This window comes from Nonomuraea sp. NPDC050680, from assembly GCF_040654555.1.
Taxonomy (GTDB): Bacteria; Actinomycetota; Actinomycetes; order Streptosporangiales; family Streptosporangiaceae; genus Nonomuraea.
In genome coordinates, this window is sequence record NZ_JBFAIF010000038.1 from 1 (window position 1) to 57671 (window position 57671).

General features: G+C 69.7%; 45 protein-coding genes and 1 pseudogene (1 of these 46 running past the window's edge). 24 read left to right on the forward strand and 22 right to left on the reverse strand.

All coding sequences use genetic code 11. From position 1 onward, the window contains the following. From AB0H88_RS50890 to AB0H88_RS50920, 7 genes are all read left to right on the forward strand, one after another. Positions 1-669 (forward strand): RICIN domain-containing protein (locus tag AB0H88_RS50890; protein ID WP_357657252.1); only part of this gene is annotated, 669 nt, incomplete at its 5' end. A 52-nt stretch (positions 670-721) separates the two neighbouring features. Continuing rightward, positions 722-3571, forward strand: coding sequence for a glycoside hydrolase N-terminal domain-containing protein (locus tag AB0H88_RS50895; RefSeq protein ID WP_357657253.1), 2850 nt, complete (start codon positions 722-724; stop codon positions 3569-3571). Positions 3572-3772: 201 nt separating this feature from the next. Then, entirely contained in the window at positions 3773-5128 is a 1356-nt protein-coding gene (locus AB0H88_RS50900; protein ID WP_357657255.1) for a glycoside hydrolase family 43 protein, read from the forward strand. A 473-nt stretch (positions 5129-5601) separates the two neighbouring features. Further along, a complete protein-coding gene (locus AB0H88_RS50905) occupies positions 5602-6909 on the forward strand; it encodes an enolase C-terminal domain-like protein (protein WP_357657257.1) in 1308 nt (435 codons plus the stop codon). Between the two features lie 58 nt (positions 6910-6967). Continuing rightward, entirely contained in the window at positions 6968-8035 is a 1068-nt protein-coding gene (locus tag AB0H88_RS50910) for a sugar ABC transporter substrate-binding protein (protein ID WP_357657259.1), read from the forward strand. Continuing rightward, positions 8025-9530: a sugar ABC transporter ATP-binding protein gene (locus AB0H88_RS50915; RefSeq protein ID WP_357657261.1), complete on the forward strand. Its 1506-nt coding sequence runs from the start codon at positions 8025-8027 to the stop codon at positions 9528-9530. Before AB0H88_RS50910 ends, AB0H88_RS50915 begins: the two co-directional genes overlap by 11 nt. Further along, positions 9523-10545, forward strand: coding sequence for an ABC transporter permease (locus AB0H88_RS50920; protein WP_357657263.1), 1023 nt, complete (start codon positions 9523-9525; stop codon positions 10543-10545). The genes AB0H88_RS50915 and AB0H88_RS50920 overlap by 8 nt, the downstream gene beginning before the upstream one ends. A 5-nt stretch (positions 10546-10550) precedes the next feature. Here AB0H88_RS50920 and AB0H88_RS50925 read toward each other — a convergent pair whose 3' ends face one another. Continuing rightward, complete coding sequence (locus AB0H88_RS50925; protein ID WP_357657265.1) at positions 10551-11192, reverse strand: TetR/AcrR family transcriptional regulator; 642 nt, start codon at positions 11190-11192, stop codon at positions 10551-10553. Between the two features lie 190 nt (positions 11193-11382). Here AB0H88_RS50925 and AB0H88_RS50930 point away from each other — a divergent pair, with 190 nt between their 5' ends. The 3 genes from AB0H88_RS50930 to AB0H88_RS50940 are packed head-to-tail and all read left to right on the forward strand — an operon-like array spanning position 11383 to position 14934. Then, positions 11383-11988, forward strand: coding sequence for a CatB-related O-acetyltransferase (locus AB0H88_RS50930; RefSeq protein ID WP_357657266.1), 606 nt, complete (start codon positions 11383-11385; stop codon positions 11986-11988). 56 nt (positions 11989-12044) lie between these two features. Next, positions 12045-13319 (forward strand): erythromycin esterase family protein, encoded by a 1275-nt coding sequence (locus AB0H88_RS50935; protein ID WP_357657268.1) that lies wholly within the window; start codon positions 12045-12047, stop codon positions 13317-13319. Positions 13320-13377: 58 nt separating this feature from the next. Beyond that, positions 13378-14934 carry an FAD-dependent monooxygenase gene (locus AB0H88_RS50940; protein ID WP_357657270.1) on the forward strand — a complete coding sequence of 519 codons (1557 nt, stop codon included), beginning with the start codon at positions 13378-13380 and terminating at the stop codon, positions 14932-14934. 48 nt (positions 14935-14982) lie between these two features. On the opposite strand, the gene AB0H88_RS50945 is transcribed toward AB0H88_RS50940, so the two are convergent. Beyond that, a complete protein-coding gene (locus AB0H88_RS50945; protein WP_357657272.1) occupies positions 14983-17163 on the reverse strand; it encodes a hypothetical protein in 2181 nt (726 codons plus the stop codon). A gap of 286 nt (positions 17164-17449) precedes the next feature. Here AB0H88_RS50945 and AB0H88_RS50950 point away from each other — a divergent pair, with 286 nt between their 5' ends. The 4 genes from AB0H88_RS50950 (at position 17450) to AB0H88_RS50965 (ending at position 21942) form a co-directional block, all read left to right on the forward strand. Then, positions 17450-18565, forward strand: coding sequence for a sensor histidine kinase (locus tag AB0H88_RS50950; protein ID WP_357657274.1), 1116 nt, complete (start codon positions 17450-17452; stop codon positions 18563-18565). Between the two features lie 4 nt (positions 18566-18569). Further along, a complete protein-coding gene (locus AB0H88_RS50955; protein WP_357657276.1) occupies positions 18570-19232 on the forward strand; it encodes a response regulator transcription factor in 663 nt (220 codons plus the stop codon). Between the two features lie 151 nt (positions 19233-19383). Then, on the forward strand, positions 19384-20859 hold the full coding sequence (locus AB0H88_RS50960) for a nitrilase-related carbon-nitrogen hydrolase (RefSeq protein WP_357657278.1): 1476 nt from the start codon (positions 19384-19386) through the stop codon (positions 20857-20859). A gap of 138 nt (positions 20860-20997) precedes the next feature. Then, a complete protein-coding gene (locus AB0H88_RS50965; protein WP_357657279.1) occupies positions 20998-21942 on the forward strand; it encodes an acyltransferase domain-containing protein in 945 nt (314 codons plus the stop codon). A 204-nt stretch (positions 21943-22146) separates the two neighbouring features. Here AB0H88_RS50965 and AB0H88_RS50970 read toward each other — a convergent pair whose 3' ends face one another. The 4 genes from AB0H88_RS50970 to AB0H88_RS50985 all read right to left on the reverse strand — a co-directional run bounded on the left by AB0H88_RS50970 (position 22147) and on the right by AB0H88_RS50985 (position 25623). Further along, positions 22147-23292, reverse strand: coding sequence for a DUF6596 domain-containing protein (locus AB0H88_RS50970; RefSeq protein WP_357657281.1), 1146 nt, complete (start codon positions 23290-23292; stop codon positions 22147-22149). Continuing rightward, positions 23289-23696 carry a YciI family protein gene (locus tag AB0H88_RS50975; protein ID WP_357657282.1) on the reverse strand — a complete coding sequence of 136 codons (408 nt, stop codon included), beginning with the start codon at positions 23694-23696 and terminating at the stop codon, positions 23289-23291. Before AB0H88_RS50975 ends, AB0H88_RS50970 begins: the two co-directional genes overlap by 4 nt. A 171-nt stretch (positions 23697-23867) precedes the next feature. Continuing rightward, positions 23868-24374 (reverse strand): pyridoxamine 5'-phosphate oxidase family protein, encoded by a 507-nt coding sequence (locus AB0H88_RS50980; RefSeq protein ID WP_357657284.1) that lies wholly within the window; start codon positions 24372-24374, stop codon positions 23868-23870. 274 nt (positions 24375-24648) lie between these two features. Continuing rightward, positions 24649-25623, reverse strand: a complete 975-nt coding sequence (locus AB0H88_RS50985; protein WP_357657285.1) for a WYL domain-containing protein — start codon at positions 25621-25623, stop codon at positions 24649-24651. Between the two features lie 137 nt (positions 25624-25760). On the opposite strand from AB0H88_RS50985, the gene AB0H88_RS50990 reads away from it, so the two are divergent. Further along, positions 25761-26156: a RidA family protein gene (locus tag AB0H88_RS50990; RefSeq protein ID WP_357657333.1), complete on the forward strand. Its 396-nt coding sequence runs from the start codon at positions 25761-25763 to the stop codon at positions 26154-26156. 259 nt (positions 26157-26415) lie between these two features. Here AB0H88_RS50990 and AB0H88_RS50995 read toward each other — a convergent pair whose 3' ends face one another. The 4 genes from AB0H88_RS50995 to AB0H88_RS51010 form a co-directional block, all read right to left on the reverse strand. Then, positions 26416-27183 carry an enoyl-CoA hydratase-related protein gene (locus AB0H88_RS50995; protein WP_357657286.1) on the reverse strand — a complete coding sequence of 256 codons (768 nt, stop codon included), beginning with the start codon at positions 27181-27183 and terminating at the stop codon, positions 26416-26418. 10 nt (positions 27184-27193) lie between these two features. Further along, the gene (locus tag AB0H88_RS51000) at positions 27194-28540 is read right to left on the reverse strand and encodes a hypothetical protein (RefSeq protein WP_357657288.1); all 1347 of its coding nucleotides are present in this window, start codon (positions 28538-28540) and stop codon (positions 27194-27196) included. After that, complete coding sequence (locus tag AB0H88_RS51005) at positions 28537-30009, reverse strand: amino acid adenylation domain-containing protein (protein WP_357657290.1); 1473 nt, start codon at positions 30007-30009, stop codon at positions 28537-28539. Before AB0H88_RS51005 ends, AB0H88_RS51000 begins: the two co-directional genes overlap by 4 nt. A gap of 447 nt (positions 30010-30456) precedes the next feature. Continuing rightward, positions 30457-34542 carry a glycosyl hydrolase 115 family protein gene (locus tag AB0H88_RS51010; protein WP_357657292.1) on the reverse strand — a complete coding sequence of 1362 codons (4086 nt, stop codon included), beginning with the start codon at positions 34540-34542 and terminating at the stop codon, positions 30457-30459. Positions 34543-34659: 117 nt separating this feature from the next. On the opposite strand from AB0H88_RS51010, the gene AB0H88_RS51015 reads away from it, so the two are divergent. Further along, positions 34660-35688, forward strand: coding sequence for a LacI family DNA-binding transcriptional regulator (locus AB0H88_RS51015; RefSeq protein WP_357657294.1), 1029 nt, complete (start codon positions 34660-34662; stop codon positions 35686-35688). After that, positions 35685-38972: a glycoside hydrolase family 97 catalytic domain-containing protein gene (locus AB0H88_RS51020; protein WP_357657295.1), complete on the forward strand. Its 3288-nt coding sequence runs from the start codon at positions 35685-35687 to the stop codon at positions 38970-38972. The genes AB0H88_RS51015 and AB0H88_RS51020 overlap by 4 nt, the downstream gene beginning before the upstream one ends. A gap of 405 nt (positions 38973-39377) precedes the next feature. Here AB0H88_RS51020 and AB0H88_RS51025 read toward each other — a convergent pair whose 3' ends face one another. The 5 genes from AB0H88_RS51025 to AB0H88_RS51045 all read right to left on the reverse strand — a co-directional run bounded on the left by AB0H88_RS51025 (position 39378) and on the right by AB0H88_RS51045 (position 44256). Next, positions 39378-40622, reverse strand: coding sequence for an FAD-dependent oxidoreductase (locus AB0H88_RS51025; protein ID WP_357657297.1), 1245 nt, complete (start codon positions 40620-40622; stop codon positions 39378-39380). A 182-nt stretch (positions 40623-40804) separates the two neighbouring features. Continuing rightward, positions 40805-42403: a helix-turn-helix domain-containing protein gene (locus AB0H88_RS51030; protein ID WP_357657298.1), complete on the reverse strand. Its 1599-nt coding sequence runs from the start codon at positions 42401-42403 to the stop codon at positions 40805-40807. Between the two features lie 57 nt (positions 42404-42460). Next, positions 42461-42802, reverse strand: coding sequence for a TraR/DksA C4-type zinc finger protein (locus AB0H88_RS51035; protein WP_357657300.1), 342 nt, complete (start codon positions 42800-42802; stop codon positions 42461-42463). Between the two features lie 32 nt (positions 42803-42834). Beyond that, complete coding sequence (locus tag AB0H88_RS51040; protein WP_357657301.1) at positions 42835-43608, reverse strand: rod shape-determining protein; 774 nt, start codon at positions 43606-43608, stop codon at positions 42835-42837. Positions 43609-43878: 270 nt separating this feature from the next. Then, the gene (locus tag AB0H88_RS51045) at positions 43879-44256 is read right to left on the reverse strand and encodes a hypothetical protein (protein WP_357657303.1); all 378 of its coding nucleotides are present in this window, start codon (positions 44254-44256) and stop codon (positions 43879-43881) included. A 122-nt stretch (positions 44257-44378) separates the two neighbouring features. Between AB0H88_RS51045 and AB0H88_RS51050 the strand changes: the two genes are divergently transcribed. Together AB0H88_RS51050 and secD are read left to right on the forward strand one after the other, a co-directional pair. After that, positions 44379-44708, forward strand: coding sequence for a hypothetical protein (locus tag AB0H88_RS51050; protein WP_357657305.1), 330 nt, complete (start codon positions 44379-44381; stop codon positions 44706-44708). Positions 44709-44745: 37 nt separating this feature from the next. Next, positions 44746-47082 (forward strand): protein translocase subunit SecD, encoded by a 2337-nt coding sequence (gene secD / locus AB0H88_RS51055; RefSeq protein WP_357657307.1) that lies wholly within the window; start codon positions 44746-44748, stop codon positions 47080-47082. A gap of 196 nt (positions 47083-47278) precedes the next feature. Here the strand turns inward: secD and AB0H88_RS51060 are convergent, their stop codons facing one another. Beyond that, positions 47279-47593, reverse strand: a complete 315-nt coding sequence (locus AB0H88_RS51060; RefSeq protein WP_357657308.1) for a hypothetical protein — start codon at positions 47591-47593, stop codon at positions 47279-47281. 249 nt (positions 47594-47842) lie between these two features. Then, on the reverse strand, positions 47843-48715 hold the full coding sequence (locus AB0H88_RS51065) for an aldo/keto reductase family oxidoreductase (protein WP_357657310.1): 873 nt from the start codon (positions 48713-48715) through the stop codon (positions 47843-47845). Between the two features lie 132 nt (positions 48716-48847). Here AB0H88_RS51065 and AB0H88_RS51070 point away from each other — a divergent pair, with 132 nt between their 5' ends. Then, on the forward strand, positions 48848-49291 hold the full coding sequence (locus tag AB0H88_RS51070; RefSeq protein WP_357657311.1) for a helix-turn-helix domain-containing protein: 444 nt from the start codon (positions 48848-48850) through the stop codon (positions 49289-49291). A gap of 164 nt (positions 49292-49455) precedes the next feature. Here the strand turns inward: AB0H88_RS51070 and AB0H88_RS51075 are convergent, their stop codons facing one another. Then, positions 49456-50160 carry a universal stress protein gene (locus AB0H88_RS51075; RefSeq protein WP_357657313.1) on the reverse strand — a complete coding sequence of 235 codons (705 nt, stop codon included), beginning with the start codon at positions 50158-50160 and terminating at the stop codon, positions 49456-49458. A gap of 107 nt (positions 50161-50267) precedes the next feature. Between AB0H88_RS51075 and AB0H88_RS51080 the strand changes: the two genes are divergently transcribed. The 3 genes from AB0H88_RS51080 to AB0H88_RS51090 all read left to right on the forward strand — a co-directional run bounded on the left by AB0H88_RS51080 (position 50268) and on the right by AB0H88_RS51090 (position 54290). Continuing rightward, complete coding sequence (locus tag AB0H88_RS51080) at positions 50268-52859, forward strand: GNAT family N-acetyltransferase (protein ID WP_357657315.1); 2592 nt, start codon at positions 50268-50270, stop codon at positions 52857-52859. 303 nt (positions 52860-53162) lie between these two features. Then, positions 53163-53342, forward strand: coding sequence for a hypothetical protein (locus AB0H88_RS51085; RefSeq protein WP_357657317.1), 180 nt, complete (start codon positions 53163-53165; stop codon positions 53340-53342). A 291-nt stretch (positions 53343-53633) separates the two neighbouring features. Beyond that, positions 53634-54290 (forward strand): pyridoxamine 5'-phosphate oxidase family protein, encoded by a 657-nt coding sequence (locus AB0H88_RS51090; protein ID WP_357657319.1) that lies wholly within the window; start codon positions 53634-53636, stop codon positions 54288-54290. 95 nt (positions 54291-54385) lie between these two features. Here the strand turns inward: AB0H88_RS51090 and AB0H88_RS51095 are convergent, their stop codons facing one another. The 4 genes and pseudogenes from AB0H88_RS51095 to AB0H88_RS51110 form a co-directional block, all read right to left on the reverse strand. Continuing rightward, positions 54386-54853 (reverse strand): CBS domain-containing protein, encoded by a 468-nt coding sequence (locus AB0H88_RS51095; RefSeq protein ID WP_357657321.1) that lies wholly within the window; start codon positions 54851-54853, stop codon positions 54386-54388. Further along, complete coding sequence (locus tag AB0H88_RS51100) at positions 54850-55683, reverse strand: universal stress protein (protein ID WP_357657322.1); 834 nt, start codon at positions 55681-55683, stop codon at positions 54850-54852. The genes AB0H88_RS51095 and AB0H88_RS51100 overlap by 4 nt, the downstream gene beginning before the upstream one ends. 205 nt (positions 55684-55888) lie before the next feature. Beyond that, a pseudogene (locus AB0H88_RS51105) lies at positions 55889-56089 on the reverse strand (hypothetical protein); the annotation flags it as partial. Between the two features lie 215 nt (positions 56090-56304). Beyond that, a complete protein-coding gene (locus AB0H88_RS51110) occupies positions 56305-56904 on the reverse strand; it encodes a TetR family transcriptional regulator C-terminal domain-containing protein (protein WP_357657324.1) in 600 nt (199 codons plus the stop codon). A gap of 33 nt (positions 56905-56937) precedes the next feature. On the opposite strand from AB0H88_RS51110, the gene AB0H88_RS51115 reads away from it, so the two are divergent. Further along, on the forward strand, positions 56938-57671 hold the 5' portion of the coding sequence (locus tag AB0H88_RS51115; RefSeq protein ID WP_357657326.1) for a GNAT family protein. Its footprint extends 253 nt past the window's final position; the window shows 734 of its 987 coding nt (coding positions 1-734); its start codon is at positions 56938-56940; the stop codon falls past the right edge of the window.

Here is a 57671-nt window from a genome sequence, read left to right on the forward strand (position 1 = left end):
GGCCTCAGAGACCCGGTGCTCAACATCTCCACGGGCCGCTCGCTGCGTGACAGGTTCGTCAGGAACAACGGCTGCACTCCCCAGAACCCGCCGGAACCGGCGCAGGGCAGCCTGACGCACATCGTCACCTACTACTCAGGGTGCCGGGACGGGTACCCGGTCGCATGGGCGGCATTCGACGCGGGCCACACCCCCGGTCCCGTGGACGGGAAGCCCGGCGACCTCGAGCCCGGAGAGAACTCCTGGACCAGGCCAGTGGTGTGGGACTTCTTCACGCGGCTCGGGGGCGGTCCCTCGCAGCCGCCGGGGAACGCGCTGAAGGGTGTGGGGTCGGGGCGGTGCCTGGACGCCGGTGCCTCGCAGGTGCAGATCTGGGACTGCAACGGTCAGCCCAACCAGCAGTGGACCGCCACCAGCGCCGGTGAGCTGCGGACGTCCGGCGGCAAGTGCCTGGACGTCAACGGCGCCGGTACCGCCGAGGGCGCCGCCGTGATCATCTGGGACTGCAACGGCCAGAACAACCAGAAGTGGACCCTCACCAGCGCCGGCGAGCTGCGCGTCTACGGCACCAAGTGCCTGGACGTCTCCGGCGCCGGCACCGCCAACGGCGCCAAGGTCCAGATCTGGACCTGCCACGGCGGCACCAACCAGCAATGGGCTCGTAGTTGACCGAATCGATTCGAGAAACGCACCTCTCTCGTGGCTTGGAGGACTGAGACATATGTCCGAGTTATCGCGAAGGCAAGTGCTGAAGCTCAGCGCGGCCGGAGCCGGAGCCGCACTGTTGCCGACGCAATGGACGGCTGCCGCGAGGCCCGCGTCGGTGGCGCCTGCGGAGGTGCGTGCCGCGAACGATCTGGCACTGTGGTACGACGGAAGCGCGGGCACGGACTGGCTGCGCGCGCTTCCGCTCGGCAACGGCCGCCTGGGCGCCATGGTGTTCGGCAACGTCGACACCGAGCGGCTGCAGCTCAACGAGGACACCATCTGGGCCGGCGGACCCTACGACCAGAGCAATCCGAAGGGCGCGGCGGCCCTGGGGCAGATCCGGCAGCTGGTCTTCCAGAACCAGTGGAGCCAGGCCCAGAGCATGATCGACCAGAACATGCTGGGCAATCCCGCCGGGCAGCTCGCCTACCAGCCCGTCGGCAATCTCCGGCTCACCTTCGGCAGCGCCACCGGGGTCTCGGAGTACAACCGTCTTCTCGACCTGACCACGGCCACCACCACGGTGTCGTACCTGCAGAACGGCGTGCGGTACCGGCGAGAAGGCCTCGCGAGCGGACCCGACCAACTCATCGCCATGCGCCTGACCGCCGACAAACCCGGCTCGATCACCTTCTCCGCGACGTTCGACAGCCCCCAACGGACGACCCGCTCCAGCCCGGACGGTGCGACGGTGGCGCTCGACGGGATCTCCGGCGACCAGCGGGGCCTGGCGGGCAAGGTGCGGTTCCTGGCGCTGGCCCGGGCCGTCGCCGAAGGCGGCAGCGTCACCAGTTCCGGCGGCACGCTACAGGTGAGAGCCGCCGACAGCGTGACGGTGCTCATCTCCATCGGTTCCAGCTATGTGACCTACAAGGATGTCAGCGGGGACTACCAGGGCATCGCGCGGCGCTACCTCGACGCCGCCAAGGGCAGGACGTACGACGACCTGCGCGCCCGGCACGTCGCCGACTACCAGCGGCTGTTCGCTCGCACAACGCTCGACCTCGGTCGCACCGGGGCGGCCGACCAGCCGACCGACGTCCGGATCGCGCAGCACGCCGGCACCAATGACCCGCAGTTCTCCGCGCTGCTGTTCCAGTACGGCCGCTACCTGCTGATCTCATCCTCACGTCCGGGCACCCAGCCGGCCAACCTGCAGGGCATCTGGAACGACTCACTGACCCCGTCGTGGGACTCGAAGTACACGCTCAACGCCAACCTGCCGATGAACTACTGGCCGGCCGACACGACGAACCTGTCGGAATGCTACGAGCCGGTATTCCGGATGATCAACGACCTCACGGTCACCGGCGCCCGCACGGCCCGGGTGGAGTACAACGCCTCCGGCTGGGTGACCCACCACAACACCGACGGATGGCGGGCCTCCGCGGTCGTCGACTTCGCCGCGGCGGGCATGTGGCAGACCGGCGGCGCGTGGCTGTCCACCATGATCTGGGATCACTACCTGTTCACCGGCGACCTCGATTTCCTGCGGCAGTACTACCCGGCGATGAAGGGGGCGGCGCAGTTCTTCCTGGACACCCTGGTGCAGGAGCCGAGCCTCGGGTACCTGGTCACGAACCCATCGAACTCCCCCGAGCTCAACCACCACGCGGGCGTCAGCGTGTGCGCGGGCCCGACGATGGACAACCAGATCCTGCGCGACCTGTTCAACGGCTGCGCCAAGGCCGCCCAGGTGCTCAACGTGGACGCCGACTTCCGTACGCGGGTCCTGGCCGCCCGGGACCGGCTCGCGCCCATGAAGGTCGGCTCGCGCGGCAACATCCAGGAATGGCTGTACGACTGGGTCGAGACCGAGCAGAACCACCGGCACATCTCGCATCTGTACGGCCTGCACCCCAGCAACCAGATCACCAAACGGGGCACCCCCGCCCTCTACTCGGCCGCGCAGCGGACACTCGAACTGCGCGGTGACGACGGGACGGGCTGGTCGCTCGCCTGGAAGATCAACTATTGGGCGCGGATGGAGGCGGGCGATCGGGCGCACACCCTGTTGCGCCTCCTGGTGACGACGGCCCGGCTCGCGCCGAACATGTTCGACCTGCATCCGCCGTTCCAGATCGACGGCAACTTCGGCGCCACCTCCGGTATCGCCGAGATCCTGTTGCAGAGCCACAACGGCGAGCTGCACGTGCTGCCCGCGCTGCCGTCGGCCTGGCCGAGCGGGAAGGTTCAGGGGCTTCGGGGCCGCGGCGGCTACACCGTGGACGCCGCGTGGACCGCCAGCGGGTCCACCGAGATCCAGGTCACGTTCGACCGCGACGGCACGGTCAACGTGCGCAACCGGATCTTCACCGGCACCTACCAGGTGATCGACGTCGCGACCGGGGCCGCCGTCAGCGTCACCAAGCCCGAGGCCGACGTCATCGGGCTGACCGGCCAGGCCGGCCGTACGTACCGCATGACAGGGTCCGGCGGTCCCGCGCCGTCGACGTATGTACGGATCACCAACGTCGCGACGGGCCTCGTCCTGGACAGCGGCGGCAACGTCGCCTCCGGCTCGAACCTCAAGCAGTGGAACTGGGACGGCAACACCAACGTGCAGTGGCAACTCGTGGACCTGGGCGGCGGGTGGAACCGCATCGTCAACCGTACCAACGGCATGGTGGCCGACAGCTGGGGCAACACCGCCAACGGCGCGAACGCCAGGCAGGCAGCCTGGAGCGGCAGCGCCAACCAGCAGTGGCGGCTCAACAGCGTCGGCAACGGCCGCTACCAGATCATCAACCGCGGCACCGGCACGGCACTGGACGGCGCCGGCAACGCCACGGCGGGCTCGGCCACGATCCTGTGGACGCCGAACTCCAGCACGAACAACCAGTACACGATCAGCGCGGTCTGACGCGAAAGGCCCCCCATGAGCCGGCGCAGGAAGAGAGCCATGAGTGTCGTGGTCGCGCTCCTCGCAGTCGCGATGTCCCTGGTCGCCGGGCCGACGGCGCGGGCGGCGACCCCTACGGGGTGGGACGCGAGGCGAAGTACCTGATGGACATGCAGGGCTCGTTCGAGATCGCCGGCTGCCAGAAGTGGAGTCGCACCTGATATGAAACGACTTATCTGGATCATAAGCCTGGTTCTGGTCGGGATGCTGCTCCCGGCCGCCGCGGCCAGGGCGGACAACCCGATCGTCCAGACCATCTACACCGCCGACCCGGCGCCGCTGGTCTACAACGGCCGGGTCTACCTCTACACCGGCCACGACGAGGACGGCTCGACGTACTTCACGATGAAGGAGTGGCGGGTCTGGTCGTCGGCGGACATGGTGAACTGGACCGACCACGGCTCCCCGCTGAGCCTGACCACCTTCAGCTGGGCGAAGTCGGACGCGTGGGCGGGCCAGGCCGTCTACCGCAACGGCAGGTTCTACTGGTACGTCCCCACCACCAACCGAGCGACCGGCAGGATGGCCATCGGCGTGGCCGTCTCCGACAGCCCCACCGGGCCGTTCAAGGACGCGCTCGGACACCCCCTGGTCGAGAACGGCGAGATCGACCCGACCGTCTTCATCGACGACGACGGGCAGGCCTACCTGTACTGGGGCAACCCCCACCTGTGGTACCTCAGGCTGAACGCCGACATGATCTCCTACTCGGGAAGCCCGGCCCAGATCCCCCTCACCACCGCCGGATTCGGCACCCGCACCGGGGACCCCAACCGGCCGACCCTGTTTGAGGAGGGCCCCTGGGTCTACAAGCGCAACGGCCTGTACTACAACGTCTTCGCCGCCAAATGCTGCTCCGAGTTCATCGGCTACTCGACGTCGCCCAGCCCCACCGGGCCGTGGACCTACCGGGGCACGGTCATGCCCACGCAGGGCGGCAGCTTCACCAACCACCCGGGCGTCATCGACTTCCAGGGAGGTTCGTACTTCTTCTACCACAACGGCGCGCTGCCGGGCGGCGGCGGTTTCACCCGCTCGGTCGCGGTGGAGAAGTTCACCTACAACCCCGACGGCACCATCCCGACCATGAACATGACCACGGCCGGAGCGCCCCAGATCGGCTCCCTGGACCCCTATGTCCGCCAGGAGGCCGAGACGATCGCCTGGGAGTCCGGTGTCGAGACGGAGCCCGCCGGCGAAGGCGGCATGAACGTCGGCTACATCCAGAACGGCGACTCGATCAAGGTCAAGGGCGTCGCCTTCGGCGCCGGCGCGAGCTCCTTCAGCGCACGGGTGGCCTCGGGGACCAGCGGCGGCACCATCGAGCTGCGTCGCGACACCGTCAACGGCACATTGATGGGCACGTGCGCCGTCCCGGGCACCGGCGGCTGGCAGACCTGGACGACCGTCTCCTGTACGGTCACCGGCGCGATGGGGACTCATGACCTCTACTTCAAATACACCGGCGGGAGCGGCTACCTGTTCAACGTGAACTGGTGGCAGTTCCAACACGCCTGACAGCCCGTGTGCCAGGCGGACCTTTCATGATGGGTACTCCTCCTGGTCACGGAGCCCTCGACGTCTCCCAGCACGACCGAGCGGAGCCAGGTCTCGGTCGTGCTGATGTGCATCAGCTTCTCCACGTCGTCACTGGCGGCGCGCATGGCGTTCAGGTGCCCTCGCCCCGCTGTATGTCGAGCACCCGGGCTACGGTGAGCGCCCGGATGCGGGAGATCGCCTCGTCGGTCAGGGACATGGGTACGGCCTCCCGGGGTGGAGCGGATCGATCGACACGCGGGCCACGCTGGAAACCTAACAGACATCCCATGTCTAAGCGAGGACCAAGTCGGTCGCTGAACAGACATGGGTTGTCTATCGACTTTCAGGAACTCTATCGGCTACCTCTAGACAGAAGGGTAGGTCCGGGATTACAAAGACATCCCATGTTCAAATAGCGACGGCGTAGAAACATCCCATGGAGGTACCTCTTCGTGACCGAGCTGATCACCGCGGTCGAGGCCCACGACATCCGGTTCCCGACCTCACGGCACCTCGATGGGTCCGACGCCATGAACCCCGAGCCCGACTACTCGGCCGCCTACGTGATCGTTCGGACCGGCGGCGGGCAGGAGGGGCATGGGCTCGCCTTCACCGTCGGGCGCGGAAACGAGATCGCTGTCGCCGCGGTGGAGTCGCTGGCACCGCTGGTCACCGGACGGCCGGTGGCCGAGGTGCTCGGCGACCTCGGCGGGGTGTCGCGTCTGCTCACCGGCGACAGCCAGCTGCGCTGGCTCGGCCCGGAGAAGGGCGTCACCCACATGGCGGCGGGAGCCGTGCTCAACGCGCTGTGGGACCTTCGCGCGCGCAGGGCGGGCAAGCCGTTGTGGCGGCTGCTGGCGGAGCTGTCGCCGGAGGAGATCGTCGACGTCGTCGACTTCCGTTACCTGGAGGACGCCCTCACCCGGGAGGAGGCGCTGGCCATCCTGCGCCGCGCCGAGCCGGGCCGGGCCGAGCGCCAGGCCCGCCTGCTCGCCGAGGGCTACCCCGCCTACACCACCACCCCCGGCTGGCTCGGCTACACCGACGACAAGCTGGTCAGGCTGGCCAAAGAGGCTGTCGCCGACGGGTTTCGCCAGATCAAGCTGAAGGTCGGTGCCGACCAAGCCGAGGACGTCCGGCGCGTACGGCTGGCCCGGGAGGCGGTCGGACCCGATGTGCGCATCGCCGTTGACGCCAACCAGGCGTGGAACGTCGGCCAGGCGATCGAGTGGCTGGTCCCGCTGGCCCGGTACGACCTGTACTGGATCGAGGAGCCCACCTCGCCCGACGACGTGCTCGGCCACGCCGCCATCCGCGAGCGGGTGGCGCCCATCAAGGTCGCCACCGGCGAGCACACGCACAACCGGGTGATGTTCAAGCAGTTCCTGCAGGCGGGCGCGATCGACATCCTGCAGCTCGACGCGGCCAGGGTCGCCGGGGTCAACGAGAACATCGCCATCCTGCTGCTGGCCGCCAAGTTCGGGGTCCCGGTGTGCCCGCACGCGGGCGGCGTCGGACTGTGCGAGATGGTCCAGCACCTGTCGATGTTCGACTACGTGGCCGTCAGCGGCACCGCCGAGGATCGCGTCATCGAGTACATCGACCATCTGCACGAGCACTTCACCGACCCGGTCGTGATCCGGGAAGGCCGATACGTCGCCCCTGGACGGCCGGGCGGGGGCGCCGAGATGCGTCCGGAGTCCCGTGCCGAGTACGCCTACCCGCACGGTCCCCAGTGGACCGCCGACCTCCGGCTGTGACCCAGAACAGCGACCCGGAACAGCGCAGGACCCGGAACGGCGCAGGAAAGGAACAGCCATGAACCGAGGACTCGCCCTGGGGGCGGCCGTCGCCCTGTCGGCCGGACTGGCCGCGGCCTGCGGGGGTGGCGCAGGCAGCGGCACGAGCGCCTCAGGAGGCGGCAAGCCGGTCGTCGGGGTGGACTACCCCCGCTCCGACACCGACTTCTGGAACTCCTTCATCAAGTACGTCCCCAAGTTCGGCGCCGAGAACGGCCTGGAGCTGAAGACCTCCAACTCGCAGAACGACATCTCCAAGCTCACCGCCAACGTGCAGAGTCTCATCAGCCAGGGCGTCAAGGGCATCGTGCTGGCGCCGCAGGACACCGCCGCCGTGGCCCCCACACTCCAGCAGCTCAACGCCAAGAAGATCCCCGTCGTCATGGTCGACACCCGTCCCGAGCAGGGTGAGGCCTTCATGGTGGTGCGTGCCGACAACCGGGCGTACGGCGAGAAGGCGTGCAAGTTCCTCGGCGAGAAGCTGGGCGGCAAGGGCAAGGTCGTCATGCTCCAGGGCGACCTGGCCTCCATCAACGGCCGTGACCGCACCGAGGCGTTCAACGACTGCATGAAGGCGAGTTACCCCGGCATCACGGTGTTCGGAGAGGCCACCAACTGGGACGGCGCGATCGCCTCGCAGAAGCTCCAGACGCGGCTCACCGCCAATCCGGACATCAAGGGCGTCTACATGCAATCGAGCTTCGCCCTGTCCGGCACCCTCCAAGTGCTCCAGCAGCGCGGCCTGCTGGTCCCCCCGGCCAACCCCAAGCACGTCTTCGTCGTCTCCAACGACGGCATCCCCCAGGAGCTGAAGGAGATCGCCGCCGGCAACATCGACGCCACCGTCTCCCAGCCGGCCGACCAGTACGCCAAGTACGCGCTGCAGTACACCAAGGCCGCCATCGACGGCAAAACGTTCAAGCCCGGCGCGACCGATCACGACAGCACCATCGTCCAGGTGCGCCCGGGCCTGCTGGAGGACCAGCTCTCCGCGCCGCTGGTCACAGCCGACGGCGGCACCTACGGGGGCGTCACGAGCGTCAAGCCGGGCGAATCCTCGCTCTGGGGCAACAATCTTGGCGGCTGACCAGGCGCCCACGCCTCTGGCCGAGGCGGTGGACGTCACCAAGAGATACGGCGAGACCCTCGCGCTGGACCGCGCCGGAATCCGGATCATGCCCGGCCAGACCCACGCTCTGGTCGGCCGCAACGGGGCAGGCAAGTCCACCCTGGTCTCGATACTCACCGGGCTCCAGGCGCCCGACGAGGGCGAGGTGCGCTTCGACGGCGAACCCGCCCCGCGCCTGGCCGACCGTGACGCCTGGCGGCAGCGGGTGGCCTGCGTCTACCAGAAGTCCACGATCATCCCCCAGCTCACCGTGGCCGAGAACCTCTACCTCAACCGCCACGCCGCCTTCGTCAACTGGCCGGACCTGCGCCGCAAGGCCGCCGCCCTGCTGGAGACGTGGTCGGTCGACGTGGACGTACGGCTGCCCGCCGGCGAACTGGACGTCGAACAGCGGCAGTTCGTGGAGATCGCCCGTGCGCTGTCCTTCGGTGCCCGGTTCATCGTCCTCGACGAGCCGACCGCCCAGCTCGACGCCGCCGCCATCGCCCGCCTGTTCGCCCGTATCCGCACCCTGCAGGAACAGGGAGTGACCTTCCTGTTCATCAGCCACCACCTGCAGGAGATCTACGAGATCTGCGACACGGTCACGGTCTTCCGCGACGCCCGGCACATCCTGACCACCACGGTGGCCGGCCTGCCGCACGCCGAGCTGGTGGCGGCCCTGGCGGGAGAGGCCGCCGGCCTGGCCGGCACATCCTCCCGGACGGCCGTGCCCGCCGGCGCCGGCGTGGTGCTCGGGGTGCGCGGCCTGTCCTACGGCGAGGCGTACAGCGAGGTCGACTTCCAGATCCAGGACGGCGAGATCGTCGGCCTGGCGGGCGCGGCCGGCAGCGGCCGGACCGAGCTGGCCGAGACCATCGCCGGGTTGCACGCGGCCGATTCAGGCACGATCGAGGTCGCCGGGCGTGTCCCCCGTCCCGGCAGCGTGCCTGACGCGCTCGCCGCGGGCGTCGGCTTCGTCCCCCGCGACCGGCACCATCAGGGATTCGTCCCGATGATGTCGATCGCCAACAACGCCACCATGACGGTCCCCGAACGGCTCGGCGAGGCCGGCCTGATCAGCGGCAGGCGGCGCGACCGGCTGGCCGGCACCCTGATCGCCAACCTGGCGATCAAGACGCCCGGTCCCGGTCTGCCGGTGATGGGCCTGTCCGGCGGCAACCAGCAGAAGGTCGTCATGGCCAGGGCGCTGGCCTCCGATCCCCGGTTGCTCGTACTGATCACCCCCACCGCCGGGGTGGACGTGAAGTCCAAGGAGTTCCTGCTGGGCAAGGTCGAGGAGACGGCCGCCAAGGGGACCGGCGTGCTGATCGCCTCCGACGAACTCGACGACCTGCGGCTCTGCGACCGGCTGCTGGTGATGTTCCAGGGTCGCATCGTCGCGGAGATGGCCGCCGGATGGCACGACCACGACGTCGTGGCGGCCATGGAAGGAGTCCGGCTCGATGCCTGAGAAAACCCTCACGCCCGCCACCGGGAGCGCCGCCCGGGAGCGGGCACGGCCACAGGTGCGGCTCGCCCGGCTGCGTGACTTCGCGCTGATCCCGGCGATCATCGTGATCGCCATCGTCGGCCAGATCGTCAACCCGATCTTCCTGCAGGGCGACAATCTGATCAACATCCTGCAGACCATGACGGAGATCTCGCTCCTGGTGCTGGCCCAGACCATCGTGCTGGTCGCCGGCAAGATGGACCTCTCACTGGAGTCGACGTTCGGCCTGGCCCCGGGCGTGGCCGCCTGGCTGACCGTCGCCGCCGGCTCGGGCGCCGGGCTCGGCCTGGTGCCCGGCGCCTGGTCGATTCCGATCACCTTGGCCGTCGGGGCGCTGATCGGTATGCTCAACGCCCTGTTGATCGTTCGGTTCGGGCTCAACGGCTTCATCGTCACCCTCGGCATGCTGATCGTGCTGCGCGGCCTGCTCACGGGCATCTCCGGCGGCCAGACCTTCTTCAACCTGCCGTCGTCGATGCTCTACCTCGGTTCGGCCATGTGGCTGGGCGTGCCCGCCTCGATCTGGCTGTGCCTGCTGCTGTTCGCCGCCGGCATCGTGCTGCTCGGCTTCACCAGGTACGGCCGTGCCCTGTACGCCATCGGCGGCAACGTGGACGCGGCCAAGGCGGCCGGCATCCGTACCGACCGGGTGCTGTGGACCGCCTTGGTGGGCGCCAGCCTGCTCGCCGCGCTCGGCGGCCTGCTGATGTCGGGTCACCTCGCCTCTGTGGCCGCCGCTCAGGGAGATGGCGCCATCTTCACCGTGTTCGCCGCGGCCGTGATCGGCGGCGTCGGCCTCAACGGGGGCAAAGGCACGATGTTCGGGGCGTTCACCGGCATCCTCCTCCTCTACATGATCCAGAACGTCCTCACCCTGGCCGGCGTGCCCGCCCAGTGGATCCAGGCCCTCAACGGCGCCATCATCATCGTCGCCCTGGTCCTGTCCCGGCTCACCGGAGGCAAGGTCCAGGAGTAGGCGCTTCATGACCGGGACGATCGTGCCGCCCGGCGGTCAGCGGCTGTGGCGCGGGATGCCCGCGTGCGCGGGCCGGGCCCCATTCCGGCGAAGAGAGCGGCGAGGACCCGGTCGACGTACTCGTGGGTCAGTGGCTCCTGAGTGATCAGGAGCTGGAAGTACAGCGGGCCGGACAGGATCGCCATCGACAGGTCCAGGTCGAAGTCGGGTGACAGCTGGCCCTGGTCGCGGGCCGCCTTCAGCCGGGCGACGGTCTTGTCCGCCTGCGGGGCGATGAAGCGTTCGTTGAGCGCGACGGCGACCTGGCGATCGTGCTGCGCCTCGCCGACCAGGGCCCGAAACAAGGCGCCGTACGACGGCCCGGCCAGCAGGTCCACGGCCGCGTAGATCTGCGCGCGCACGTCGGCGACGACGTCGCCGGTGTCGGGGTAGTCCAGATGAGCCTCGTTCAGCGACAGCAGCGAGTCGAGCAGCAAGGCTCCCTTGGACGACCATCGGCGGTAAATGGTGTGCTTCCCGGCGCCGGCGCGGGCCGCGACCGCTTCCATGCTCAGGTTGGCGTAGCCGATCTCCTGGCCCAGCTCCAATGTGGTGCGCATGATGGCTTTGGTCCGGTCGGCGCCACGACGACGGGGTGTGTCGGTCATGCCGCCACCCTATCGGTACGGCACGTGCCGTACTTGACATGACGAGGCTCCTTGGGCACCATCACATCGGCACGGCTCGTGCCGTGCCGCAAGACAACGATGCCTGATGTTCTTCCATTTCCGCCTTCACCTCCTTGGAAGGAAACGATGAGTGATGCCCGTTCCGGCCGACCCAACGGTGGTGCATCCGATGCCCGAACAGCCACGCGTGGTGCTGCTGAAACCGCTGATCGCCTCACCGCTGATTGAGGCCGGAGAGTTCTCCTACTACGACGATCCGGATGATCCGACCGCCTTCGAGACCCGCAACGTGCTCTACCACTACGGACCCGAGAAACTGGTCATCGGCAAGTTCTGCGCGTTGGGCGAGGGCGTGCGGTTCATCATGAACGGCGGCAATCACCGCATGGACGGCCCCTCGACGTTCCCCTTCCCGATCATGGGCGGGTCCTGGGCCGAGCACTTCGACCTCATCACCGGCCTGCCGGGACGAGGCGACACCGTGATAGGCAACGACGTCTGGCTCGGCTACCGGGCCATGGTGATGCCCGGCGTCCGCATCGGCCACGGTGCGATCATCGCCTCCGGCTCCGTCGTCGTCGACGACGTCCCCGACTACGGCATCGTCGGCGGCAACCCGGCCAGGCTCATCCGCCGCCGCCACAACGACGCGGACATCGACCGGCTCCTCGCCGTGGCCTGGTGGGACTGGCCGCTCCAGCTCATCACCGAACACATACGCACGATCATGTCCGGCAGCATCGACGACCTGGAGAGGTGCGCCCGCGTGCGGTGACCGCGCCTCCCCCTCGTCGTTCCCTCACCTTCCAGCACCAGATTCGAGCTATCAGCATGCCTGCTCCGTCCCCACACACCTCGTTCGCCGGCTGGCTCGGCGCCCATGCCCTCCCGCTCACCCACCTCGATCCTGACGCCTCCCTCGATGACCTGGAGCCGCTGCGCGACATCATCGGCGGAGCCCGCGTCGTCGCGATCGGTGAGAACTCCCACTTCATCACCGGATTCGCGCTCCTGCGCCGGCGTATCCTGCGGTTCCTGGTCGAACGCTGCGGCTTCACCGTCCTGGCCTTCGAGTACGGCTTGAGCGAAGGCTTCGCCCTCGACGCCTGGGCCCAAGGAGAGGGCGCGGACGAGGACCTGTCGGCCCATCTCGCCACGGCGATCCCGGTGGGAGTCGATGAGCCGCTGCGCTGGATACGCCGGCACAACGCCACCGCCACAGCGCCGGTACGTTTCGCCGGGATCGACATCCCGGCGGCCGGTGGGTCCCTGCTGCCCGCCCTGGCCCCAGTCGCCGACTACCTGCGGCAGATCGACCCCGAAACCCTGCCGGCGATCCAGACGGCGATGCGGATCGCCGAGTCGTTCGCCGGCGCCTCAGCGGCTTCGGCCGCCCCGGCCTGGACCCGCCTGGCCGCCACCGACCAGGACACCCTCACCGCGATCCTGCTGCGCCTGCTCATCCGCTTCCGCGCCGTCGAGATCCTCTACGTCTCCCGCGGCGACCGGCCCAGCTACGACATCGCCCTGCGCCGCCTCGAAGCCGCCTGCCACGCCGACTACGGCTTCCGCGCCATGGCCGACCTGTTCGCCGGAAGCGGCCTGACCGCCGACACCTCGGCCCGCGACGTCTTCATGGCCGAATCGGTCCAGTGGCACCTGCGGCGCTCCGGCCCCGGGACCCGCATCGTGCTGGCCGCCCACAACGCCCACATCCAGAAAACGCCGGTCTCCTTCGACGGTCACCTCACGGGGCTCCCCATGGGACAGCACCTGCACAACGTTCTCGGCGATGACTACTTCGCCCTCGGCCTGACCAGCATCACCGGACACACCGCCGACATGCGCCCCGACGAGAACGCCCGCTTCGGTTTCACCATCGACAACACCACGCTGCAGCCACCCGAGCCGGAAAGCATCGAAGCCGCCTTCGCCGACGCCGGCCTCGGGCTCAGCATCGCCGACCTCCGCCAGGCGCCCCACGAGATCCCCGGCCCCGACCGCATCCGGATCCAGAGCGCCTACCTGCACACCCCCATCCTCGACGCGTTCGACGCCATCCTCAGCGCCCCGACCTCCACCGTCGCCGATGACGTCGAACGTTGAAAAGCCGGTTTCCCAAGCCTCCGGGCGTCCCGAACAACACGATTGGCAGACCATCGACATGAAGCATCACGATCCCGCCCAGACCGTACAGAACACCGATGTGATCGTTGTAGGCGCCGGCCCGACCGGCCTGATGCTGGCCGCCGAACTGCGTCTGGCCGGCGTGCGACCACTGGTGCTGGAGCGTAAGCCGCAGCGCCGGGACACCCCCAAGGCCGGCGGTCTCGGCGGGCAGATCCTGGAACTGCTGCGCTACCGGGGCCTGCTGGAACCTTTCGCGGCAGCCTGCACCGACCCGATCCCGGCTCCCCGGTTCCCGTTCGGCGGCGTGCACCTGGACTTCACCAAACTGGCGGATCCCCCGCTGCACGCCCTGCCGCTTCCGCAACCGCGGCTGGAACGGCTGCTCGACGAACGCGCCGGCGAACTCGGCGTCGAGATCCGCCGCGGCCACGAAGTGATCGAGATCAGCCAGGACGACGCCACGGTCACGGTGGACGTGCGCGGCCCGGACGGGCCGTACCGGATGATCGCCCGGTACGTCGTGGGCTGCGACGGCGCGCGCAGCCGGGTCCGGGACTGGGCGGGCATCGGCTTCCCCGGCACCGTCTATCCGGAGGTCAACCGGCTGGCCCAGGTCACTCTGCCCGAGGCGGTGACCGTGCTCGGCAACGGCGACCTCGACGTCCCCGGTTTCGGCACGGTCCGCGCGGGCTTCACCCGGACCGACCGAGGCCTGCTCGGAGTCGGCTCCTCGCCCGGCGCCCAGGTCGTCTCTCTCTACACCATCGAGGACGAGAGCACCGAGTACGACGACGACGTCCCGATGACCCTGTCCGAGCTCCAGCACAGCATCCACCGCGTGCTCGGTGCGGACCTGCCCGTGGCGGAGGCGATCCGGCTGTCGCGCTTCACCTTCAAAGCCCGCCAGGCCGAGCGCTACCGCCACGGGCGGATCCTGCTGGCCGGCGACGCGGCGCACCTGTTCCCCGCCACCGGTGTGGCACTCAACGCCGGCATGCTGGACGCGGTCAACCTGGCCTGGAAACTGGCCGCCGATCTCCACGGCACGGCCCCGGCCGGGCTGCTGGACACCTACCACGACGAACGCCACCTCGCCGGCGCCCGCACCATGCTGCACACCCGCGCCCAGGTGGCCCTGCGACGCGGGCACGACGCGGCCGCCGAAGCATTGCGAGAGGTCTTCTCCGAACTCCTCACCGACGAGCAGCCGCTGCGCCGCATGGGCGCGCTGGTCGCCGGCAGCGACATCCGCTACCCGATGCCCGGCACCGACCCCCACCCGCTGGCCGGCGCCTTCGCCCCGAACCTCACCCTGCACACCGAACAGGGGGTGACCAGCGTCGCGGAACTCCTGCACACCGCACGGCCCGTCCTCCTCGACCTCACTGACCGCCCGGAGTTTCGCGAGATCGCCCGGGAGTGGCGGGATCGCGTCGACGTCCACATCGCCAAGACCGATGAGCGACCGGCCGATGCCTTGTTGATCCGCCCGGACGGCCACATCGCCTGGGCCACGGCCATCGATGAACCCACCGACGCCGCCGCGGCCGCGCTGCGAGAAGCGCTTTCCCACTGGTTCGGCGCACCCTGAAAACGACCTTGATCGGCGTTGCCCGGCGCGCCCGGGGACGTGCCGTCTTCAGACGTCACGGGCGACGACGGCGTACGTGACTTTGTGGAAGACGTCCAGGAAGTCCTGAATCGTCAGCCTGAACCGTCCAGTGTCCTGCTCGAAGCTGAGCGCTTTGTCCAGGTCGGGCGAGTTTCGATGGTGGGGATTGCGCAGGGTGATGGTGGACGCCTGAGTGTCGAGGGTCTTCAGCACCGCGGACAGCGACGCCATGTTCCTCGGCGGGGCGCCGTATTTCGCGTCGTAGTCAGGCTCGGGCCGATCTGCGGTGAACCGCAGATCGGCGCCGCAGATCGCGTACGCGTGGCTGGCGAAGACGTGGTGCCGTTGCTCGGGCGAGGACACCGGCGGAGCCAGCGCCGCGATCAGTTTGACGACCTTGTCAGCCCAGGGAAGCTCGTTCCTCAGTGGCCAGAGGACGTCAATCACCTCTTTGCAGGGGGTCCTGAATTCGTCGGCGAACTCCAGGGCCGCGCGCCGCTCCATTCGCTTGTCTTTCTGCTCGTCCGTCTCGCTTCCCGGCGGGTCCGGCGGCAGCACGGGCTCGAGCAGTGTGCTTATCCTCCCGCCCTGGTCGGGGAGACCGGCCTTCACCAGATCGGCCTGGTGCTCCTTGAGCTTCGGCAGCAACTCCTGGCCGGAGTCCACCCAGGACACACCGGCGGTGGGCACGACGATGTACGGCGACCGGGCCGCAGCCTGCTTCTCCAGCATGATCAGTACATTCAGCAGTAGGGCGGCGTGCGTGGAGAGCGCCTCGCCGGCTTGGGCCGCCCGGCGCAGTTGCTGCACGCTCACCGAGTACGCGTGGCGCAGTTGGTGACCGTACAGGCAGTCGAACAGCGACACCGAGGTGAACAGGCCCTGGCCGATCTGCTTGTAGCCGTCGTCGGGCATCTCACCCGGGGAGGGGGAGGCCGTCCCGTCCTGGCCGTAGGATGCCGCGAAGGCGGCGAACGCCCGTTCCATCAGCGGAACCCAGACGACCGCCGTCACCGGCATCGCCGTCTCCGCGTAGAACTTGCCGTCGGCGGTCATGCGGCGTCTGACCGCCCCCTGACCGCAGATGGCCCTTGGCCGGGCGGTTACCAGGGTGAGCGTGCCGTCCGGGTGCGCGAGGTGCGGGAAACGCGGCTCGACCACGATCCGCTGCGGCATGCGGCAGGGCCGCTCCTGGACGGTGGCCGTCCGGAAGAAGGTGACATCGAAGGAGCTCCCGTCGGTGCTCGGCCTGACCATCCGCCTGATCTGGCCGGGGTCGTGGTCGGCGATCGAGGCGAGCGTGGACAGCAGGACGCAGGTGCCCAGCTCGCCCTGGGCGACGTCGTCGCCGCTCGGGCCGTCCGGGGAGAACACGCTCTGGTGCTCCAATATCAGTCGTTTCACCGGGGTGTCGGCGGGTTGGGGCGCCCCGTCGAGGTAATGGTCGCCGGCGGGATCGACGATCGTGCCGGGGACGAACGGCGTCGACAGGGAGACCATCGACTGGTCGTGGGTGGAGAAGAGGTTCTGAGCGTGCGGATAGATCGGCGCGTATGTCACCACGTACTCCTGAGAAGACCTTTCGTTCGCCGCGAGAATGCCGTCACATGCCCGCAGGGATTGCAGGACGATCGACGACAGACGGGCGCCGTCGTACGGTTCGTTCCCTCCTCCGAGCATCTGGTCGAACGCGGTGGTGACCAGCTTCGGCAGGAAGTTGTACGGCCCCTTGCGGGTGTTGGCCGACCTAAAGGCGTAGAGGCGCAGAATCGCCGGCCATGGCCCTGGCTCCTGCTCGACGGCCCAATACATGACGGCTTTCTCGGCCACCGACCGCAGGGCCTGAGGCCGCCACAGGTTAACCCGGAAATCGGCGAGGTGCGTCTCCAGTTGCTTCTTCACCATCAGGTGGTTATCGATGGTCTCGGGCAGACCGTCGATGGCGGCCTGCACGCGCTCGCAGTGTGCGACGAAACCGGATACGCTGGCGACCTGCTGGATTTCCTGCCGCTTTCCGGCGATGAGCAACCCCGTGTCGCCGTTCTCGGCGATCACCGCCGCGGTGTCCGCCCAGCCCGGCTCCCCATCGATCTCGATCCGGACCCTTTCGCCGACGATCAGCGGCGGGTCGTCGGCGAAGGCGAAGTCGGTGCCTCCCGGAAGCTCTCTGGGATTGCCCCCTTCTGGGTAGAAATGGGATTTGATCATGAATTTCCCACGCATATGCCCTCTCCCCCTCCTGTGCCACCCCCGAGCCAGCGAATTGTTACACCTTCCGAAAAGCGGGTCAATAACGGCGAACACACCAGAGCACAAAAGAGCGAGGCTTTATCAGATCGCCGACCGGAGCACAATTGCTGCATAAGTTAGAAAAAAACAATTTCAGCTACCCAACGCGCTCTGCCGGGTCGAGGGCGAGCACTCCTGAGAGTGAGAGGCGCTATCCGTCGTGGGAGGGATGCGCCGGGCGGCTTGGATCCCGATACTGGGCGAGATGCCCGGACTTATTGAGCGGCTGCGCACCCGGTGGACGGACGTGCCGCCACGAGTGGTCGACGTCGCGATCACGGTCGCCGTGTCGGCGGCCACCGTCGGTCCCGCGCTCGCCCCCTCCGCACAGCCGTGGTGGGTGGTGGCGCTGGCCGTGCTGGCCTCGGTGCCTGTGTTGTGGCGGCGTAGCGCACCGCTCGTGGTGACCTGCGTGGTCGGGCTGGCGATGACGGCGCTGGTGATGTGGGAGAAGCCGATGCTGCCGTACGGGCCGCTGGTGGGCACCTACACCATCGCCGCTCTGAGCCCGCCGCTGCTGCGGCTGGCCGCCGTTCCGGTCATCGGCGCAGGGGTGTACGTCTCCCTCGCCCTGCCGCAGGAAGGACTGGACTCCTATCGCGTGGTGGGTACGGCGTTCGTCGCCGCGTACGCGCTGGGCACCAGCACCCGCGCCCGCCGCGCCCGGGCCGCCGAGCTGGCCGAACGGGCTCTGCGGCTGGAGCGGGAGCGAGCCATCGCCGCGGCTCACGAGCGGGCGCGGATCGCCCGGGACATGCATGACATCCTCACTCACTCGGTCGGCCTCATCGTCGTCCAGGCCGAGGCCGGGCCGCTGATGCTCCGCTCTGATCCCGTACGCGCGCAGGCCGCCTTCGACACGATCGCCGACACCGGCCGGGGCGCGATCGCCCAACTGCGGACCCTGCTCGGCACGATGCGGTCGGGCCAGACCGGTCACCGGGAGCCGCAACCCGGGCTCGCGGCCCTGCCGGAGCTTGTCGAGCGGACCGGCCGTTCCGGGCTGCGGGTGAGCATGACCAGCGACGGCCTGCCGCGGCCGATCCCCGTCGAGGTCGACGTCGCGGCGTACCGGATCGTGCAGGAGGCGCTGACGAACGTGCTGCGCCACGCGGACGCGCGCACCGCGCGGGTGCGACTGAGCTGGACACCGGGCGTTCTGACGGTCGAAGTGGCCGACGACGGCAAGGGCGCCGACGGCACCGCCGAGGGACATGGCCTGATCGGGATGCGGGAACGGGCCGCCGCCTGCGGGGGGACGCTGCGCGCCGGCCGGGGAGAGAAAGGCTTCGTCGTGGCGGCCTCGCTCCCGGTTGGATAGACGTATGATCCGCGTGCTCGTGGCCGACGACCAGGACCTGTTCCGCGCCGGCTTCACCATGATCCTTGACGCCCAGGCCGACATCACCGTCGTCGGCGAGGCGGGCGACGGCGCCGAGGCCGTTCGGGCAGCCACCGCGCTGCGCCCGGACGTCGTGCTGATGGACGTACGGATGCCCGGCATGGGCGGGATCGAGGCGACCGAGCGGATCTGCGCGACGACGTCCGCCAAGGTGCTGGTGCTGACCATGTTCGATCTGGACGAGTACGTCTACGACGCGCTACGCGCGGGGGCCGGCGGTTTCCTGCTGAAGGACATCCGTCGCGACGAACTGGCCGCGGCGGTGCGCGTGGTGGCGGCGGGCGAGTCACTGCTGGCGCCGACGGTGACCAGACGCCTGATCGAGGATCTGGTCCTCCGGCCTGGCCATGGAGTGGCGCCCCGGCTGGCCGCCCGCCTCGCCGAGCTGACCAGCCGTGAGGCCGAGACGCTGCGGCTGGTGGCCCGGGGGCTGTCCAACGCGGAGATCGCCGGCGAGATGGTCGTCAGCGAGTACACCGTCAAGAGCCATGTCAGCAGGATCCTGACGAAGCTGGGGCTGCGCGATCGGGTGCAGGCGGTCGTGTTCGCCTACGAGTCGGGGCTCATCGTCGCCGGCGGCGCCTGAGCGGTCCAGGCAGGGGGCCATGAGGCGCCCGGGTGGCCTGCGCGGTCCGTGAGAGGGAAAGCGGAGTTCACTCTCGCCGCCGATGTGGGCGCAGGGCGCCGGTGTGGAGTATCGAGGCAGTTTCCCTTTCCCTGGCGGAGGAGTCTGCTCGATGAGATCACAACGATGGTGGTTGATCGCCGCGGCGGTGCTGTCGGCCACACTGTTCTTGCTCGGTACCGGCTTGCGGCCGGTGCCGTGGTGTACGTGGATCGCGCCGATCCCGGTCCTTGTCCTGGCCCCGCGCTGCTCAGCGCGTGCGGCGTTGGCCACCGCGTCCGTCGCCTGGCTCGGCGGCCAGACCCCCATGTGGGGATATTTCCTGAACACAGTGCAGATCCCGCCGACGATGGTCGTACTCCTGCTCGCCGGCTCGGCGCTGCTGTTCGGCCTGGTGGTGATCGCCTACCGGGGCCTGACGGTGCGCGGACACCCGCTGATGGCCGTCGGCGTCGTCCCGGCCGCGTGGGTCGTCATCGAGTACGCGCTGTCGCTGATCACGCCGAACGGCGCCTGGTGGAGCCTGGCCTATACCCAGGCCGATGTCCTTCCCGTCATCCAGATAGCCTCGGCCACCGGACCCTGGGGCGTGACGTTCGTGCTGATGGGCGTCGCGGCCACGGCCGCCGCCCTGTTGAGGCCCGGTGCGGCCGGCCGGGTGAGGGTCGCCGTGGCTGCCGCGACGGTCGCGGCCCTGGTGGCGGGCTACGGGTGGTGGCAGCTACAACCGGCCGAGGCCGGGGCGGCGGTCAAGGTGGCGCTGCTGGCCACCGACCGGTCGGTCGACCCGGTGGCGGTGACCGATCCCGAGGGGCGTGACCTGCTGGCCGGTTACGTGAGCCGCATCCCGGCCCTGGCCGAGCGCGGGGCCGAGGTCGTCGTTCTTCCCGAGAAGACGTTCCGGGTGGATGAGGCGGACCTGCCGTTGCTCGCCGGACCGCTGTCCCGGCTCGCCTCCGGCCACCACATCGACATCGTCGCGGGGCTGGTCCTCGCGAGGAACGGGCGCGAGTACAACGCGGCCATCGACTTCCCCGCCGATGGCGGACGGCCCGTCGAGTACGTCAAACGCCACCTCGTCCCCGGGCTGGAGAGCGATTTCGAGGCCGGTCAGGCGCAGGCGTTCGTACCCGGATCCGGCCGGCGCTGGGCGATCGCGATCTGCTTCGATCTCGACTTCCCCGACCTGGTCCGCGACTATCGGCGCGACGGGGCGAGCGCGCTGTTCGTACCCGCCTGGGACTTCGGTGCCGACGCGTGGCTGCACAGCCGGATGGCGATCACGCGCGGCATCGAGAACGGCCTCGCGGTGGCACGGGCGGCCCGGCAGGGCGCCTTGACCGTAAGCGACCCGCACGGTCGCCTCCTGGCCGAGGCACGTACCACAGGCACCTCCTTCGTGTCGGTGACCGCGGACCTGCCGGATCGTGCGGTGCCGACTCTGTACACCAGGCTCGGCGACTGGTTCGCCGGGATCTGCGCCCTCCTGCTGGTCGCGATATTCGCCTTCGGGGCATTCCTGCGCCCCTCCCCCGCTCCACCACGGCGGCCGTCCGCCGACCCCAAAGTCTCGAGCCTCGCCAGGTGAGGAACAGAAATTGTCCCAGACGATGCGCCAGAAGGTGCGCCAGAAGGTGACGTGAGGCGGAGGATGTCACCTGAGCCACCTCGACCAGATCCCTGGAGTCTTCTCCGTGGCGTTGCCGGTGATCGTAGGATCGTCCGCGTGGATCTGGACGATATCGCCGCCCGGCTCGGGGTAGCCGTCGAGGACGTCGAGCGCGTGCACCGGCTCGCCGGCGACCGGCCGTCGGCTCCGCTGCCCGCCAAGGCCGACGCGCCCGCGATCCTCGACCGGCTCGCGGTGCGGCCGGACGACGCCGCCGAGATCATGGCGGGCTGGCCCGACCCCGGCTCTCCGCTGTGGACTCCGGAGCTGCGCTGGCTGCTCGACCGCTCGATCGCCCTGGTCCGCGCCGATCTCGGGGGGCACGGCTGGCTGTCGCCCGGTCCGGAGCTGCCGCGTGAACGGGGTCCCGCCTGGCGGCATCTCTACGTGTACGCGTATCTGGCCCTGGTCGACGTCGTCACGGGCTACCACCGCGACCACGGCATCGCCGAGGCCGTGTCGTGGGCGACCCTCGCGGATCTGGGCCGCAACCTCGCGATCGACCGGCGGATGCACCGCGAGGGCTGGCCGGTCATGCAGAGCTGGCTGACACTGCACGCGCGCGGCGGCATCTACGAGCTGGGCCGGCTGCAGCACCATCGCGGCGGCACCACCATCCACCTGCACATCCCCGAGTCGGGGCCGATGACCCCGGAGGCGATCGCGGCCTCGCTCGAGGAGGCCCGCGCGTTCTTCCCACGCCACTTTCCCGACGAGCGCTACACGGCCTTCTCCTGCGGCTCGTGGCTGCTCGACCCGCAGCTACTGGAGTACCTGCCCGAGGACTCCAACATCGTCCGGTTCCAGCGGCGGTTCGAGCTGGAACCCTACGAGGAGCCGGAAGGGCTGGACGCCGACGTCGAGGTGCTGCGGTTCGTGTTCCGCACCCTGACCACGCCGCTCGACCAGCTACCGCGGCGCACCGTGCTCCAGCGCGCGATCGTCGACCACCTGAAGGCCGGCCGCCACTGGCGCATCCGCCGCGGCCACTTCCCGATCTAGCCGGGCCAAGACACCCACAGATCTGCTTCATGATCAATGAGACGTGACTTCCTCGATTCGTCCCATCGATATCGCCGGCCGACCCTTCCTGCCGCCTTCCTCGTCAACGCCTGCTCCCGCCGCTGGAGGGAGGGGATCGAGAGGCGGCGCCCGCAGGGTTTCCTTGCCTGACCGCGCCTGAACCAGGTCGTGAGCGCCCGCCGCTCAACCGCGCGGTTGCGCATTGAGCCGCACGGCCTGTCGCGTGAGGTGGTCACGTTCGGGGAGGCTGAGCGCCGATCGGGCGGCTTCGGCATAGAGGCGTGCCGCGGTCACCAGGTCGCCGTCACGCTCGTGCAGGTAGGCCGCGACGGCGGTGTGGCGGGGCAGGGCGGGGTCGAGGCCGGCCAGGGCGGCCAGACCGGCCCGCGGGCCGTCCGCCTCGCCGACCGCGACGGCCCGGTTGAGGCGGGCCACCGGATTGTCGGTGAGGCGGACGAGTTCGTCGTACCACTCGACGATCTGCACCCAATCGGTCTCCTCGGCCGTGCGGGCGTCGGCGTGCAGCGCGGCGATGGCGGCCTGGGCCTGGAACTCGCCCAGCCGATCGCGGGCGAGGGCGGCCTGGAGCACGTCGACGCCCTCGGCGATCAGACGGGTGTTCCACAGGCCGCGGTCCTGCTCGGCCAGCGGCACGAGCCTGCCATCGGGAGCGGTCCGTGCCGGACGACGTGCGTGGTGCAGCAGCATGAGCGCGAGCAGGCCCGCGACCTCCTCGTGCTTGGTCATCGCCGCCAACTGGCGGGCGAGCCGGATCGCCTCGCCGGCCAGGTCGACGTCACCGGAGTAGCCCTCGTTGAAGACCAGGTAGAGCACGCGCAGCACCGTGGCGAGGTCCCCGGGCTGGTTGAACCGTACGCCCGAGACGGTGCGCTTGGCCCGGCTGATGCGCTGGGCCATGGTCGCCTCCGGCACGAGGTAGGCCTGCGCGATCTGGCGCGTGGTCAGGCCGCCGACCGCCCGCAGCGTGAGCGCGACGGCCGATGCCGGTGTCAGGGACGGGTGCGCGCACAGGAAGTACAGCGGGAGCGTGTCGTCCACCGCCTCACCCGGGCCGGGCACGGGCTCGCTCTCGACGCGCTCCTCGCGGTGCCGTCGCGAGGACTCGGCACGGGCGGCGTCCAGGAACTTACGCCAGGCCACGGTGATCAGCCAGCCCTTGGGATCTCGCAGGGAGTCCTCCGGCCACACGCGTACGGCCTCGACCAGGGCGTCCTGCACGGCGTCCTCGGCCGCCGCGAAGTCGGCTCCGCGACGGACGAGAACACCGATCACCGCGGGCACCAGCTCCCGCAGCAGCGACTCGTTCACTCGATCACCGTGGGGTGCTCGGCCATGAACGGGCGCACCTCGAGCCACTCGTGGATCGGCTCGCCGCCGGCGCCCGGAGCCGCGGACAGTTCGCCGGCCAGCTCGAGTGCCCGCTCGTAGGTCTCGACGTCGATCACCATCCAGCCGGCGATCAGGTCCTTGGTCTCGGCGAATGGGCCGTCGGTGACCGGCGGCCGCCCCTCGCCGTCGTAGCGGACGAACGTACCCTCCGGCAGGAGCGCCTGGCTGTCGACGAACTCGCCCGTGCCCTCCAGCCGGGCGGCGAAGTCACGCATGTACTGCAGGTGGGCTGACAGCTCCTCCGGGCTCCACTGGTCCATCGGCACGTCGTTAACCGCCGCCGGCGCGCCCCGGTAGTGCTTGAGCAGCAGGTACTTGGCCATCGTGTTTCTCCTTGGTGTTGTACAGGCCCATTGTGGCCGGGTTCGCTCCGGGGACGGAGCCGCGCGCGGGTTCTCGACATCCCTTCTGGGCATTTCCCGGCAGGACTTCACAGACTCCGCCTACCGCGTTTGAGGCGGGGGATCCGCTCGTGGCGGGTGACCGGGCGGCGTTCAGGCGCGCTGACGCTCCTCGCGCCGCTGGAGCAGTTCCTCGACCGCGCTCGGCAGGGTCGTCTCGAAGTCGATCAGCTTCGCCCAGGTCGGGGTCACGACGATCCGGACCATGCCGTCGTGGTAGAGCGAACGCACCTCCGCCTCCCACTCGACCCGTTGCTCGGGCGTCATCTCGTAGCTGCTGGTCGTCTGGAGGTACTCCTCCGGGATGCCATCGACGAAGTCCAGCTCGGCCCGGCCCCGGATGAGCAAGATCTTGGGCGGGTGCACCTCGGTGTCGATCGTCAGGGCGACCATCGGGTTCGCGCTCAGGGCCTGAAGCTTCGGCGCGTTCTTCGGCGTGCACATGACGATCTCCGAGCCGTTCCAGGCAAAGATGATCGGGACATTGCGGGGTGTGCCGTCCTTGGCGACGTAGGCCAAGCGGGTCACGTCACGAGCCAGCAGCTCCTGACTGATCGGTCGGTTCAGAACCTCGGTGATCTCGTTCGGTCGCACGGTCATTCCTCCCGTTGTCGTTCTCAGCGAATCGTTGTGGTTGGTCGCGCGTCGGCCGCGACGAGCCGTCAGCCCCGTCGTGGCCACTGGTGTACCTGGGACGGAGCCATCGCCGCATTCTCGACACACCCGAGGGACCTTTTTTGCGGCCGTCACGACCCTGGGGCGCCTAGACCGCCGAACGAGAGCCCGCTCGTCACCAGCCGCCATACGCGGACCAGGGCGACCTGGACCGACAGCATGCCCACGTCATTGTCAGGGCTCAGGGGGACGACGACTCTCAGGATGACGCTCCGTAGCGGGTGGCGACCGCGGCGGCGCGGTTGTGCAGGCAGGTGCGCAGCCACTGCGGGGCCAGGGCTTCCGCGTTCGTGCTGAGCTGCCACAGCGCCCATTCGGCGTGTCTCGGATCTTGGAAGGTCACCTCCATCCGCAGCCAGCCGTCCGCGTCGGCTTCTTCGGCGCGAACGGCCAGCGCGGTACCCAGTAGGTCCTCCCGCCGCGCCGGGTTCAGTCGTACCAGCATGGTGACTTGGTCGTCGCCGGTCCGAAACCGCGTGCCGCGTTCCTGCCAGGCCCGATCCAGATCGACGCGGTCTGGTCGCTGTGCGGGTTCGGCGAGTTCCTCGGCGGCCAAGACCCGGGACAGCCGGTAGGTGCGGTCCGCGCCAGACCTGGTGGCCAGCAAGTAGCCCCGCTCGCGTATGGTGACCAGGCCGATCGGGTCCACCGTGCGCCACTTCGGGGTCTGGTCCCAAGCCGCGTAGTGGATCCGCAGCTTGTGTCCGGCGAACACCGCGCGCAGGATCTCGGCCGCTATGGCGTCAGGCACCTCCTCAGCGACCAGCCGGCGCGAGAGCAGGTCGGTCTCCGGGTCGATGAGCAAGCGCTCGGCCGCGCCGGCCGCGGTGTCCCGATAGCTTTCGGGGAGCGCGTCGACCACCTTGAGCATCGCCGAAGCGAGCGCCGAGCCGAGGCCGAAGGCCTGCGCGCCGCGCCGCGATCCGGCGACCAGCAGGGCAAGGGCCTCGTCGGGGTTCAGCCCGGTGAGCTCGGTCCGGAAACCGGGCAACAACGCGAAGCCGCCGTGCCGGCCGCGTTCGGCGTAGACCGGGACGCCGGCCGTGGACAGCGCCTCGATGTCGCGCAGCACGGTGCGGGTGGACACCTCCAGCTCGCGGGCCAGCGCGGCCGCGGACAGCCGGCCGTGCTGCCGCAGCAGCAGCACCAGCGAGACCAACCGGTCGGCGCGCATAGGTGAACTTTATCGAGATACACGACACAGGATGTCGTGATTTGTTGGGAGGCTCATCACCACGGCGTCCAAGATCGTGGGCTATCGAGCCGATGGACGTGCGTAATGTCGACGAATCGAATGGAGCTGATGTGGCAATGGAGCGAACGGCCGTCAACCCGTGGGCGTGGTCGGTGGAGATGGGGTACAACCAGGGTGAGATCGTCTCCGGACACACCCGGACCCTCTACTGCTCCGGGCAGACCGCGATGAGCGGCGACGGCAAGCCCCAGCATGACGGTGACATGGCGGCGCAGTTGGCGCTGAGCCTCGACAACCTGGAGGCCGTGCTCGGCGAGGCCGGCATGTCGCTCGCGAACCTCGTCCGGCTCAACGTCTACACCACCGACGTCGATCTGCTTTTCCAGCACTACGGCGTGCTGGCGTCGCGGTTGGGCGCCACCGGGGTGTCACCTTCCACCACGATGCTCGGGGTGACCCGGCTGGCGATCCCCACCCTGATGGTCGAACTTGAGGGAACCGCCGTCGCGTGACGCGACCTCGTGCCGCCTCCGGCAGGGCTGCCGGAGGCGGCACGAGCCTCCGCTCGATCGCTACATCCTCCGCCTGTCATCAAGCAGGAAGGCTGCTGCTGGCCAGAAACGCTGTCCCGCTCGCCGCCCCGGCAGGGCGCTGCCCTCAGCGCCGGGCCTCCTCGGCGAACTGCGCACTTTACTCGCCACCTGGACCGGCGCTTGTCACGTCTGCCGCCAGCCTTATTCACCCCACAACACTTCGCCATCCAGCCAAGTGCTACTGGCTTTCGTTGAAGGACGGTGCGCGTTTTTCCAGGAAAGCGCGCATGCCCTCTGTCTGGTCATCGCCGGCGAAGAGGGCGTGGAAGACGCGTCGCTCGAAGAGCATACCCTCGCGCAGGGAAGTCTCCTCTGCCCGGTTGACCGCTTCCCGGGCGGCCACGGCCGCCAATTTGCTGAACGAGGCGATCGTGGCTGCGATCTGCGTTGCCTCCTCCAAGAGCCGGTCGGCTGGGACCACCCGGGAGACCAGGCCGGCGCTTTCTGCCTCCGCGGAGTTGAGTGTGCGCCCGGTGAGGATCAGGTCCATCGCCTTGGCCCGTCCGATCAGGCGGGTGAGACGCTGGGTGCCGCCGATGCCGGGGATCACCCCGAGCCGGATCTCGGGCTGTCCGAAGACCGCGGTGTCGGCGGCGATGATGACGTCGCACATCATCGCGAGCTCGCAGCCGCCGCCGAGCGCGTACCCCGCGACGGCGGCGATCTTCGGAGTGCGCAGCGCCGCGAACTCCTCCCATCCCGCGAAGAAGTCCTCCTCGGCCAGGTCGGTCGCGGATTTGGCGGCCATCTCCCGGATGTCGGCCCCGGCGGCGAACGCCCGGTCGGAGCCGGTGATCAGGAAGCAGCCGACGCCCGGGTCGCGGTCCAGCGGCCGCAGCGCGCCCATCAGGTCGTTCATCAGGTCGCTGTTGAGTGCGTTCAGTACTTCGGGGCGGTGCAGGCGCACGGTGACGACGCGGCCGGCACGATCGATCTTCAGGTGCATCGTTGCCTCCTCAGGAGTCCCAGATTGCGCCGTAGGCGGGGATGCCGCGGCGCTCCATGCCGTGGACGACCTGCCAGGTGAGCTGCTTGTTCGAGATGCAGATGACGGCCTCCGCACCGAACTCGGCGTACGCCGCGTACGCCAGCCGGACCATGTCGGGCTTGCCGTGTTCGGCGGTGTCCCAGAGGACCGCGTCGGGCTGGACGGCCAGGATCTCGTCGACGAGCGCGTCGCCGTAGGTTTTCCGGTGCCGGCGTGCCGACCACACCAGCCGGGACGGGACCTGCGCGGCCAGCAGGTGGGGTAGGCACGGCCCGATGCCGCTGCCGGTGGCCACGTACACCACCTTGGTGAACAGCGTCTCGATGTTGGCCACCCCGGCGGTGGCGATGCCCTTGACCCACACGTGCGAGGGCAGGTCGTCGATGAAGGACCCGGTCCAGTCTCCCGACCGCGAGATCGTGAGCCGGAACCCCGGTCGTCCCGGGGTCGGGACGTTGGCGAACGAGTGCCACTCCAGCAGCGGGCTTCGGCTGACCGCCGTCGAGGAGCCCGCGAACGGCGTGACACCGTGGTCGAAGTGCACCAGCGCCACATGTGACGACGGTCGCTCGATGACCACCGGCACCCGCCGTAGCCGCAGCCACGGCAGAGCGATGCTGAACGTGATCACAGCCAGAACCCAGATGCCAGGCGCCGCCGTGAGGCTCTGCTCCACGGCCCGCGCGAACAGCACTGTCTGGACCCAGAAGAGCACCAGCACGCTCCAGCCGCCGAACCGGTGCGTTCGTTCGAAGAGGTCATGGAACCTGGACCGCAGCGGAGGCAGTGCCGTGACCACCATGCCGATGAGCAGCGCCACCAGCGCGTAGGAGACCGCGACGGTCCCGGCCGTCGCACCGCCGCCCAGGCCCCGGATCGCGTGGTGGGTCAGCCCACCCACGAGCGCGAGGAACCAGAGCGTCCCCGCCAGCGCGCCGCCGATGTGCAGACCGCCAAAGTGGTAGACCTTGGCCAGCGCCCACCGGGCCCGCAGCGGCCACGTGGTGGGCGGCCGGATGGCGAGCCAGAAGAGCAGGTTGACGACGTACTGCTGCCGGATGATGACGGCCAGCGCGAAGTTCCCCAGCGCCGCATACGACAGAGCGCGCAGGTCCACCCCGTTCCGCGACCACCACCCGCCCGAGCCCAGCCCGTACGAGAGAACGACCAGGTTCACCGCAAGGACGAAGGCCGCAAGCCGGTTGTAATGCATGAGACGCGGATGCTTGAGGATGCGCCGTGGCAGCGACGTCAGCTCAGGCAGTTCGACCTTCGACCGCCGTGCGACCCCTTCTCCTGCGTCGATCGTCGTCATGAAGCCACCTCCGCGACCGCCAGCCGGAGCAGGGCCTCCTTGTCGATCTTCCCTCTGCTAGTGAGTGGGAGCGCTCCCATTTCGTGCACGGCTGATGGGACGCAGTAATAAGGAAGCACGGCGGCGACCGCTCTTCGGGCTGCTTCCTGTTCCACATGCGCCCCGGCGACGAACGACACGAGGGTCCGGTCGTCGAGCTTGAGCGTCACCGCGCGATTGCATCCAGGCAGCGCCTCGAGAACGGCCGAGACCGAGTCCAGCTCGACCCGGAACCCTCGGATCTTGACCTGGTCATCGGTCCGCCCCAGGTGTTCCAGTTCGCCATCGGGCGTCCAGCGCCCCAGATCCCGCGTCCTGAACATCAGCCGTCCCCCGCCGAGGAATGGATCCGGCGCGTACCGTTCGCCGGTCAGCTCGGGGTTGCCCGCATATCCCGTGGACACGCACTCGCCGCCGGCCCACATCTCGCCGATCTCACCGATGGCGCACGGGCGCCCATGCTCGTCGAGCACGTACACGGTGTTGTTGGGCGTGGGCCGGCCGATGGTGAGCCGGATCGCCGCCGGATCATGGCGCTGCATCGTGTTGACGATGGTCGTCTCGGTCGGGCCGCACGCGTTGTAGAAGGTGCCGACGGCCGCCCACCGGTCGGCGAGCGCGCGGGGGCACGGCTCTCCAGCCACGACCGCTGTCCGTACCCGGCGGCAGCGCCCCGGATCGACCGTTGAGAGGATCGTCGGGGTGGCGATCAACACCTCGACGTCCGTCACGGTCTCGGTGATGTCCTTCCCCCGGATGACCAGCGTCGCGCCGTGCGAGAGGGCACCCAGAATCTCCCACGCCGCCATGTCGAACCCGATGTTGAGGATCTGCCCGACCCGCGAGCCCGGACGCATGCCGAGGTCTCCGGGCTCGGTGAGCAGGACGTTGCAGACGTTCCGATGGGTGACGATGACACCGTTGGGTTTTCCTGTCGTGCCGGAGGTGAACAGTACATAGCAGCCCCCCGCAGGATCGACGGGCTCGAACGCGCGCTGGCCACCATCCCGCATGACGGCGTCGATGGGGACGCACACTTGCCCGGCATCTGCCGGGATGCGCTCCTCCACGTCCGACAGCGTGAGGATCACCCGCGTGGCCGCCGTGGCGATGACATGGCGGAGATGCTCCTGCGGGGCGATGCCCACGTCCTGCGGCACGTAGGCCGCGCCCGCCTTCAACGCGGCCAGCAGTCCGACCATCATGGGGATCCCGCGCCGGACGAACAGCCCGACGTTGTCCCCTGGCCGAACGCCGTACCGGACCAGCAGGCCCGCCAGCAGGTTCGCCTGGCGGTCGAGTTCACGGTATGAGACGGTCTCGCCGAGATGCTCTACGGCGACCTCGTCTGGGGTGACCGCGGCCCACCGCTCGAATGCTCGATGGATGTACTGATGAGGAACCTTCCGATGGGGACCTTTCCCGAACAACTGAAAGAGGCGGCGATCCTCAGGTGAAAGGTGGTCCAGCAGCGGTGCGGACCAAGGCCGTTCCATGGCCTGCGGTCGAGTTGCGGGACGACGCTCTGGCTCGTGGCCCAGGTACCTCAAATCCGTTCCTTCGCAGGAGGGGACAAGGGCCCCATGAGAACAAATAATTGAGAATTGAACAACGCCCCAAGTGTCGCCAGGAAGCGTTCTGGCCACTCCTGCGCCTAGGCGATGATGAGGGAGACCCGCGATGGAGCAGGGGGTGTGTGGTCCTTCGGTTGGGCAGCGATCGAGGGGGCTCGCCGGGTAGGCCGGCCAGTGGTGGTCACAGGCCATGAAAGTTCCACGACATATGACGTCACATCTTGACGTCATGGGATGTCCGGCCAGGCGTCGACAGCGCCGAGGAACACCGCGGCCTGCCCACCAGCGCCCGATGTCAGAGCGTCATGAAGCGCTCCGGCCGCTGGGGGTCTGGAAGCCGGTGAGGCCGGGTGTGTCCTTCGTGGTCAAGACGATCTGGTTGAGCACCAGCCCGGCCTCACGAGGCGCCAGCGAGATCGTGTGCTCACCCGGCGCGAGCGCCAACGCGGCCGCGGCGACGCTCGTGCTGCCGTACCAGGTCTCGAACCCCGTCTCCGGCCCGGACTTGTTCGACTGGTATCTCCACTGCCCATCGACGATCACATGGTAGGAGTCGGCGTCGGCGTTCGGGTTGCTGGTGTTGACGAACAGGTAGTACGTGCCCCCGGTCTGGATGTCGACGGTGAAGTCGAGCCGCGGTGGCGCTCCCGCCGCGGAGCTCCCGTTGACCTTCTGCGCCGGGCCGGCCTTGAACAACGCCTCGGCCTGGGCCGCCGAGGTCGCCAGCCACTGCGCCTTCGCGCCGGCGTCGGCCGGCGGGACGACCTGGAGACCGTTACGAGCCAGCGCCCAGCCGTGCGTGCCGTTGTTGCTGTCGGTCGCGTTGGCGGCAGCGCTCTTCTCCAGCGCGTCGGCCGCGTCGAAGACAACCGAACCGTCCCGCTCCAGATAGGCGCCGACCGGCGCCCCAGCTGCGCGGCCCACCGTGACAGGCGCCACCCATGCCTCCCCACCACCAGCGGTGATGGAGAGCTCGGCCTTCCCGACCCTGTGCCCGGTGACCCGCACCAGACCGTCCGCCACCGCGACCGACGCGGCGCTCTCGTTGTCCGACTCCGCGGCCACCACACCCCGCACACCCTCGACCGTGCTCGTCCTACCCACCGATGTCTGGATCGCGGGCAGCCGGCGGAGCTCGGGCATCGTGTCAGGATGAGGCGCCACGGTAGCCCGCTGGGGTGCGGCGATGTTGTTCGGGCTCTCGGGCGGGCCGACGAGGCCGTCACCGACCGCGCCGGCGCGGGTCTCGATGATGATCCGGTCGAAGAGGATCGCCGCGTCCGAGCGGTAGACCACGAGGTCGTGCCATCCCGGCGTGGTCACATCGATGGTGAAGTTCAGGGGTTCGATGCCATGCATGATGTTGAATCCCCAGGCGCTGGTGCTCGTACCGGCGACAGAGTTGCCGCGCAGCAGGCCGGGGACCTGCTCGTCGAGCCCGATCGCCGTACGCGCGGTTCGCGGCGTGCCGTCGTCCTCCGTGCCTTCGTTCAGCGTCGGAACTCGGTAGAAGGTCCCGGTGAACTTCCCGGTGGAGGTGAAGTAGACCCGGTATCTCAGGCGGGCGGTCGTCTCGAAGCCGGAGTCGACCCGAGGCGCGATCTCCGGGAAGCCGCCCATCGATGCCCCGCGCTGACCCACGCCCTCAAGGGGGGCCCACCGGCTCCCGTCGGCGCCGGGCACGTTCTCGGAGAAGTGCTCGGCCTCCAGGGCCACGTATCCGTTGGCCTCCAGGTGCGCCGGCCCGGCCCGGCGCAGATCCACGGCTGCCCGCTCCGCCTCGACCGTGAACGTCGCGACCGGGTCGCCGGTCTTGGCGCCGTGGACGGCGTTGAAGACCCGGATCGTCCCCGTCGCGGCCGGGTGGTTCCTGGCGGCCGTCACCGTGACTCGTTGCTCTGTCGCGGTCGTGCCCGAGCGCTGAGAAAGGGTGATCCACCGAGCGTCCGCCTCGGCGACCCACTCCTGCGCTTTGGCCACGTCGTCCCGGGAGAACACGTCGAAGAACCGCTTGTCGTCGGGCGCGGCCGAGTTGAACCGCAGCGTGCCGCGGCCGGGCTCCTTGCTGCCCTCGGCGGCGGCGCCCACCGCGTCGGCCGGTGTGGCCACCCGGGCATACCGGTCGTTGGTCAGCATGACGGTGCCCTCGTTCGGGAAGCCTTCGGGATGGCTGTGGCCGATGGCGTGGTCCCACTTGCCGTCGCTGATCGTGTTCCAGTAGTCCTCGTCGGTGCGGATGCGCTCACGGGCCTGCTTCGAGAGCAGCTCGTAGCTTCCCGCGCTGGCGTAGCGACCTTGGGCGGCAGCGAGCTGGTTCTTCCAGTAGTAGCCGATCTGCTCCGCCATGTTGCGGTAGGACCGGACTCGGTGGAGCACCTGCTGATAGAACGCCGAGCGATAGCGCGGGTCGAGCTTGGCGGAGACACCCTGGAGAATCGCCACCAGCTCGTTGGACTCGTTGATGTAGCGCTGGAGCTCATCCCCGTCCGAGGTGGCGCTGAACGGGAAGACCTGACCGTCGTGGATCCTTCCTGAGCCCGCGTTGGAGGAGTTGATCTCCCCCCAGAACTCGGCGCGCTTGGTGTTCTCGAGCGCGTCGAACCTTTCCAGCGCGTCGGCGACCACGGCGGCGCTGTCGCCCCTCAGCCTGAAGTCTCCCCGCAGGTGCTCGGTGAGGAACCTGCTCCCGATGTTCGTGTCGTCATAGCCCTTGACGTCCCACGCGAGCTTGGCGAACAGGTCGAGCTTGATCTCGCCGGGCTTGATGTCGCCGACATTGAGGATCCAGTAGCGCCCCGCGCCAGAGTTCCACGCCCGACGCAGCTGCTGCACCATCAAGGACATCGGCGTCGAGTTCAGCCACAGGTAGCTCTTCGGCTCGCCCCAGTAGGAGATGTGGTAGTAGACGCCGTTCCCGCCGGACCGGGCGGCTTCGGTCCGGGTAGGCACCTGGCGCAGGTAGCCCTGGTTGTCCTCGGCCCACATCAGGGTCACGTCGCCGGGGATGTAGTTCTTCAGCCCGGCGTTGTAGAGATCGTTCATCTCCTTGTAGGGGATGAACACCTGCGGCACGGCGTCGGCGCTGCCGTAGACCGCCGCTATCAGCTCGCGCTGCTCGCGAATGACGTCGGCCAGCATCTCGATCTTGTCCTTGAACCCGTACGGGTTGCCGGGTGTGAACACCGGATCACTGTCGTGCACACCGCGGATACCCAAGGCGAGGATGTTCTCGAAGCCGGCGTTGGCGACCACCCGCTGGCGCCAGTACTCCAGGATCGCGGGCTTGTTGATCGAATAGTTGAAGGCCGCCACGGCGTCCGCGCCCTTGATGTCGAGCGCGTCCTTGTTGCGGTCGTACCACTGCCGCCACTCCCCCTCGTTGTTGCGCAGCATCAGCTCCGCGTGAGAGGAGGAGGCGACCACGCCGAAGGCCGCCGCCTCGCGAGCGTTGATCGGGGTCCCGTTGTCGTACGTCCCGGTGTCGGTGACCGCGTTGAACGCCCTGGAGGCCAGGTGCATCGCCGGCCACAGCGTGTTCAGCCCGAGCCGCAGCATCAGCTCATAGACGTGCCGGTAGTAGTTGACATCAGGTGTGCCGTTACCGGTGGGGAACTTCTTCTTCGCCCACGCGATGGTGCGTTCCTCGTCGTTGATGAAGATTCCGCGGTACTTGACGTCCGGCCCGTCCTCGACCCGGGTCCTGCCTTCGACCTCGATGTCGTCGCGCCGCTTGACCGGCATGTCGCTGTACCAGTACCACGGCGAGACGCCGATCTCCTCGGAGATCGAGTAGATCCCGTAGATCGTCCCGCGGGCGTCGCTGCCCGCGATCACCAGCGCGTCGCCGACCCCGGGGACCGGGTTCTTGATGGTCTTGGTCGCGTACGCTTCCCACTTGCCCTTGATCCCGGCGGCCTCGTCGAACTTGCCGGCTGCGACGATCTCGTCGATCAGCCGGCTCTGCCCGATCTGACCGACGATGATCGCGGTCTTCTGACCCGCGGCCTTGGTCAGCAGGGCCGGCAGCTTGCGCTGGTCGGCCTTGGCCAGCCGCGCCTGCTTGGCCGGCTCGTCGTCGGCGAACAGGCTCTGCACCTGACCGGGATCGATCGCCCCGGTCACCATGGCGACATCCTGACGCAGGTCCTGGACCGCGCGGCGCACCTGCGCGTAGTCCCGCTCGGCGTGATCGCCGCCATAGGAGGCGTCGATCAGGATCGGAGCGGTCGTACGACCGTTGAAGAGGGTGAAGTCGGCCGATGACGCCTGCGCCGGCGTCACCCCCACCGATGTCAGGGACGCGGTCAGCATGGCGCCGATCGTCACAGCCACGGACCATCGCCTGACCCGGCCCGCGATGTGCTGCAGTCTCTGCCCGGGCTGCGACATGCCCCGCTCCTCTCGTCCGGCACGTCATCGCGTGGCCGGCATGATCGAAACGTAGGTAGCATGCGACAACTTCTGCAAGTTGTTGCCAGAATTTCATTCTCGTGGCTAGATGCGTTCGTGGAGCCCACCATCTTCGACGTCGCGCGAGCCGCCGGCGTGGCCGCATCGACGGTCTCCCGGGCGTTCAACAAGCCCGGCCGGGTCAACGAAGCGACGCGACAGCGGATAGTCGCCGTCGCCGCGCAGCTCGGCTACCAGCACAGACCGCAGAACCGCGCTCTTGCGGGTACCCGCCACCGAACCATCGCCATGGTGCTCTCCGACATCACCAACCCCCACTTCTTCGAGCTGATCCGCGGCGCGGAGCAGCGCGCGAAGGCCTCCGACGTCACCCTGGTGATCGTCAACGCCGAGGAATCCAGGCGCATCGAGGAGAACCAGATTCGCGACCTGGCCGCCGGCGTGGACGGGTTCGTGCTGGCCTCCAGCCGACTCGGCGACGAGGTCCTGCGCGACCTCGCCAAGGTGCACCGGATCGTGCTGTTCAACCGAGAGCTGCCCGGGTTGACCAGCGTCACCTTCGACACCGTCGCCGGCTGTCAGCAGATCCTGCAACACCTGGCCTCACTCGGGCACCAGGGCATCACCTACTGCGCCGGGCCACCCAGTTCCTGGATGGGGGCGGCGCGCTGGGCGGCGCTGAGCTCCGGGGCCCAAGCGCACGGTCTGACGGCACACCGGATCGGTCCGTACGCCCCCAACGTCGCCAACGGCGGAGCCGCCGCAGACGGGGCACTGCGCACCGGTGTGACCGCTGTCGTAGCGCACAACGACCTCCTGGCCATCGGCATCATCCGACGTCTCGCCCAGCGCGGTGTTCGAGTGCCGGCCGACATCAGCGTGATCGGGTTCGACGACATCTTCGCCGCCGACTTCGTCCATCCCTCGTTGACCACCCTGGCCGGACCCGGCTCGCACGCCGGTCGGCTCGCGGTAGAGCTCTTGATCGAGCAGCTCGCCGCCCGATCATTACGCGAGGGCGAGGTGATCCGCCTGCCTACCGAGCTGGTGCTTCGCGAGTCGTCCGGCCCAGCCGAACGCCGCGCTCCGTCACACACCACCTCTCAACAGACGAGGCGTGCATGAAGCGAGCGGACGCGGCGGGGGCAAGCAGACGGGCGGGACTGCTCGCGATGACGGCCGCCGTCGTCATCATCGCGGGGACCTCGGCGCTCCCCGCCCACGCCGAGGAGCCCACCCCCGCCACCCTGACCGAGGTCACCGAGGCGGGCGCTCAGGTCGTGACCTCGCCGGACGGAGATCTGCGGGTCGCGGTCACCACCGTAGGCGGACGCCTCACCTACAGCGTGAACAGCCACCGCAAGACTCTCGTCGGCGCATCAGGGCTCGGCGTGGATCTCGCGGGACGCCGCAGCCTCACCCAGGACATGAGCATCGAATCCGTCGAACGGCGCACGATCGACGAGACATGGAAGCCGCTCTGGGGGACATCGAGCAGAGTCAGGAACCACGCCGGCGAGCTCACCGTCCACGCCGTCCAGGCCGGCACGGGATTCAGGCTCGATGTGGTGTTCCGGGTCTTCGACGACGGGGTCGGCTTCCGCTACCACTTCCCCAGCCAGAGCGGTCTGGACGCCTACACCGTCACCGCCGAACAGAGCGAGTTCGCCCTCGACCCCGCCGCGCGGAGCTGGTCGATCGCCGCGGGCAAGACCTGGTCCGCCGACGAACAGCACTACCGCGACCTGCCCCTGTCCGGCGTCTCCACCGCCCAGACGCCCATCACCGCCGCACCCGCCGCCGACTCCTATGTCGTCGTGCACGAGGCCGACCTGACCGACTACCCCAGCATGACCCTGAAGGCGGTGCCCGGACAGCCCGGCCGGTTCTCCAGCGACCTGATCGCCCTGCCCGACGGTACCAAGGCCAAGCTGAACGGCGAGGTCTCCACGCCCTGGCGCACCCTGACCGTGGGTCAGCGCCCCGGCGACCTGGGCGAGTCCCATCTGATCGAGAACCTCAACGACACGTGCGCGATCTGCGGCGACACCTCCTGGATCAAACCCGCCACGTACGTAGGCGTCTGGTGGGAGCTCCAACGCAGACAGACCACCTGGAACGCCGGCCCCAAGCACGGCGCGACCACCGCACGAGTCAAGCAGTACATCGACCTCGCCAAACAGGCAGGCGCCAAGTTCGTCCTGGCCGAGGGCTGGAACACCAACTCCGGCGGCTCCTGGGCAGGCCAGGACTTCCTGACCCCACAGGCCGACTTCGACCTGCCCGAGGTGCTCCGGTACGCCGCCGCCAACGGCATCGGGTACATCGCCCACAACGAGACCCGCGGCGACATCGACTACTACGATCAGAACCTGGAGAAGATCTTCTCCCGTTACGAAGAACTCGGCATTCACGCCATCAAGACCGGCTACGCCACGAAATTCCTGCTCGGCGGCGTCAACCGCAGCCACTACGACCAGGAAGCCGTCCGCCACTACCAGCGGGTCATCGACGCGGCGGCCCGGCACCACATCACGATCGACGCCCATGAAGCGATCAAACCCACCGGCCTCGCGCGCACCTACCCGAACATGATGACGGGCGAAGGCGTCGCGGGCATGGAGATGCAGAACTACATGGGCGCCAACGGCAACCCGCCGGCACAAGCCACCATCCTCCCCTTCACCCGATTCATGGGAGGACCCGCCGACTACACGCCCGGCGTCCTGAACGTCACCTGGGACCCGGCCCGGCTCGGTACCCGCGTCCAGACCACCTCGGCCGCACAGCTCGCGCTGTACCCGACGTTCTTCAGCCCGATGCAGATGCTCGCCGACACCCCCGAGAACTACGCCGCCCACCCCGAATTCGCCTTCCTCAAGAACATGCCCACCACGTGGGACGAGACCCGCGTCCTGGACAGCGTCATCGGGGACTACACCGTGACGGCCCGTCGCAACGGCGGCACCTGGTACCTCGGCGCGATCACCGACGAGAACGACCGGACCCTTCAGGTTCCGCTGTCGTTCCTGCCCAACGGCACCTTCGTGGCGCAGACCTACGCAGACGCCCAGGAGACCACCTGGAAGGGCGATCCGCTGCCCGTCGAGACCCGCAAGACGCTGGTGCGATCGTCCACCCGGTTATCCATGTCGCTGGTCGCCGCCGGCGGGCAGGCCGTCAGGATCAGACCCGCGACCGGCCGGGACCTCGACCAACTCCCCTGGTACGCCGGCCCCCGGGCCGGCTACGGCACCCCCGAAGCCGTGCTGGACCCGGCCACCCAGCAGCTCACTGTGAAGGCTCCGCTGACCAACAAGGGCAGCACCGTGGCCGAATTCCAGGCCCGGCTGTTCATCGACGGTCGCGCCGCGGGCCAAGTGCGGAGCGTCCGCGTCGCGGGCGGCGCCACCCGGACCGTCGAGTTCGTCCTGCCCGCCCCCGAGGTTCCCGACCAGGACTTCCGGGTCGCCATGGGTGCACCCGGCGGCGAACGCGGCGAAGCGGTTGTGGTGGAGCAGCCGCGTTCGCTGCTCGACCTCGTACGGAAGCTGCGCAAGTCGGGTGGGGTGACGTCGTCCGCGATGGCGCTCCTCCAGCCGGCGATCTCCAGGGCCGAGACCGCGCTCCGTCGGGGCGACGTGATCGGCCGTCTCCTGGCGCTCCAGGAAGTACGGCTGGCGCTCTACGGTCTCCCCCTCACCGCAGTGACCGCACCAGCCCGAACCGCCATCGACGACCGGCTCGCCGCTCCGCTCGGCACACCGCGGGCACTCTTCTCCCTCGCGCTGAAAGTGCGGCTCGCGACTGACGCGGGCGCCCTCGACCCGGTACTGTCCGGCAGGCTCAGCACTGAGGTCAAAACCTCGATCACCGCCGCGGCCGCCAACGACCCGGCAGGGATGAGGGAAGCGCTCAACCGGTTCACGACCCTGCTCACGGCCGCACCGATCCCGGGGGACGTCGCGGCCGAGCTACTGGCCATCAGCAGCGTACTCGCCACCGGGCCCCGCAGGATCGAAGCGGAATCCGCGCAGCTCCTCAGCGGCGCCTGCCTGCGCACCGACCACACCGGCTACACCGGCACCGGCTTCGTGGCCTGCATGAAGACCAAGGACAGCGGCCTACGCTTCAACACCCCGGTCACCCTCGGCGGCCTCTACACCCTGCGTCTTCGCTACGCCAACGCCATGGGCACCACCCAGACCATGACCCTCAGCGGCGGCACCCAGTCCAACCAGCTCAAGCTCCCCACCCTGGCCAACTGGGACACCTGGTCGGAGCACCAGCTCAGCCTCACCCTCACCCCGGCCACCCCGCTCACCTTCACCTTCGGCCCCAACGACAACGGCAACGTCAACCTGGACTCCATCACCCTCGACCCCGACCCCGGAGTCATCCACCGATAACCCGTATCGGCCGGCTGACAGCTGCGAAACGGGGCGGCGCTGATCCTGCGGCGCCGCCCCGACCTGGCCTTTCGGACGTCCCCGCCGAGGGTGGCGGCGATGGCTTGCCAGGCGCGCTACTCGTTGATGTACGTCTCCTCGATGATCTCCAGGTCTATCGTGCGGCCGTCTGGGTCGGTGAGAAGATGCCTGCCGGCCGGGAGCCTGCGGACGACCGCGTGCGCGGGGACGCGGAAACCCAGACGCAGGCTCCCTGTGGGGGGGTCGGCGGTCGGAGGCCGGATAGACCTCGAAGACCGTCGCGGCAAGCTCGGCGGCGTATGACGATCTCTCGGCTCCGGCGCTCGGCATCGAGACTTCGACACGGTGGCCGGCCTGCTCGCTCGGCCGGACAGGAGAAGCCCGTCAGCGCAGGGGGGCGAAGTCGGCGAGGGCGGTGGGCTGCTTGCCGGTGGTGATGTGCTCGGCGAGCAGCCGCCCCGTGATGGGGCCGTGAGCCAGACCCCACATGCCGTGACCGCCGGCCACGTAGATACCGGGGGCTTTGGTCGCGCCGATGAGCGGCCGGCCGTCCGGGGTGATCGGGCGAGGGCCCACCCAGACATCAGTGCGTTCGTCCCAGTGCACACCGCGCAGCAGGGGCTGGGCGGAGGCGACGATGGCCTCCAGCCGGGCGGGCACCTGCGGGGCGTCCGGATCGCGGAATTCCATGGTGCCGGCCACGCGCAGCCCGTCGCGATACGGCGTGCACGCCACCCGTACGTCGGGCAGGTAGATCGGGCCAGGGACGGGGTGGTCCACCGGCACGGTGAAGGAGTAGCCCCGGCCGGCCCGGACCGGGACGCGCACGCCCCACTGCTGGGCCAGGCGGGGCAGCCACGCGCCGGTGGCCAGCACCACCGCGTCGGCCGACAGGACGGTGCCCTTGCCCGAGCGCACGATCACCTTCCTGTCGTCGGTGCGCACCTCGTCGACCTCGAAGGCGTACACGGTCGCGCCGCGGCTCATCACGGCCTTGCCCAGGGCGTGCACGAAGGCGCCCGGGTCGACGTAGCGCTGCCCGTCGATGCGCACCCCCACGCCCAGCGCCTGACCGGCGAGCGGCACGTGCTCGGCCAGTCGCCGGGCGTCCAGCACGGTATGGTCGACCCGCTGCCCGGCCGCTTCCAGCCGGCGCAGCTCGCGCAGCAGGCTCTCGGCATGGCGTGGTGTGCGGAACGCGGCGGTGATCGGCGCCGCGATGACCGGGGCGGACACGCCGTTGGCGGCCAGTACCTCGTAAGCCTCGACGCATTCCTCGTTGAGCGGCAGGTTGGCGCGCACGGCGCGCATCCACGATCGCCAGCGGCAGTTGGCGGCGAACCGGGCCAGAAACGCCCACAGCCCCGCATCGAGGCTCGCCGGCACGTGCAGCGGCGCGTCCGCGTTCAGCAGCGAGCGCAGGCCGTAGCGCAGGACCGCGGGCTCGTTCAGCGGGATTGCCAGGCCTGGGGCGACCCATCCGGCGTTGCCCCAGGATGCGCCGGCCGCCACGCCGCCACGGTCGACCACCTTGACCTCGACGCCGCGCTCCTGCAGGAACCACGCGGTCGACAGGCCCACGATGCCCGCGCCCACCACGATCACCGATCGCGGCCAGTTGCCGACCATGCCCAACCTCCAACGGGTACGAATGCCGGTGTCCCAGCCAGCATGGCCCGCGCGGCAGCCGGCGACGTTGTGGGCGGCCGACAATCACTTCGCGGCCGTTGTGCCATCGTCACAACGCCCCCAGCCACGCCTCGACAGCGTTGACCGGCCACGCCGGCGTCAGCGACAGGCCTGGTACAAGATCATCGGTGGGGGTTGTCCTCGGCGTCGGAGGCGGCCAGCATGATGATCATGGCGAGGCGTTTACGGGGGTCGTCCAGGTCCAGGAGAGTGAGTTCGCTCATCTTGCGCAGCCGGTTGCGGACGGTGTTGGGATGCACCCGCAGTCGTTCGGCCGCCAAAGCGGGGTCGCCCTGGGTCTCCAGCCAGGCCCGCAACGTGGGCACGTAGCGGGTGCCGTGGCGGGCGTCATGTCGCAGCAGCGTGCTCAGCGGCCCGCGGGCCGGGGTGCGGCCGGTGCGGGAGGCCGCGCGTAGCCGCCGCAGCAAGATGTCGTCCCACGACTCGTCGTAGGCGGGCGCGACAGTGCCGGGCCGGCCGGTCTCGGGCAACGCCAGGCACTCGTCGGCCTCCTGGCGGCCGGCGGGCAGCTCCTCGGTCGCGGCGGGCGCGCCGATCCCGGCCGTGATGCGTACCTGGGCGGGCAGTTCGGCCCGTAGCGCGGTGATCCAGTGGCGGGCCGTGTCCGCCTGCTCGGCGGGCAGGATCGTGTACAGCGTGTCGCCGAGCAGGGTGCTGCGGCCGGGCCTGGACCAGCCGAAGCCGGTGGTGGCCTGTTCGAAGGCCAGCAGCAGCGCGGCGTGGGGCTCCTCGCCGTCGGTGTGGGCGCGGATCGCGATGACCCGCAGCGCCTGCGCCGGCAGGCCCAGCCGGCTGATCACCGTCTCCGCGTCGACGCCGCCCTCCAGCAGCCGGATGACCAGGTCGGACTCCACCTGCCGCTCCAGGTCGGCGCTGGCCCGCGAGCGCAGCAGGTGCAGCGCCACCGTGCGTGCGCCGTGCGCCAGCGCGCGCCGGCGGGCGCCGGTCAGCGGGCGCTCGCAGCTCACCCAGACCGAACCGAGCAACTCGCGGCCGGCCCGCACCGCCACCGCCATCCGCCCGGTCAGGCCGTGTGCGGGATCGGCGGGGACGAACACCGGCTCGTCCGTCGACGCCAGCTGGGCGAACACCCCCCGCTGCTGGAACAGCTCGCGTAGCCGGTCCGGGACGCGCCGGCCGAGGATCGTCTCCAGCCGGGCCGGATCCCCCGCCTGCTGGGAGCGGGAGTAGGCCAGCACCCGCGAGTGCCGGTCCTCGATGGTCACCGCCCCGCTGATCGCGTCGGCCAGGCTGTCGGCCAGGGCGAACAGGTCGGTCGGGCCGCGTCCCGAAGCGGTCTCGCGGCTCTCCAGCACCAGCCCGTACACCACGCCGGCGAGCTGACTCCAGGACACCGCGGAATCGGCCACCAGCACGGCCACCCCGAGCTGGTCGCCAAGCGCGGCGGCCTCGCGCTCGACCGCCGCGCTCGACGAGGCGCACGGGGTGTCAGCGCCGGTCCCGGTCACGGTCTCGGCGGGGCGGACCAGGACCGCCGCGGCACGGGCGGCGGCCGCCCACCGCACCGCCTCGGCGATCGAGGAGGTGCCGACGGCCAGGAGCAGATCACCGGTGACGTGGCGGTCGCTGGCATCCGGCACCGCCACACTGCGCAGCCAGGCCGAGCGGGTCTCGGGACGGCCGCACAACCGCACGCCGTACCCGCCGAGCACGTTCACCAGGCGGTCCAATGTGATCATGTGCGGCTCCGGGTGCCCAGAGGGGGCGGGGCGACCCCGCTCCCCTCTCACTGGTTGTCAGGCGGCCTCGTGCCGCCGCTGGCAGTCGATGCAGTTGCGGGCCAGCGGCCGGATCTTGAGCCGTTCGAACGGGATGGCCGCCTGGCAGTGGCCGCAGCGGCCGTAGCTGCCGGCCTCCAGCCTGTCGTAGGCCTGAGCGAGTTCGGCGACGGCGCGCTCGGCGGCGGTGATCGAGGCGAGGAGCTCCTGCCAGGTGCCGTCGGCGCCGCTACCGTCCTGCTCCTGTACCCGCAGCCTATCCAGGTACCGGCTGCGCTGCTCCCGTTGCTGGGTCAGCTCCTGGCGCAGCGACTCAAGCTGCACGCTGCTGAGGTGTGAGGTCGCGTGGCTGTCGGTCATGATCGATGGTCCTTTCTTGCGAAGCGAAGACGTCAGCGGACGCGCGGTGCGAGGGCGGCCGTCAGAGCCGGCTGCAGGCACAGGCGCATCAGGCCGCGGATGGTGGCGTGCTGCGGCTGGGGCGCCGCTTTTACCGGCAGGCGCAGCGCGGTGCGCAGGTGGCCCAGCAGCTGCTCCTGGTGAGCACCGCCGCCGGTGACCGTCAGACCCCGCTCGCGCGCGGCCGGACGCGAAGCGGCCGGCAGGCGACGCACCAGGCCCGCCGTCATCTCGACGACGCCCTCCAGCGCGTACGACACCAGCCCCTCGCCGGTGGTGGCGCTGAGCTGGAGGGCGACCGCGTCGGTGACGGCCCCGTCCGCGATGGCGACGGCCTCGACAATGCCCGCCCCCACGTCCAGGACCAGGCAGGGCCGGGCATCGAGGATGTCCAGGCCGGCGCCGACGGCTGCGGCCAGCGGCTCCTCCATCAGGCCCACTTCGCATCCGGCGGCCTCGGCGACCGCGGCGCGGACCGCCCGGCGATCGCTCGGCGAGGCCGCCACCGGCACGCCGGCCAGCACCCGTCGCGGCCGGCTCCCCGGCACCTGGGCGTCCTGCAGCAGCCGCCGCACCAGCCGCAGGCAGGCGTCCGGATCGGCCACCATGCCGTGCCGGACGGGCCACAACGCGTCCGCCAGGCCGGAGCCGGACGGCGGCCGGGTGACCGACGACGGCCGGTCCACGATGGCGAACCCGCCCCATGACAGCGACCGGGTACGCGCGGTACCCAGGTCGAGCGCCACGAAGCGCTGCGCGGTGCTCACCTCGCACCTGCTGGCGATGCCGGACGTGGCCGCTCCAGCCGCGGCCAGGCGTGAACTGATTCGACAACGGACATGACGATGATCGGCTCCTTGCTGAGGCCAAAGGAAGGCAGTACAGGAACACGGCCCTTGCTGCAGGGACCGCGAGAGTGCTCCGAAGGCGACGGCGAGCATGGACCAGCCCCAGGTCACAGCCCATGGGCTCGGGACACGCGGGGTCAGGTTCCACGGCACGAGCGGCCGCGGCCCCTCGGAGAGGGGTGGCGTCGGCTAGATGAGCGGCGGGCTGCGCGATCCCGCGGTGCGGTGCGCGAGCTGTTGCGGGTCGCGGAGCTCATCGATCTTCGAGCCAGGCGACGCCAGCAGCGCCAGATAAGCGGGCTCATCGTGACGCTCGCCGCGCGACGGCGGCCAAAGCGCCAGCACGTGGTGCTCACGGGCACTACCCGCCTGCGGGGGCAGACCGGGCCGGTCACCGTCCCCACCGTCCGGGCTCCATGCCAGGCCGGACAGCGCATTCTCCGGCGCGATCGGGCCGTCGGCGCTCGCACTGCCGGTGGCGCCGGTCAGCACCAAGCACAGCAGGACCAGACCCATCACGCCGGCGAACGCGATGGACCCTCGTGGTGTTCTCCACGGTCCCGTCATAGGGCAGACCATAGCCCAGACGGCGCGGAAAGGGGCATGCCATTCCATCGCAGGTGCGATCCGCTCCGGGGCCGGGGTACGGTGACCGCCAAGACCCCACCCGTAACCTGCCAGGAGGAGACGTGCGCAGCAGACTGCCCGCCGTCCTGCTGCTGCTGTCGGCCTTCCTGCTGGGCCCCGCGCCTGGCAGCGCCCATCTGCCCGGCACCGCGACGCCTGCGACCTGGTGGAGCGGCCCGTCCGAGCACGCCGTGCAGGATGCGGCCCTGCCGCGGCTGAGTCCCGCCCGCAGCGCGCCCGCGCTGCCGATGTGGCCGGCCGTACTGCCGTCCACCGAACGGCCCGGTCCGCGGGCGCGGTCCCTGACGACCCTCGCCCGGCCTTTCACCGTGGCACCGCAGCCGCCCGCCCGTCAGGCGCCGGCCCGAGCGCCACCCTCCACGACGCGCTGACGTCCCCTTTCCTTCTTCGACAGCCCGTGGAGGCTTCATGTCCCGCGCGCCCTTCTGGCGCGCGGTGGCGGCGTGCGCCATCGCCGCCACCGCACTGCTCTTCACCGTCACCACACCGCCACGTCTAGGGCTGGACCTGCGCGGTGGCACCCAACTCGTCTTCGAAACCCGAGACACCTCAACGGTCAAGGCCGACGCCGAGGCCACCGATCGTGCCCTGGACGTGCTGCGCCGGCGCGCCGACGCGCTCGGCGTGGTCGACCCCGCCCTGATGCGCTCCGGCGATCGGCGCATCATCGTCGAGCTGCCCGGGGTGCTCGACCCCCGCCAGGCCGCCGACGTCATCGGCAAGACCGCCCAGCTCACTTTCCACCCGGTCCTGGAACAGGCCGACGACACCAGCGCCGATCAAGGCACCCCCACCAGCAGGGGCACCGGCGCATCCGGGCAAGTCCTGGCCGACGAAGGCGGGCAACGCCTGCGGCTCGGCCCTGCCGCGATCACCGGCGACGGGGTGAGCGACGCCGGCGCGCGCAACGACCCGCAGCAGGGGCCGGGCTGGTTCGCCACCGTCGACTTCCGCGACGCCGCCGCCTGGCAGCGGCTGACCGGCGAGGCCGCCTGCCACAGCCCGAGCGACCCACGGCGGCGGGTCGCCATCGTCTTGGACAACGAGATCATCTCCTCGCCCCAAGTCGATGCGGGCGTGCCCTGCCAGACCGGCATCCCCGGCGGATCCACCCAGATCAGCGGCTCCTTCACCCACCAGGAGGCACAAGACCTGGCCGTGCTGATCAAGGGTGGCGCCCTGCCCGTCCCGCTCACCTTGATCGAGCAGCGCACCGTCGGCCCCACGCTCGGCGCGCAGGCCATCGAGGCCAGCGCCAAGGCAGGCATCGCCGGTGTCCTGCTCACCGCGTTGTTCATCATCGTCACCTACCGGCTGTCGGGGCTGCTGGCCACCCTCGCGCTGGCCGCCTACGGGCTCATCTCCTACGCCGCCCTGCTCGCCCTCGGCGCGACGCTCACCCTGCCCGGCCTGGCCGGGTTCGTTCTGGCCATCGGCATGGCGGTCGACGCCAACGTGCTGGTCTTCGAGCGAGCGCGTGAAGAGTATTCGCGTGGAGAGTATTTGCGTGGAGAGTATTTGCGTGGAGAGTATGGCCGCGCGCCGCGCCGCGGCCTGCGCGCCGCCCTCGACCGAGGGTTCGCCAACGCCTGGAGCGCCATCGCCGACTCCAACATCACCACGCTCCTGGCCGCCGGGCTGCTGTTCTGGCTGGCCTCAGGGCCGGTGCGCGGATTCGGTGTGACGCTGGCCGTCGGCGTCCTTGCCTCACTCGTCTCCGCCATGCTCATCACCCGCGTCCTGACCCACCTCATCCTCAGCGGGACCGGCCCCCGGCTGGCCCGGCTGTCCGGGCTGGCGGTGCACGGCCGGGTCAGGACCTGGATCACCCGGCGCAACCCGTCCCTGATGGCCGGGCGCCGACGGTGGCTGGCCGCGGCCGCCACGCTGGTCGCCGCAGCCGTGACCGGGCTGGCCCTGTACGGGCTCAACCTCGGCATCGAGTTCACCGGCGGCCGGATGCTCCAATTCACAGCCGCGCAACCGGTGAGCGCCGAGACCGCGCGACAGGCGGTGGCCGAGGCCGGCCACCCGGCGGCCAACGTGCAAAGCTCCGGCACCAGCGTGTCCGTGCGTACCGGCCAGATCAGCGCCGACGACACCGCCGCCGTCGAGCAGGCACTCGATACCCACCTCGGCGAGGTGACGAAGCAACGCGACGAGCTCATCGGCCCCAGTCTGGGCGACGAACTGCGCCGCAACGCGCTCATCGCGCTCGCCGTGGCGCTGGCGGCGCAACTGCTGTACCTGGCCGTCAGATTCCGCTGGACGTTCGGCGCCGCCGCGGTGATGGCCCTCGTCGTGGACACCCTCGCTGTGCTCGGCCTGTTCGCCTGGCTGGGCAAACCCGTCGACGGGGTCTTCCTGGCAGCCATGCTGACCATCATCGGCTACTCAATCAACGACAAGGTGGTGGTTTTCGACCGCGTCCGCGAACTATGGCAGGCCTCGCGGCAGGCACGCTTCCCCGACATCGTCAACGCGGCGATCCTGCAGACCGTGCCGCGTACGGTCAACACCGGCCTGGGCGCCCTGTTCATCCTCACCGCGCTGGCCGTCTTCGGCGGTGACACGCTGCGCGACTTCGCCATCGCGCTCATCTTCGGCATCGTGGTGGGGACCGCGTCGTCATCATTCGTGGCCGGCCCCCTCGCGATCGAGCTCGAACGCCTCAACAAGCAACCCCCGCCCCAGCCGCCCCAGCCGCGCGAACGCCGCCGGCAGGGCACGGGCGCGGTCCTGTAGCACCGCGCGGGGCGCCCGGTGGCACTACGCAGAGGAGTCATCCACGCCACAGGGGCGCCCCGCTCTCGCTGTCCAGCGCATCATGGGACCTGCCCAGCTCCCCGCCTGACGAGAGCAGCGCCTTTACAATGTAGATTCGCAATGAGGTGACCAGCACGTCGACATCGCATTGGTGATCAGCGAAGGCCGGGTGGGATCAGGACAGATCGGCCCAAGGAGCCGGCGAAGCCGAGGTGAAGAAGCGGAGCAGGCTCAGGAGCCGGCTGGCTGGAGGGGCGGTCCAGTGGCGTTCGTCTGGGCGTGGGACCGGATCCGGCAGGCGGCCGAGAGCCCAGGTGAGGTGGAACCACAGCACACGAGCTTCCCAGGTCGGTGTACTCGTTGAGGTTTCCTGGCCGGTTTCTTGTCGGTAGCCGTCGAGCATGGCTGGGATGCCGGTGAGGGGGATCTTGGCGAAGTCGGCGGCAGGGTCGGCCCATTCGGCATCGCCCCAATCCACGATCCCCTTCATCGCCGAGAAGGAAAGCCTGGTTGGCCACCGCTGCGGGAAGGGGCCGTACCTGCTCGGCGATGGTCCCGTGCCGGCCGGCGATGGCGGCCAGCGTTTCCTCGCTCGTCTCGTACTCCAGCATGATCGAGCATGCTGGCACGGACGGCTGCGAGCCGTCGCGCTCTTTTTCGGCTGTAGCGGACGGACCATCGATGTCCCGGCCCGCCGTCCACCCGCGCGCCCCCTCGCCCAGCAGCCGGAAGTCGACCGCTAGTGGCCGATCTTGTCCAGCTCGGCGAGCTCCTCGTCGGGGAGGGAGACTCCCGCGCCGGCGACGTTCTCGCGCAGGTGCGCCGACGACGAGGTGCCAGGGATCAGCAGGATGTTCGGCGAGCGCCGCAGCAGCCAGGCCAGGGCGACGGCCATCGGCGTCGTGTCCAACCGTTTGGCTACGGTCGAGAGCGCCGAGGACTGGAGTGGGGTGAAGCCACCCAGGGGGAAGAAGGGCACGTAGGCGATGCCCTGCTCGGCGAGCGTGTCGATCAGCTCGTCGTCTTGGCGGTAGGCGAGGTTGTACATGTTCTGCACGCACACGATCGGCGCGATCCCCTGTGCCTCGGCGACCTGTCCGGCGGTCGCGTTGCTCACTCCGAGGTGCCGGATCAGGCCCTGCCGCTGGAGTTCGACGAGCGTCTCGAACGGCTCGGCGAGCGAGCCGGGCTGGGGTCCTTCGGCGTTGCCGAGCCGGAGGTCGACCAGGTCGAGCACCTCGAGGCCGAGGCTCTGCAGGTTCTCGTGGACGGAGCGGCGCAGCTCGTCGGGCTGCCGGGCCGGGGGCCAGCCGCCCTGCTGGTCCCGGATCGCGCCGACCTTGGTCACGATGTGCAGCGAGTCGGGGTACGGGTGCAGCGCTTCGCGGATCAGCTGGTTGGTGACGCGCGGCCCGTAGGCGTCGCTGGTGTCGATGTGGGTGATTCCGAGGCCGACGACCTCGCGGAGGACGGCGAGTGCGCTGTCGCGGTCGGCGGGCGGCCCCATGACTCCTGGGCCGGCGAGCTGCATGGCGCCGTAGCCGAACCGGGTGACGGTCAGGTCGCCCAGGGTCCAGGTGCCGCCGGGGAGCGAAGTGGAGAGCGTGCTCACGCCTCTGCCTTTCGTGTTGGGCTGGTTAGTGGTGCCTAACGGCTCCTTGTATAAATATGGGGAGGTAACTTCCCGATGGGAAGTGGGCACCTCAGAGTGCGTAAGTGGCCCACGGGTTAGAGGAGCGGTCGATTGACAACCATGACGGCGGCCCAGAAGAAGGCACAGGCCAAGGCGGAATATGACGCTTTCGTGGCGGCATGTCCGAGCCGCAAGCTGCTCGACCGGATCTCCGACAAGTGGGTCACGCTGATCCTGGCCGCGCTGGGCAGCGACGGCTCGCAGCAGTTCGGCGCCGACTGCGCCGGTGAGCCCAGGTCGATGCGCTACTCGGAGCTGTCCCGCCTGCTGGCCGGCGTCAGCCAGAAGATGCTCACGCAGACGCTGCGCTCCTTGGAGCGTGACGGTCTCGTCACCCGCACCGTGACGCCGACCGTGCCCGTCACGGTCACCTACGAGCTGACCGACCTCGGTCTCTCCCTGCACCAATTGATGCGCGGCCTCAAGAGCTGGGCCGAGACGCACATGGACGATGTGCTCGCCAACCGCGAGACCTACGACACCCACGTCGCCTGAACCGGGACCGCGCCGGCAGGAACACCACCGGGCAGATCGGCCGGCACTGGTCTCCAGCAGTGGATGCTCTACCTTGCTCCATCCACGCTTCGGGTGACATTTCCGGGCAGACACCGGTATGACGGCACCGTCCACGACTGGTGAAGCCTCTTTAACACGACCGTTCAGCCTTGGCCCACTACCGCCACGGGGCAGGGCGCGTGCTGGAGGAGGTAGGCGGCGGCGCCGTGGCGCATGGCTCCTGTACGTCCGATGACCACCAGCGTGGCGTGGCCGGCGGCGTCGTACGGCTGCACGCGCACGCCGGGGTGGCGCGCCGCCCACTCGGACAGGTCGGCCGGGGAGGCGATCGGGAGCCGGCGCAGCGCGGCTTCGGTGAAGGCGAAGTCCAGCACGTCCGCCTCCGGATCCTTGCTGGTCACGACGATCGGGCCGGGCCTCATCGGCGCGGGCAGCGGGCCCGGGCCGCGTACGACGATGACCGGGCAGTCGGCGTGGGCGGCGACGTACCCGGCGACCGAGCCGACCACTGCCCGGGGCAGCGCGCTCAGGCCGCGGGAGCCGATCACGATGAGCGGGGCGTCGTCGGAGAGCTCGACGAGGCGCTGGGCGGCTGCTCCCTCGTACAGATCGGTGTCCACGCGCACACCCGAACTGGTGGAACGGGCGCACTCGCCACCATGCCACAGCACGTGCTCGGCGGCCTTGCGCAGGTGGGACTTGGCGTCCTCGTCCGCCTCGCCGTACGGCCACTGCCAGGCGTGGGCGACGGTCAGCGGCAGCTTCCTGAGCTCTGCCTCATCCAGCGCCCAGTCCAGGGCCTGCATGGAGAAGTCCGAGCCGTCGTAGCCGAGCACGATGTCGTTCATGCTGCCAGCCTGACGCGTGCGCGGGCCGGCGGGTAGGGACCTTGGTCCTGCGGGCGAAGGCCGTACGGCACTGCCTGCCGCGCCGATCGCCCGACAGCCTCGAAGGTATGACCGACGGATATGACGTTCTGCTGCGTGATGGCGGGATCGCCCACGTGCGGCCGCTGCGGACCGGCGATCGCCAGGCACTGCACGAGTTGGTGGACCGCTCGTCCGAACGCTCGGCTTACCTGCGCTTCTTCACCGGCGGCCGCAACACCGCGCACTCCTACATGGATCGCCTCACCAGCGACAAGTACGACGGCCACGCCCTGGTGGCCGCCTTGCGGGGCCGGCTCGTGGCGGTCGCCGAGTACATCCCCATCCGTGACGGCAGCGCCGACCTGGCCATCCTCATCGATGACGCCGTACACGGCCATGGGCTCGGCACGCTGCTGCTGGAGCACGTCGCCCTGGACGCCGCCACGCACGGCGTGCGCGAGCTGGTCGCGGACGTGCTGGCCGAGAACCAGCCGATGATCAAGGTACTGCGCGACCTCGGCCTGGACCTGACCCAGCGCTTCGACGGCGGCACGCTGCGCCTGGCCATCGCCGCCGAGCCGACCGCGCGGCTGCGCGCGGGCATCGAGGCCCGCGACCACGAGGCGGAACGCGCCTCCCTGACCAGGGTGCTGACCCCCCGCTCCGTGGCGGTGATCGGCGCGAGCCGGGACGAGCGGTCCGTCGGCCACAAGGTGCTGCGCAATCTCATCGACGGAGGCTTCGGCGGCCCGATTTACCCGGTCAACCCGAACGCGGCAGAGGTGGCCGGACTGGCCAGCCACTCCACGGTGCCCGACGGCGTGGACCTGGCGGTCGTGGCGGTGCCCGCCCGGCACGTGCTTCAGGTGGCCCGCGACTGCGCGAACGCCGGTGTGGCCGGACTGGTGGTGCTCACGTCGGGGTTCGCCGAGGCCGGGCGGCGCGACCTGGAGTGGCAGCTGGTGCGCATCTGCCGTACGGCCGGGATGCGGCTGATCGGCCCGAACTGCCTGGGCGTGATCAACACCGCGGCCCACCTGAACGCCAGCTTCCTGCCACACCAGCCGACCCCGGGCCGGGTGGCGCTGGTCTCGCAATCCGGTGCGGTCGGGGCCTCGCTGCTGGAACGGCTGAACGTCTCCTCGTTCGTCTCGGTCGGCAACAAGGCCGACGTCAGCGGCAACGACCTGCTCGAATCCTGGGAGGACGACGACGGCACCGACGTGATCGCGCTGTATCTGGAGTCGTTCGGCAACCCGCGCAAGTTCGCCCGCATCGCCCGCCGGGTAGGGGCGCGCAAGCCGGTGTTGCTCATCAAGAGCGGTCGCGGCGGCGCGGGAGATCGGGCGGTGCGCTCGCACACCGCCGCCGCGGCCACCCCGGACGTCGCCGTGGACGCCCTGGTCCGCGCCTCGGGAGTGATCCGGCTCGACAGCGTCCACGAGCTGATCGACACCGCCAAGCTGCTGTCCGCCCAGCCACTCCCGCAAGGCCGCCGGGTGGCGATCGTCGGCAACTCGGGCGGCCCTCAGGCGATGGCCGCCGACGCCTGTGAGCAGCAGGGTATGGTCGTTCCCGAACTGCCGCCCGGCCTGCTGCGGGCCCGTGCCGCCGCCGCGCTGGGCAACCCGGTGGACCTGACCGCGGAGGCCAGTGCTGAGGAGATCGGCGCCGCCGTCGCGGCGCTGGCCGCCTCGCCGGAGGTGGACGTGGTGCTGGCCGTGTACACCCCGCCGTTCGGCTCGGGGATCGAGGAGACCCGGCAGGCCCTCTCCATCGCCGCGAAGGGGGCGGGCAAGACCGTGCTGGCCTGCGTCGTCGGCCATGACGGGCTGATCGACGGCCACCTGCCCAGCTATGCCTTCCCCGAGCAGGCCGTGCGAGCGCTCGCGCACGCCGTGCGCTACGCCGAGTGGCGCGAGCGTCCCGCCGAGCCGGCGACCGCTTCCTTCCGCGTGCACGAGAGGACGGCGCGGCAGATCGTACAAGAGGAGCTGTCAGCCCACCCGGACGGCACGTGGCTGTCCCCCGCGACCACCGCCCGGCTGCTCGGCTGCTACGGCATCACGATGGTGGAATCGATCGAGGTGGACGGCCCCGAGGCCGCCGCGGCCGCGGGCGAGCGCGTCGGGCTGCCCGTCGTCCTCAAGGCCGTCGGCCCGGTGCACAAGAGCGACGTCGGCGGCGTCCGCCTCGGCCTCCGAACCAGGGACGAGGTACAGCAGGCGTACCACGAAATGTCCGCACACATCGGCCCGCAGATGACCGGCGCGACCGTCCAGCGCCTGCTGCCGGGCGGCGTCGAAATCATCATCGGCGGCGTCAACTACCCGGCCTTCGGCCCGCTGGCCATGGTCGGCATGGGCGGCGTCATGGCCGACCTGCTGGCCGATCGCGCGTTTCGGGTGCCGCCCGTCACCGACCCCCTCGACATGATCGGCGAGCTGCGCTGCGCCCCGCTGCTGCACGGCTACCGTGGCTCGCCCCCGGTGGACGTGGACGCCCTGGCCGACCAGCTCGTACGGGTGAGCAGGCTGCTGGAGGACCTGCCCCAGATCGCCGAACTCGACCTCAACCCCGTCATCGTCAGCTCCGACGGCGCCACCACGGTCGACGCCCGCATCAGGGTGGCGCCCTGCGAGCCACCGCCATCGCCGCTCCTGCGGCGCCTGCGCTGATCGGAGGAGGACCCGCGTTGCGAGGTCGGGAACCTGTCCACCAGGTAGCGGCCCGTATCCGACAGGGTGCGGACGTTCTGACGACCACCAGCGGGCAGTCCGCGTGCCCGGCGAGAGCGAGCCCCCACCGAGCCGAGCACCAGCCCGGCGAACCCCCCCAATCCTCTGTTCCCACCACCAAGGTGTCGGCGTTCTCCGACTCGGACAGTGTCGTTGGTCCCGGCGAATGAGGACGTTCGCCGCTGGACGAGAGCCCGGGAGGCGGCGAGCATCATCATGACGACGTTTCGGAGGTGACCGATCATGATCGGTGGACGGATGATCGCAGAGGCTTCAGCGCTGGATGCCGAGTTGCTGGCGGTGAAGAAGCGGCTCAACCATCTCGAGGAAGAAGTACGCACGTTGACCGCGGCGAATCTGGCCCTGGTCCGCGCCATGGAGGGCCTTCTCGCCGACCGGGCCAACCTCGTCGCCGCAGGTTGAGCCGTCGGCTCCATGTGACGCCTGCAGCGGCACGGATCATCCGCCCGCGAGATGACGCGCGTCACCCTGCGGCACGATGCGGAAGACCGGAAAACGTGCGGCGATCGGCTCGAAGACGGCCGATGAGGCGCGGCGAGCCTTCAGGGGCAGGGCCGGAGGTCGGTTCACCATAGGCCGAAGGACCCTGGCCGGCGCGAAGGCGGATGACTAGCGTCGTCGATGTGGCCGCGCTCGGCACTTGACGGGGCCGAGGGCACCGATCTTCGAGACCATCACCGCGGAGGACCGCTCATGACCGACAACGGCGACTTCGGACGTCGCATCAGCTACCATCGCGACCGGCTCGGCCTCACCGTTGAGCAGGTCGCTGATCGCGTGGACATGTCGGCGGGATACATCCAGTACCTGGAGGGTCACCTGGGCGTGCCTGACCGGAACACGATCGCCCGCCTGGCCACCGCGCTCGATACGACCGTCCAGGACCTGCTGGGCGGCGGCCGCGAGCGCCCGCCCGGACCTGGAGCCGCCATGGCCGACCCGATCCTGGAAGCCATCGAGGCCGAGGAGTGCCTGCGGCTGATCGCTCCGGGGGGCATCGGCCGTGTGGCGTTCAACGGCTCGTACGGGCTGACGGTCCTGCCGGTCAACTACAAGCTCCACGACGGCGCCATCGTCTTCCGCACCGCCCACGGCGGCCCCATGGACCAGGATCTGCGTACCGGCCTGGAGGGCGTGGAAATCAAGATCGCTTTCCAGGTGGACCGGATCGACGAGGCCCAGCGGACGGGCTGGAGCGTCCTCATCCAGGGCCCCGCCCACCACATCCCACCCGATGATCTCTCTCAGGTGACCGGTTCGGGTGTCACCCCCTGGGCGGGCGGCGACCGCGAGCTCTACATCCGCGTCATCCCGCACCGGGTCACCGGCCGCCGTATCCACGGCCAGTGACCCTCATCTGGACCAGCCACCGGTGACGTCCCGGGCTTCGGACCCGAGCAATGCTGGAGCGGGCGCATGCCTGCCCGCGCCGCGGCGGCATGCGCTCAGTCGCCTGCGGGCAGGATGGGGTCGAGGTGGAACATCCCGGTGACGACCTCGCCCGGCCTGTCGACGGCCCTGACCCGGCCGGCGACCGCGGCGAGCACATCCCTGGCCGTGATCAGCCCGATCAGCCCCTCCTTCGAAACCACGGGGAGCGCGTCGCACCCGGCGTCGAGCATCACGGCCGCCACCTCCGGCAGCGACGTGTCCGGCTGGACACGCGGCCTGCGCCTGCCGCCCAACAGCCCGCGCACCTGGCGCCTGGACTGCTCCTCCAGCCCGCCTGACCAGGACGCGGCCACGTCCTCGCGGGTCAGCACGCCCAGCACGTGCCCGTCCTCAACGACCGGCAGGTGATGGACCTCGCCCCGGCGCATCATCTCCCAGGCCATCAGCGGCGACTCCTCAGGCCTGATCGCCACCAGGATCCGGCTCATCGCCTGCTTCGCCGTCAGCAGCTCGACGTTCATGGCGTCTCCTCTCGTGGGCGTACGATCGCGACGGGGCAGGTCACGTGGTGCAGCACGCCGTGGCTGACCGACCCGAGCACCGCGGAGGCGAACGCGTTCAGCCCGCGCGAGCCGACCACCACCAGGTCCGCCGTCTCCGACGCCTGAATCAGCGCGGCCACCGGATGCTCGCACACCTCCGCGTCGGTGATCTTGACGTCCGGGTGGCCCTCGCGCCAGGAGGCCACCCGCTCGCGTGCCATCCGTACCTCCTGCTGGAAGGCGTCCTCCAGCAGGCTGCCGGTCACGGCCGCGTACGGCGAGAACATCGGCATCCGCCACCCGTACACCACATGCAGCTCGGCGTCCTGGGCACGGGCCTGCGCCAGTGCGTACTCCATGGCGGCCCGCGAGTGCTCCGACCCGTCGTAGCCGACCACCACCCGGTCGTGCCGATCCTCGGCCACAGCGCGGACGATCACCACCGGCCCGGCGGCGTGTCCCGCCACGGCCAGGCCAACCGAACCCAGCACCATCCCGGCGAACCCGCCCAGCCCTCTGCTGCCCAGCACCACGCTGTCCGCCGGCGCCGACGCACCGATCAGTTCGTCGATGACGTCTCCGGTCGGCGTCTCCGTCGTCACCTCCGCGCCCAGCTCGCGCGCCCGCGTCGCCGCCACCTCCAGCGCCTTGGCGCAGTAGGCGGGCCCACCAGGGCTGTGCGGCCACTGCACGCACACGTGCACGATCCGCAGGGGCAGTCCCCTGCGCTGGGCGTCGGCCGCGGCCCACTCGACCGCCGCCATCGACGGCACCGACCCGTCCACGCCCACCACGATCCGCCTGGCCATCACGCTTCTCCTTCGCGAGGTTTCCTGCCACCTCCAGCCTCACGGAACAAGCACCCCCGGCGCTCGGGGACGAAGTCCTCGATGCAGGTGCCTTTGGTCCCGAATCAGCCCCCGGGACTTGCGGTCGCGCCGCTCGTACGGTCGTCGGCCGCCCAGACAGGCCAACGCCCACCTCCGTTACCAGAGGTGGGCGTTCGGTCGTGGGCTACTTCAGCCAGGCGGCACGCCGGACGCTGGGCAGGTTGCCCAGCCCGAGTGTGGCTCCGGCGTTGGCCAGGGCCAGGCCGACCAGGACGACGGCGTAGATGACGTGCTCGTCCATGAAGGGGTTGTTGGCCAGCGGCAGTTCGGCGGCCCACATCAGGACCAGCATGAGCGTGCCGGTGACCGCGGCGATCCGGAACCCCGCCTCCTCCAGCCGCTTCAGCAGAAAATCGAGCAGTTCCTCCACGAACGGCTCAAAGAACGCCAATTCGGCATCATCCCATCAGGTCCCCGGTGGCCGACCAGTCCAGCCGCTCTTCGGCAGGGACATGGCGCTGCACGCACGTCCGACCAGAACGAGTACGGCGGCTCGCCTACTTGCCTGACGTGGCTTGACGACCTTCAAGCGGATGCGGCTTACAGATCCCCCGCTGTGGTGGCGAGCGTGGCCAGGTAGCCGTCGAGGAGGCGGATCTGCTGCTGGGGCGGGAACTCCTCCGCGTCCAACAGCGCCTGCACGATGAGGCCGAGCGCGAAGGACTGGATCGCCACCGCGAGATCGGCCGGATCCGACTTCGGCAGCTCCCCCAGCCGCTGCGCCGCCTCCACATGGTGGCGGATCCGCTCGCGTGATCGCGCGTAGCGGGCCGCGTGCCCGGCCGCGAGGTCCGGGTCCGCCATCGCGGCGTCCCACGAGCCGACCCAGATCCGGTTGTCCGCGGCTGTCTGCCGCGTGAGCGGAAGGATATCCATCAGCACCGCGCGCAGGGCGGCGAGCCCTTCGGGCGCGGTACGTCTCGGCCGTGCCGCACGGTGCTCGTCCAGCAACGTCAACGCGTGCGCGACCAGGTCCTTCTTGCTCGGAAAGTAGTGCGTGAGCAGTCCGGTCGTCGCGCCCATCTCGGCGGCGACCGCGCGCAGGGTCAGGCCGCCGAACCCGTACGTGGCCAGCACATGCCACACGGCCGCTGACACGTCGCGGCGGCGGGCGTCGTGATCTCCCTTGTGGCGTGGCATGTCGACAGGATACGTTCGCAAAACATCCGTTATGTGAATTGGGGTTCCATGTTCGCCTCCCCGCTGCGCGGCAATGCCGAGCTGCGTGCGCTCGAGCCGCATCATGCCGAAGAGTTCTTCGCCCACCTGGACCGTGCCCGCACGCACATCGCCCCCTGGGTGGGCACGAGCTTCGTCGCGGGCGATCTCGACGCCGCGCGGGTGGTGCTCCAGCGCTACGCCGACGGCCAGGCCGCCGACCGGCAACGCCTGTACGGCATCTGGCTCGACGGCGTACTCGTCGGCGGCACCATGTTCGTCGGCTTCGACCCCGCCCTCGGGGTATGCGAGATCGGCTGCTGGCTCGAACCGGCCGCGGAGGGACATGGGCTGATCACCCAGGTGGTCCGTACGATGATCGACTGGGCTTTCCGGGTGCGCGGGTTGAGCCGCGCCGAGTGGCGCACCCTGTCCGGCAACGTGCGCAGCATCAACGTGGCCAAGAGACTGGGTATGAGCCTCGACGGCACGTTGCGGCAATCCGTCCCAGGCGCCGACGGGCTCCGGCACGACAAGCAGGTCTGGTCCGTGCTCGCCGCCGAATGGCCGCGATCCGTCCAACCGGATGGAAGGGGCGCCGACGTCAAGCCCGAGCTCGACCGGCTGACGCGCGCATTCCTCAGCGCGTTCGCCAACACCGGCGGGCGGCGGCCGAACCTCGACGTCATCCGTGAGGTGTTCATTCCAGAAGGGATGATCATCAAGAACGTCGGGGCCGAGCCCGTGAT

Bases quoted from the DNA above. Each gene is read 5' to 3' on its own strand.
- AB0H88_RS51060 (WP_357657308.1), bottom strand. From the start codon at position 47,593: ATGAAGGGGATCGTGGATTGGGGCGATGCCGAATGGGCCGACCCTGCC.
- AB0H88_RS50995 (WP_357657286.1), bottom strand. From the start codon at position 27,183: ATGCACCTGAAGATCGATCGTGCCGGCCGCGTCGTCACCGTGCGCCTG.
- AB0H88_RS50900 (WP_357657255.1), top strand. From the start codon at position 3,773: ATGAAACGACTTATCTGGATCATAAGCCTGGTTCTGGTCGGGATGCTG.
- AB0H88_RS51020 (WP_357657295.1), top strand. From the start codon at position 35,685: ATGAAGCGAGCGGACGCGGCGGGGGCAAGCAGACGGGCGGGACTGCTC.
- AB0H88_RS50950 (WP_357657274.1), top strand. From the start codon at position 17,450: ATGCCCGGACTTATTGAGCGGCTGCGCACCCGGTGGACGGACGTGCCG.
- AB0H88_RS50920 (WP_357657263.1), top strand. From the start codon at position 9,523: ATGCCTGAGAAAACCCTCACGCCCGCCACCGGGAGCGCCGCCCGGGAG.
- AB0H88_RS51100 (WP_357657322.1), bottom strand. From the start codon at position 55,683: ATGGCCAGGCGGATCGTGGTGGGCGTGGACGGGTCGGTGCCGTCGATG.
- AB0H88_RS51085 (WP_357657317.1), top strand. From the start codon at position 53,163: ATGATCGGTGGACGGATGATCGCAGAGGCTTCAGCGCTGGATGCCGAG.
- AB0H88_RS50990 (WP_357657333.1), top strand. From the start codon at position 25,761: ATGGAGCGAACGGCCGTCAACCCGTGGGCGTGGTCGGTGGAGATGGGG.
- AB0H88_RS50985 (WP_357657285.1), bottom strand. From the start codon at position 25,623: ATGCGCGCCGACCGGTTGGTCTCGCTGGTGCTGCTGCTGCGGCAGCAC.
- secD (WP_357657307.1), top strand. From the start codon at position 44,746: ATGTCCCGCGCGCCCTTCTGGCGCGCGGTGGCGGCGTGCGCCATCGCC.
- AB0H88_RS50940 (WP_357657270.1), top strand. From the start codon at position 13,378: ATGAAGCATCACGATCCCGCCCAGACCGTACAGAACACCGATGTGATC.
- AB0H88_RS50975 (WP_357657282.1), bottom strand. From the start codon at position 23,696: ATGGCCAAGTACCTGCTGCTCAAGCACTACCGGGGCGCGCCGGCGGCG.
- AB0H88_RS50895 (WP_357657253.1), top strand. From the start codon at position 722: ATGTCCGAGTTATCGCGAAGGCAAGTGCTGAAGCTCAGCGCGGCCGGA.
- AB0H88_RS51080 (WP_357657315.1), top strand. From the start codon at position 50,268: ATGACCGACGGATATGACGTTCTGCTGCGTGATGGCGGGATCGCCCAC.
- AB0H88_RS51025 (WP_357657297.1), bottom strand. From the start codon at position 40,622: ATGGTCGGCAACTGGCCGCGATCGGTGATCGTGGTGGGCGCGGGCATC.
- AB0H88_RS51075 (WP_357657313.1), bottom strand. From the start codon at position 50,160: ATGAACGACATCGTGCTCGGCTACGACGGCTCGGACTTCTCCATGCAG.
- AB0H88_RS50980 (WP_357657284.1), bottom strand. From the start codon at position 24,374: ATGACCGTGCGACCGAACGAGATCACCGAGGTTCTGAACCGACCGATC.
- AB0H88_RS51090 (WP_357657319.1), top strand. From the start codon at position 53,634: ATGACCGACAACGGCGACTTCGGACGTCGCATCAGCTACCATCGCGAC.
- AB0H88_RS50955 (WP_357657276.1), top strand. From the start codon at position 18,570: ATGATCCGCGTGCTCGTGGCCGACGACCAGGACCTGTTCCGCGCCGGC.
- AB0H88_RS51095 (WP_357657321.1), bottom strand. From the start codon at position 54,853: ATGAACGTCGAGCTGCTGACGGCGAAGCAGGCGATGAGCCGGATCCTG.
- AB0H88_RS51035 (WP_357657300.1), bottom strand. From the start codon at position 42,802: ATGACCGACAGCCACGCGACCTCACACCTCAGCAGCGTGCAGCTTGAG.
- AB0H88_RS50910 (WP_357657259.1), top strand. From the start codon at position 6,968: ATGAACCGAGGACTCGCCCTGGGGGCGGCCGTCGCCCTGTCGGCCGGA.
- AB0H88_RS51030 (WP_357657298.1), bottom strand. From the start codon at position 42,403: ATGATCACATTGGACCGCCTGGTGAACGTGCTCGGCGGGTACGGCGTG.
- AB0H88_RS50935 (WP_357657268.1), top strand. From the start codon at position 12,045: ATGCCTGCTCCGTCCCCACACACCTCGTTCGCCGGCTGGCTCGGCGCC.
- AB0H88_RS50930 (WP_357657266.1), top strand. From the start codon at position 11,383: ATGCCCGAACAGCCACGCGTGGTGCTGCTGAAACCGCTGATCGCCTCA.
- AB0H88_RS50925 (WP_357657265.1), bottom strand. From the start codon at position 11,192: ATGACCGACACACCCCGTCGTCGTGGCGCCGACCGGACCAAAGCCATC.
- AB0H88_RS50960 (WP_357657278.1), top strand. From the start codon at position 19,384: ATGAGATCACAACGATGGTGGTTGATCGCCGCGGCGGTGCTGTCGGCC.
- AB0H88_RS51045 (WP_357657303.1), bottom strand. From the start codon at position 44,256: ATGACGGGACCGTGGAGAACACCACGAGGGTCCATCGCGTTCGCCGGC.
- AB0H88_RS51010 (WP_357657292.1), bottom strand. From the start codon at position 34,542: ATGTCGCAGCCCGGGCAGAGACTGCAGCACATCGCGGGCCGGGTCAGG.
- AB0H88_RS51000 (WP_357657288.1), bottom strand. From the start codon at position 28,540: ATGACGACGATCGACGCAGGAGAAGGGGTCGCACGGCGGTCGAAGGTC.
- AB0H88_RS51110 (WP_357657324.1), bottom strand. From the start codon at position 56,904: ATGCCACGCCACAAGGGAGATCACGACGCCCGCCGCCGCGACGTGTCA.
- AB0H88_RS50945 (WP_357657272.1), bottom strand. From the start codon at position 17,163: ATGATCAAATCCCATTTCTACCCAGAAGGGGGCAATCCCAGAGAGCTT.